47 protein-coding genes and 1 pseudogene are annotated in these 43,625 nt (G+C 68.3%); 25 read left to right on the top strand and 23 right to left on the bottom strand.

Annotated features, from left to right (window positions below):
* Nucleotides 1-124: pseudogene (locus E3D03_RS14240) on the top strand (bifunctional methylenetetrahydrofolate dehydrogenase/methenyltetrahydrofolate cyclohydrolase); the annotation flags it as partial.
* Between the two features lie 128 nt (nucleotides 125-252).
* Complete coding sequence (gene purU / locus E3D03_RS14235) at nucleotides 253-1,137, top strand: formyltetrahydrofolate deformylase (protein ID WP_018001668.1); 885 nt, start codon at nucleotides 253-255, stop codon at nucleotides 1,135-1,137.
* 95 nt (nucleotides 1,138-1,232) lie between these two features.
* Here purU and E3D03_RS14230 read toward each other — a convergent pair whose 3' ends face one another.
* Nucleotides 1,233-2,903 (bottom strand): SulP family inorganic anion transporter, encoded by a 1,671-nt coding sequence (locus E3D03_RS14230; RefSeq protein ID WP_263567479.1) that lies wholly within the window; start codon nucleotides 2,901-2,903, stop codon nucleotides 1,233-1,235.
* A 65-nt stretch (nucleotides 2,904-2,968) separates the two neighbouring features.
* Nucleotides 2,969-3,226, bottom strand: coding sequence for a helix-turn-helix domain-containing protein (locus E3D03_RS14225; protein WP_263567478.1), 258 nt, complete (start codon nucleotides 3,224-3,226; stop codon nucleotides 2,969-2,971).
* A gap of 167 nt (nucleotides 3,227-3,393) precedes the next feature.
* Between E3D03_RS14225 and E3D03_RS14220 the strand changes: the two genes are divergently transcribed.
* Entirely contained in the window at nucleotides 3,394-3,588 is a 195-nt protein-coding gene (locus E3D03_RS14220) for a hypothetical protein (RefSeq protein ID WP_263567477.1), read from the top strand.
* Nucleotides 3,589-3,702: 114 nt separating this feature from the next.
* Here the strand turns inward: E3D03_RS14220 and E3D03_RS14215 are convergent, their stop codons facing one another.
* The gene (locus tag E3D03_RS14215; protein WP_263567476.1) at nucleotides 3,703-5,784 is read right to left on the bottom strand and encodes a TonB-dependent receptor domain-containing protein; all 2,082 of its coding nucleotides are present in this window, start codon (nucleotides 5,782-5,784) and stop codon (nucleotides 3,703-3,705) included.
* A gap of 222 nt (nucleotides 5,785-6,006) precedes the next feature.
* Between E3D03_RS14215 and E3D03_RS14210 the strand changes: the two genes are divergently transcribed.
* The 8 genes from E3D03_RS14210 to E3D03_RS14175 all read left to right on the top strand — a co-directional run bounded on the left by E3D03_RS14210 (nucleotide 6,007) and on the right by E3D03_RS14175 (nucleotide 10,983).
* Complete coding sequence (locus E3D03_RS14210) at nucleotides 6,007-6,621, top strand: ribonuclease D (RefSeq protein ID WP_062561500.1); 615 nt, start codon at nucleotides 6,007-6,009, stop codon at nucleotides 6,619-6,621.
* Between the two features lie 10 nt (nucleotides 6,622-6,631).
* Nucleotides 6,632-7,579 (top strand): SIS domain-containing protein, encoded by a 948-nt coding sequence (locus tag E3D03_RS14205; protein WP_263567475.1) that lies wholly within the window; start codon nucleotides 6,632-6,634, stop codon nucleotides 7,577-7,579.
* 3 nt (nucleotides 7,580-7,582) lie between these two features.
* The gene (locus tag E3D03_RS14200) at nucleotides 7,583-8,158 is read left to right on the top strand and encodes a hypothetical protein (RefSeq protein WP_263567474.1); all 576 of its coding nucleotides are present in this window, start codon (nucleotides 7,583-7,585) and stop codon (nucleotides 8,156-8,158) included.
* Between the two features lie 56 nt (nucleotides 8,159-8,214).
* Nucleotides 8,215-8,718, top strand: coding sequence for a lipopolysaccharide transport periplasmic protein LptA (gene lptA / locus E3D03_RS14195; protein WP_263567473.1), 504 nt, complete (start codon nucleotides 8,215-8,217; stop codon nucleotides 8,716-8,718).
* Nucleotides 8,715-9,452 carry an LPS export ABC transporter ATP-binding protein gene (gene lptB, locus E3D03_RS14190; RefSeq protein ID WP_062561497.1) on the top strand — a complete coding sequence of 246 codons (738 nt, stop codon included), beginning with the start codon at nucleotides 8,715-8,717 and terminating at the stop codon, nucleotides 9,450-9,452. Before lptA ends, lptB begins: the two co-directional genes overlap by 4 nt.
* Before the next feature lie 158 nt (nucleotides 9,453-9,610).
* On the top strand, nucleotides 9,611-10,186 hold the full coding sequence (gene hpf / locus E3D03_RS14185; protein ID WP_062561496.1) for a ribosome hibernation-promoting factor, HPF/YfiA family: 576 nt from the start codon (nucleotides 9,611-9,613) through the stop codon (nucleotides 10,184-10,186).
* A gap of 79 nt (nucleotides 10,187-10,265) precedes the next feature.
* On the top strand, nucleotides 10,266-10,730 hold the full coding sequence (locus E3D03_RS14180; RefSeq protein WP_017999201.1) for a PTS sugar transporter subunit IIA: 465 nt from the start codon (nucleotides 10,266-10,268) through the stop codon (nucleotides 10,728-10,730).
* Nucleotides 10,731-10,791: 61 nt separating this feature from the next.
* Complete coding sequence (locus tag E3D03_RS14175) at nucleotides 10,792-10,983, top strand: hypothetical protein (protein ID WP_062561495.1); 192 nt, start codon at nucleotides 10,792-10,794, stop codon at nucleotides 10,981-10,983.
* 87 nt (nucleotides 10,984-11,070) lie between these two features.
* Here E3D03_RS14175 and E3D03_RS14170 read toward each other — a convergent pair whose 3' ends face one another.
* Nucleotides 11,071-11,940 (bottom strand): branched-chain amino acid aminotransferase, encoded by an 870-nt coding sequence (locus E3D03_RS14170; protein WP_263567472.1) that lies wholly within the window; start codon nucleotides 11,938-11,940, stop codon nucleotides 11,071-11,073.
* A 151-nt stretch (nucleotides 11,941-12,091) separates the two neighbouring features.
* Between E3D03_RS14170 and E3D03_RS14165 the strand changes: the two genes are divergently transcribed.
* The gene (locus E3D03_RS14165; protein ID WP_062562275.1) at nucleotides 12,092-12,610 is read left to right on the top strand and encodes a MarR family winged helix-turn-helix transcriptional regulator; all 519 of its coding nucleotides are present in this window, start codon (nucleotides 12,092-12,094) and stop codon (nucleotides 12,608-12,610) included.
* Nucleotides 12,607-13,323 (top strand): response regulator, encoded by a 717-nt coding sequence (locus E3D03_RS14160; protein ID WP_263567471.1) that lies wholly within the window; start codon nucleotides 12,607-12,609, stop codon nucleotides 13,321-13,323. The genes E3D03_RS14165 and E3D03_RS14160 overlap by 4 nt, the downstream gene beginning before the upstream one ends.
* Before the next feature lie 147 nt (nucleotides 13,324-13,470).
* Here E3D03_RS14160 and secA read toward each other — a convergent pair whose 3' ends face one another.
* Nucleotides 13,471-16,176 (bottom strand): preprotein translocase subunit SecA, encoded by a 2,706-nt coding sequence (secA, locus tag E3D03_RS14155; RefSeq protein ID WP_263567470.1) that lies wholly within the window; start codon nucleotides 16,174-16,176, stop codon nucleotides 13,471-13,473.
* Between the two features lie 207 nt (nucleotides 16,177-16,383).
* Here secA and E3D03_RS14150 point away from each other — a divergent pair, with 207 nt between their 5' ends.
* The 4 genes from E3D03_RS14150 to E3D03_RS14135 all read left to right on the top strand — a co-directional run bounded on the left by E3D03_RS14150 (nucleotide 16,384) and on the right by E3D03_RS14135 (nucleotide 19,286).
* Nucleotides 16,384-17,223, top strand: a complete 840-nt coding sequence (locus tag E3D03_RS14150; RefSeq protein WP_263567469.1) for a peptidylprolyl isomerase — start codon at nucleotides 16,384-16,386, stop codon at nucleotides 17,221-17,223.
* Nucleotides 17,224-17,226: 3 nt separating this feature from the next.
* Entirely contained in the window at nucleotides 17,227-18,636 is a 1,410-nt protein-coding gene (gene argJ, locus E3D03_RS14145) for a bifunctional glutamate N-acetyltransferase/amino-acid acetyltransferase ArgJ (RefSeq protein ID WP_263567468.1), read from the top strand.
* The gene (gene mutT, locus E3D03_RS14140; RefSeq protein ID WP_062561490.1) at nucleotides 18,633-19,031 is read left to right on the top strand and encodes an 8-oxo-dGTP diphosphatase MutT; all 399 of its coding nucleotides are present in this window, start codon (nucleotides 18,633-18,635) and stop codon (nucleotides 19,029-19,031) included. The genes argJ and mutT overlap by 4 nt, the downstream gene beginning before the upstream one ends.
* A 123-nt stretch (nucleotides 19,032-19,154) precedes the next feature.
* Nucleotides 19,155-19,286, top strand: a complete 132-nt coding sequence (locus E3D03_RS14135; RefSeq protein ID WP_017999210.1) for a hypothetical protein — start codon at nucleotides 19,155-19,157, stop codon at nucleotides 19,284-19,286.
* Nucleotides 19,287-19,418: 132 nt separating this feature from the next.
* On the opposite strand, the gene infB is transcribed toward E3D03_RS14135, so the two are convergent.
* The 6 genes from infB to pip all read right to left on the bottom strand — a co-directional run bounded on the left by infB (nucleotide 19,419) and on the right by pip (nucleotide 26,502).
* Nucleotides 19,419-21,965 (bottom strand): translation initiation factor IF-2, encoded by a 2,547-nt coding sequence (gene infB / locus E3D03_RS14130; protein ID WP_263567467.1) that lies wholly within the window; start codon nucleotides 21,963-21,965, stop codon nucleotides 19,419-19,421.
* A 7-nt stretch (nucleotides 21,966-21,972) separates the two neighbouring features.
* The gene (locus E3D03_RS14125) at nucleotides 21,973-22,593 is read right to left on the bottom strand and encodes an RNA-binding protein (protein WP_017999212.1); all 621 of its coding nucleotides are present in this window, start codon (nucleotides 22,591-22,593) and stop codon (nucleotides 21,973-21,975) included.
* A gap of 15 nt (nucleotides 22,594-22,608) precedes the next feature.
* Nucleotides 22,609-24,285, bottom strand: a complete 1,677-nt coding sequence (gene nusA / locus E3D03_RS14120) for a transcription termination factor NusA (protein ID WP_062561488.1) — start codon at nucleotides 24,283-24,285, stop codon at nucleotides 22,609-22,611.
* A 3-nt stretch (nucleotides 24,286-24,288) separates the two neighbouring features.
* On the bottom strand, nucleotides 24,289-24,897 hold the full coding sequence (gene rimP / locus E3D03_RS14115) for a ribosome maturation factor RimP (RefSeq protein WP_062561487.1): 609 nt from the start codon (nucleotides 24,895-24,897) through the stop codon (nucleotides 24,289-24,291).
* Between the two features lie 143 nt (nucleotides 24,898-25,040).
* A complete protein-coding gene (gene tspO / locus E3D03_RS14110) occupies nucleotides 25,041-25,493 on the bottom strand; it encodes a tryptophan-rich sensory protein TspO (protein WP_263567466.1) in 453 nt (150 codons plus the stop codon).
* A 13-nt stretch (nucleotides 25,494-25,506) separates the two neighbouring features.
* Nucleotides 25,507-26,502 (bottom strand): prolyl aminopeptidase, encoded by a 996-nt coding sequence (gene pip / locus E3D03_RS14105; protein ID WP_411969826.1) that lies wholly within the window; start codon nucleotides 26,500-26,502, stop codon nucleotides 25,507-25,509.
* Nucleotides 26,503-26,553: 51 nt separating this feature from the next.
* Between pip and ubiG the strand changes: the two genes are divergently transcribed.
* Nucleotides 26,554-27,306, top strand: a complete 753-nt coding sequence (gene ubiG / locus E3D03_RS14100) for a bifunctional 2-polyprenyl-6-hydroxyphenol methylase/3-demethylubiquinol 3-O-methyltransferase UbiG (protein WP_263567464.1) — start codon at nucleotides 26,554-26,556, stop codon at nucleotides 27,304-27,306.
* A 46-nt stretch (nucleotides 27,307-27,352) separates the two neighbouring features.
* On the opposite strand, the gene E3D03_RS14095 is transcribed toward ubiG, so the two are convergent.
* The 4 genes from E3D03_RS14095 to E3D03_RS14080 are packed head-to-tail and all read right to left on the bottom strand — an operon-like array spanning nucleotide 27,353 to nucleotide 29,754.
* Complete coding sequence (locus tag E3D03_RS14095; RefSeq protein ID WP_062561484.1) at nucleotides 27,353-27,850, bottom strand: MarR family winged helix-turn-helix transcriptional regulator; 498 nt, start codon at nucleotides 27,848-27,850, stop codon at nucleotides 27,353-27,355.
* Nucleotides 27,847-28,728 carry a carbon-nitrogen hydrolase family protein gene (locus E3D03_RS14090; RefSeq protein ID WP_263567463.1) on the bottom strand — a complete coding sequence of 294 codons (882 nt, stop codon included), beginning with the start codon at nucleotides 28,726-28,728 and terminating at the stop codon, nucleotides 27,847-27,849. The genes E3D03_RS14095 and E3D03_RS14090 overlap by 4 nt, the downstream gene beginning before the upstream one ends.
* Nucleotides 28,725-28,982 carry a glutaredoxin 3 gene (gene grxC, locus E3D03_RS14085; RefSeq protein WP_062562271.1) on the bottom strand — a complete coding sequence of 86 codons (258 nt, stop codon included), beginning with the start codon at nucleotides 28,980-28,982 and terminating at the stop codon, nucleotides 28,725-28,727. The genes E3D03_RS14090 and grxC overlap by 4 nt, the downstream gene beginning before the upstream one ends.
* 34 nt (nucleotides 28,983-29,016) lie before the next feature.
* Nucleotides 29,017-29,754, bottom strand: coding sequence for a double zinc ribbon domain-containing protein (locus tag E3D03_RS14080; protein ID WP_263567462.1), 738 nt, complete (start codon nucleotides 29,752-29,754; stop codon nucleotides 29,017-29,019).
* A 31-nt stretch (nucleotides 29,755-29,785) separates the two neighbouring features.
* Here E3D03_RS14080 and E3D03_RS14075 point away from each other — a divergent pair, with 31 nt between their 5' ends.
* Nucleotides 29,786-30,625: a methyltransferase domain-containing protein gene (locus tag E3D03_RS14075; protein WP_263567461.1), complete on the top strand. Its 840-nt coding sequence runs from the start codon at nucleotides 29,786-29,788 to the stop codon at nucleotides 30,623-30,625.
* Nucleotides 30,622-31,653 carry a ferrochelatase gene (gene hemH / locus E3D03_RS14070; RefSeq protein WP_263567460.1) on the top strand — a complete coding sequence of 344 codons (1,032 nt, stop codon included), beginning with the start codon at nucleotides 30,622-30,624 and terminating at the stop codon, nucleotides 31,651-31,653. The genes E3D03_RS14075 and hemH overlap by 4 nt, the downstream gene beginning before the upstream one ends.
* A 154-nt stretch (nucleotides 31,654-31,807) precedes the next feature.
* Here hemH and E3D03_RS14065 read toward each other — a convergent pair whose 3' ends face one another.
* Complete coding sequence (locus tag E3D03_RS14065; protein ID WP_017999224.1) at nucleotides 31,808-32,464, bottom strand: L,D-transpeptidase; 657 nt, start codon at nucleotides 32,462-32,464, stop codon at nucleotides 31,808-31,810.
* A gap of 225 nt (nucleotides 32,465-32,689) precedes the next feature.
* On the opposite strand from E3D03_RS14065, the gene E3D03_RS14060 reads away from it, so the two are divergent.
* Complete coding sequence (locus E3D03_RS14060; RefSeq protein ID WP_263567459.1) at nucleotides 32,690-33,271, top strand: CAP domain-containing protein; 582 nt, start codon at nucleotides 32,690-32,692, stop codon at nucleotides 33,269-33,271.
* Nucleotides 33,272-33,490: 219 nt separating this feature from the next.
* Nucleotides 33,491-33,883, top strand: a complete 393-nt coding sequence (locus tag E3D03_RS14055) for a GFA family protein (RefSeq protein ID WP_263567458.1) — start codon at nucleotides 33,491-33,493, stop codon at nucleotides 33,881-33,883.
* A 229-nt stretch (nucleotides 33,884-34,112) separates the two neighbouring features.
* Here E3D03_RS14055 and E3D03_RS14050 read toward each other — a convergent pair whose 3' ends face one another.
* From E3D03_RS14050 to E3D03_RS14025, 6 genes are all read right to left on the bottom strand, one after another.
* Nucleotides 34,113-34,643 carry a murein L,D-transpeptidase family protein gene (locus tag E3D03_RS14050; protein WP_263567457.1) on the bottom strand — a complete coding sequence of 177 codons (531 nt, stop codon included), beginning with the start codon at nucleotides 34,641-34,643 and terminating at the stop codon, nucleotides 34,113-34,115.
* Nucleotides 34,644-34,708: 65 nt separating this feature from the next.
* The gene (locus tag E3D03_RS14045; RefSeq protein WP_263567456.1) at nucleotides 34,709-35,926 is read right to left on the bottom strand and encodes a class I SAM-dependent RNA methyltransferase; all 1,218 of its coding nucleotides are present in this window, start codon (nucleotides 35,924-35,926) and stop codon (nucleotides 34,709-34,711) included.
* Nucleotides 35,923-37,779, bottom strand: a complete 1,857-nt coding sequence (locus tag E3D03_RS14040; protein ID WP_263567455.1) for an ABC transporter ATP-binding protein — start codon at nucleotides 37,777-37,779, stop codon at nucleotides 35,923-35,925. Before E3D03_RS14040 ends, E3D03_RS14045 begins: the two co-directional genes overlap by 4 nt.
* Nucleotides 37,779-38,939 (bottom strand): CCA tRNA nucleotidyltransferase, encoded by a 1,161-nt coding sequence (locus tag E3D03_RS14035; protein ID WP_263567454.1) that lies wholly within the window; start codon nucleotides 38,937-38,939, stop codon nucleotides 37,779-37,781. The genes E3D03_RS14040 and E3D03_RS14035 overlap by 1 nt, the downstream gene beginning before the upstream one ends.
* Entirely contained in the window at nucleotides 38,936-39,520 is a 585-nt protein-coding gene (locus E3D03_RS14030; protein WP_263567453.1) for an NUDIX hydrolase, read from the bottom strand. Before E3D03_RS14030 ends, E3D03_RS14035 begins: the two co-directional genes overlap by 4 nt.
* Nucleotides 39,517-40,575 carry an Hsp33 family molecular chaperone HslO gene (locus E3D03_RS14025; RefSeq protein ID WP_263567452.1) on the bottom strand — a complete coding sequence of 353 codons (1,059 nt, stop codon included), beginning with the start codon at nucleotides 40,573-40,575 and terminating at the stop codon, nucleotides 39,517-39,519. The genes E3D03_RS14030 and E3D03_RS14025 overlap by 4 nt, the downstream gene beginning before the upstream one ends.
* Before the next feature lie 225 nt (nucleotides 40,576-40,800).
* Between E3D03_RS14025 and rpe the strand changes: the two genes are divergently transcribed.
* Genes rpe through E3D03_RS14010 form a run of 3 tightly spaced genes read left to right on the top strand, consistent with a single transcriptional unit; the run spans nucleotide 40,801 to nucleotide 43,132 of the window.
* Entirely contained in the window at nucleotides 40,801-41,493 is a 693-nt protein-coding gene (gene rpe / locus E3D03_RS14020; protein WP_263567451.1) for a ribulose-phosphate 3-epimerase, read from the top strand.
* The gene (locus E3D03_RS14015; RefSeq protein WP_263567450.1) at nucleotides 41,490-42,698 is read left to right on the top strand and encodes a 3-deoxy-D-manno-octulosonic acid transferase; all 1,209 of its coding nucleotides are present in this window, start codon (nucleotides 41,490-41,492) and stop codon (nucleotides 42,696-42,698) included. The genes rpe and E3D03_RS14015 overlap by 4 nt, the downstream gene beginning before the upstream one ends.
* Before the next feature lie 17 nt (nucleotides 42,699-42,715).
* Entirely contained in the window at nucleotides 42,716-43,132 is a 417-nt protein-coding gene (locus E3D03_RS14010) for a DUF1178 family protein (RefSeq protein WP_263567449.1), read from the top strand.
* A gap of 18 nt (nucleotides 43,133-43,150) precedes the next feature.
* Here the strand turns inward: E3D03_RS14010 and E3D03_RS14005 are convergent, their stop codons facing one another.
* Nucleotides 43,151-43,501 carry a DUF488 domain-containing protein gene (locus tag E3D03_RS14005; protein ID WP_263567448.1) on the bottom strand — a complete coding sequence of 117 codons (351 nt, stop codon included), beginning with the start codon at nucleotides 43,499-43,501 and terminating at the stop codon, nucleotides 43,151-43,153.
* Nucleotides 43,502-43,625: the final 124 nt, after the last annotated feature.

The following is a 43,625-nucleotide window of genomic DNA, read 5'->3' as shown; positions in this document are numbered from 1 at the left end:
CGCCGGCGCCATCACCCCGGTGCCGGGCGGCGTCGGGCCGATGACCATCGCCTGCCTGCTGGCCAATACGCTGACCGCCTGCTGCCGGGCGAACGGGCTGCCCGACCCCGAACTGGTCGGCTGAGATTGCCGGGGGGCCGGGGGCTCTGCCCCCACGCGCCCGCGGCCCCAGGGTGGGGCCACGGGCGCGTTCCCCCGGGATATTTGCACAAGAAAGAAGCCGGGCCCCGCCCGGGCACAGTGGAGAGCACGATGACCAAATACTGCCTGACCGTAGCCTGCCCGACGACGCGGGGCATCGTTGCCGCCATCTCGGGCTATCTTGCCGAGAAGGGCTGCAACATCACCGACTCGAGCCAGTTCGACGACATGGAGAACGACAAGTTCTTCATGCGCGTCAGCTTCCTGTCCGAGGAGGGCGTCGGCCTCGAGGAGCTGCGCGCCGATTTCGCCGAGACCGCCAAGGCCTTCGGCATGGTCTCGGCCTTCCATGACGAGGCCGAGAAGATGAAGGTCGTGATCATGGTCAGCCGCTTCGGCCACTGCCTGAACGACCTTCTGTATCGCTGGCGCATCGGCGCCCTGCCGATCGAGATCGTGGCGGTGATCTCGAACCACATGGACTATCAGAAGGTGGTGGTGAACCACGACATCCCCTTCCACTGCATCAAGGTCACCAAGGAGAACAAGCCGCAGGCCGAGGCCGAGCAGATGCGCATCGTGCGCGATTCGGGGGCCGAGCTGATCGTGCTGGCGCGCTACATGCAGGTCCTGTCGGACGAGATGTGCAAGGCGATGTCGGGCCGGATCATCAACATCCACCACTCGTTCCTGCCCTCGTTCAAGGGCGCCAACCCCTACAAGCAGGCCTTCGAGCGCGGCGTGAAGCTGATCGGCGCCACCTCGCATTACGTGACCGCGGATCTCGACGAGGGCCCGATCATCGAGCAGGACATCATCCGCGTCACCCATGCCCAGTCGCCCGACGACTATGTCTCGCTGGGCCGCGACGTGGAAAGCCAGGTCCTGGCGCGCGCCATCCACGCCCATATCCACCGCCGCGTCTTCCTCAACGGCAACAAGACCGTCGTCTTCCCACCCTCCCCGGGGTCCTATGCCTCCGAGCGCATGGGGTGAAAAGCCCACGCAGGGCGGCCATCGAGCCGCCTTGTCCCGGCGCATGTCTTCTCCGTTTTCCAAATACCCCCGCCGGAGGCCGGCAACGGCCAGGATCACGCAGGGCGGTGACCCAGCGCCGCGTCCACGCTGGCGGCATAGCGCACCAGCGGCCGGCGCAGCCCATGCGTCAGCAGCAGGCGGCGCATGTCGCGGCGGGTGCCGGTCAGCCACAGCTCGACCCCGCGCCGATGCGCCTTGTGCGCCAGGCCCTCGATCATATTGGCGCCGGTCGCGTCCAGGAAGGGCACGGCGCTGAAATCCACCACCAGCCGGCGCGCGCCGTCGTGGATATTGTCCAGCACCGAGCCGATGCTGGCCGTCGCCCCGAAGAACAATGCCCCCGAGATGCGATAGACCACCACGTCGCGAGGCTGCGGCTGATCCGGCCGCGCCTCGCCGTCGGGCCGGTCCGGGGCGACCAGCGGCGTCTGATCCTCGATGCCGGTGGCCTGGCTCATGCGCTGGATGAACAGCACCGATCCCAGTGCCAGACCGGTGACGATGGCCTCGGTCAGGTCGCGGAACACGGTCAGGGCAAAGGTCACCAGGAGCACCGCCGCCTCGCCCCGGCCCGAGCGCAGCAGGATGGCGATGGCCGGCTTCTCGATCATGTTCCAGGCCACCACCGCCAGCACCCCGGCCAGCGCCGCCAGCGGGATATAGGCGGCGAGCGGCGCCGCCACCAGCATGAAGGCCAGCAGGAACAGCGCATGCAGCATGCCCGCCACCGGCCCATGCGCGCCCGAGCGCACATTGGTCGCGGTCCGCGCGATGGTGCCGGTGACGCAGATGCCGCCGAACAGCGCCGAGCCCATGTTCGCCACCCCCTGCGCCACCAGCTCGCAATTCGAGCGGTGGCGGCGGCCGGTCATGCCATCCGCGACCACCGCCGAGAGCAGCGATTCGATGGCGCCGAGCAGCGTCAGCGACAGCGCCGCGGGCAGCAGCGCCAGCACCTTCTGCCACGAAACATCCGGCAGCGCCGGCGCGGGCAGGGTCGAGGGGATGCCGCCGAACTTGCTGCCGATGGTCGCCACATCCGCCCCGCTCAGGGCCACGACACCGGCCGCCAGCGCCACGGCGATCAGCATGCCCGGCCAATGCGGCCGCAGGCGCTTCAGCCCCAGGATCACCGCGACGGTCGTCAGCGCCAGCGCCAGGGCCATGGGCGTCAGCGTGGCCCGCGCGCTCCACAGCGACGGGATCTTCTCCAGCAGTTCCCCCGGCTCATGCGCCATGTCCAGGCCGAAGATCTCCTTCAGCTGGCTGGCGAAGATGATGACGGCGATGCCGGCGGTGAAGCCGACCGTCACCGGGAAGGGGATGAACTTGATGAAGGTGCCCAGCCGCAAGAGCCCGATCGCGACCAGCATCATCCCGGACATGAAGGTGGCGAGGATCAGCCCCTCCATGCCGTATTGCGCGACGATCCCCGCGACCAGCACGATGAAGGCCCCGGCCGGCCCGCCGATCTGGAAGCGCGAGCCGCCGAGCGCCGAGACCAGGAAGCCGCCGATGATGGCGGTATAAAGCCCCTGGGCCGGGGTCGCGCCCGAGGCAATCGCGATGGCCATCGACAGCGGCAGCGCCACGATGGCGACGGTCAGCCCGGCCAGCGCATCGGCGCGCAGCTGCCCGGCGCCATAGCCCTCGCGCAGGACGGTGATCAGTTTCGGGGTGAAAAGCGGCGCGAAACCGGGGTTCGCACGGGCTTGCTGCATCATTTGGGCCGCACCTTCGCAAAGGAGGCGGCGGGATCGTCGGCTGTCGTCGGCGGTCGCCGTCGCGATTAACTCGTCGGACCGGATTTCAGCCGCACGCCGCGCCCGCCCGAGGCACTGGCCGCGCCCTCGCCGATCAGCTCGACCCCGGCGGCCTCGAGCGCCTCGACCACGCGGGTCAGGCTTTCGACGACGCCGCGCACATTGCCGTCGCTGGCTTCCATGCGCTGGATCGTGGGGACCGACAGGCCAGACAGTTCGGCCAGCCGCTTCTGGTCGATGCCAAGCAGGGCACGCGCCGCACGCATCTGGGCCGAGGTCATCATGCGCTGATTCCCAATCCTTGATGAGGCATGGCTACCATAGGCATAGTGATATTTCAAATATCATTCATGCCATCTGATATGTCATGCTCGACCAAGCGGGGTTGAGCCGGCACCACGGCAAGGGCTAGATCCGGGGACGGAACCCCGCCGATCTGCCGGAGCGCGTCATGTATAGCAATGCCCTGACCTATCTGCTGCTTTTCGCCTTTGCGCTGAGCATCTCGGCCATTTTGGTGGTGTCGCTGATCCTGAAGCTGCGCGGGCAGCTGTCCGAGCGCGGCAAGGTGGTGGCCCGCGCCACGCTGGCGGTGGCGATCCTCTCGATTGCCATCGCGCAGGTGAAGCTGGGGCTTGTGGGATGAGACCAGCCTGCATGTCCGCCGCGCCCCGCGCTGGCTCATGGGGCACTGACCGGCGCCGCGCCATGAAAAAGGCCCCGCATCGGCGGGGCCTTTTCCTGTTCGGGACCGGATGGATCAGAAGTCCATCTTCAGGCCCAGGGTGACCGTGCGGCCGGGGGCATAGAGCGGATCGATGTCGCGGGCCAGTGTGTCGCCGCGATAGACGTCGCGCTGCACATAGCTCGACCGCTCATAATAGGTTTCGTCAAAGACGTTATCGATGCCCAGGTGGACCACCAGATTCTTGTAGTTCTGCGGACGCCATTCGCCGTAGAGGTTCACGACGGTATAGGAACTCTGGTCATAGAACCCGGCGTTGGTGCCGTTCGGGTTCAGCAGATGGGCGGCATCCAGTTTGTTGGCCCATTCCACTGTCGCACCGACCTTCAGGTTGTATTGCGCGATCTCCTGGTCGACATAGAGCGCAGCAATCTCGCCCACGGGAACGGCGGCGCCGCCGGCCGGTAGGATGTCCTTGCCATCCTGGGTCACGTCGGCCTTGGTGAAGCTGCCGCCGACGCGACCGCTGCCCCAGCTATAGGCAGCTTGCAGGGTGAAGCCCTTGCTGCGGTATTCCTCGGCATTGCCCAGATAGGGCGCGCCGGTATCGGGGAACACCAGTTCTCCCATGTCCTTCAGTCGGGTGTCGAAGAAGGTCAGGTTGCCGGTCCAGTTGTCCTGATCGACATTCAGGCCCAGCTTGACGTTGCGGGCGCTGGAGGTCTCATAGTCCTCGGCGACATACAGGTCGGAAGTGCGGGCGTGCAGCAGCGCGTATTCGCCGAAGCGGTGGCCCAGCCAAGTGTGCGATGCACCGGCAAAGACCTCGTAGCCATCAGCGAATTCGTAGGAGACGGTGCCGTTCACGCTGGCGCCGGTGTCAGAATGGCGGCCGCCGTTGAAATCGGTGAAGCGTTGATGATCCAGGCGCAGGCCGGTGGACAGGTCGATGCCGTTGTCGAACTCGAACCGACCCTGCACGAAGGCGCCAATCTGCATCGTGTCCATCGTCCAGCGCGGTCCCGGAACTCCGTCGTCGGGCGGGGGCAGCCGGTTGTCGCCATAGGCATCGACGTCATAGTCGCTATACGCCCAATCGACGCCGGCGGTGATCGTGCCCTGGCCCAGCGTATAGGTGTTCTGCAGCTTGCCGCCGACAGTCTGGTTCTCCAGATTCATGTCGCCGTTCACGTCGCCGGTCTCAGGATCGCCGTCGTTCGGCACGTAGTTTGGACGCTCATACTTGTTGTTGCTGATGAACAGCGTCGCCTCCGGATCCCAGGCGTCAGTCGGCGCGGTCGAGCTGTATTTCAGCGTCAGCGTATTGCGGGTGACCTTCAGCGGGTAGACCAGCGTGTCCGCGTTCAGGTCCATGTTCATCTTGATGGTGCGGTCGCCATCGTCCTCGGTCCGGTCATAGGAGAGTTCGATGCGGTGGGTGTCGAATTCGTAGCCCAGTTTCATCAGTGCGCCGCGAAGGCCCGGCTCGGTTCCGGCAATCTCATAGCCGTCGCCGTTCTCGTAATTCTTGCCATCGGTGCCGTGGATCATCGCGAACCAGTCGAAGCCCTCGTAGACGCCATAGCCGGCCAGCGAAGCGGAAAGGCCGCGGCCGTTGCTGCCATAGGACAGGCCGACGCGGCCGCCCTGGGTCTTGCCTTCGGTCAGCAGATCCTTGGCACCCACGGTTTCATAGCGCACCGCGCCGGCGGCGGCGCCGAAACCGGCATCGGCGGCGGCGGCGCCGGCCTCGACCTCGACCGATTTCAGGAAGGCCGGGTCGATCACGTTCGAACCGGTGTGGTGCCAGCTGGTCGGACCCTGCGGCACGCCGTCCACGGTCACCGCCAGGTTCGACTGCTCGAGCCCGAAGACGTGGATGCGCTTGGCCGGACCCGCGCCGCCCGAGACGGTGATGGCGGAATCGCGGGCGAACAGCTCGGACACGTCGGCGGGCTGCATCGCCTCCAGGTCCTCGGGCGTGACCGTGACGCCGCCGGTGGCCTCGACGTTCTCCTGGCCGCCGGCGACCAAGGTGATCGGGTTCAGCACCACGGCCTGGGCCTGGTCGGCGCCGGCCAGGTCCTGCGCGTGAAGCGCCGAGGCAAGGGCAAGGGTGGAGACCCCGGCAAGGGGAAGAAGCTGCGACAATCTCATGGGCCAAGCCTTCGTCAGTTGGAACTTTGCCGCGACTTCATAGGCAGCTCGCCGGAATAGGCAATAAAATCTCTCAAGAATTCTCACGAATGGGTGAGAGAAAAGCTAGGCTTTGTGGCATTCCTGCCGCAGTCGCCCGGGCGCCGCCCCTTGCAGCCTGGCTTTGCCAAAGCCGGGCAAAGACGCTAGAGCAGGCGCAATTCGCACCGCGGAAAGCGCAGGATGAGCATCAACCTTTATCAGAACGACCTGCCCGACGACCTGGACCTGGGTCCGGTCGTGGCCATCGACACCGAAACCATGGGCCTGGACCCGCGTCGCGACCGGCTGTGCCTGGTGCAGCTGAGCAGCGGCGACGGCAACGCCCATCTGGTGCAGATCGCCAGGGGCCAGCGCAAGGCGCCGAACTTGACCCGGATGCTGACCGACCCGAAGGTGCTGAAGCTGTTCCACTTCGGCCGCTTCGACATCGCCGCGCTGGAGGCGAACCTGGGCGTGGTGACCAAGCCCGCCTGGTGCACCAAGATCGCCAGCAAGATGGTGCGCACCTTCACCGACCGGCACGGGCTGAAATACCTGCTCTCGGAACTGGTCGGCGTGGATATTTCCAAGCAGCAGCAGACCAGCGACTGGGGCGCGACCGACCTGACCGACGCGCAGCTGGAATATGCCGCCTCGGACGTGCTGCACCTGCATGCGCTGAAGGCCGAACTGGAAAAGCGGCTGGAACGCGAGGGCCGCATGGGCCTGGCGCAGGCCTGTTTCGACTTCCTTCCCGCCCGGGCCCATCTGGACCTGCTGGGCTGGGGGGATGAAAACGACATCTTCCGCCATTAGGATGCCGGGCATGAGCGCATATCTCGACACCGCCCGCAGGGTGATCCTGACCGAGGCCGAGGGGCTGGCCCAACTGGCCGGGGCCTTGGGCGACAGTTTCGACCGCGCGGTCGAGGCGATCCTGGTCGCGCGCGGCCGCGTCGTCGTCTCGGGCATGGGCAAGTCCGGCCATGTCGGGCGCAAGATCGCGGCGACGCTGGCCTCGACCGGGACGCCGGCGCAATTCGTCCACCCCGCCGAGGCCAGCCACGGCGACCTGGGCATGGTCACCCAAAGCGACGTGGCGCTGGTCTTGTCGAACTCGGGCGAGACGCCGGAGCTGGCCGACCTGATCGCCCATACCCGCCGCTTCCAGATCCCGCTGATCGGCGTCGCCAGCCGGGCCGAATCGACCCTGCTGCGCCAGGCCGACGTGGCGCTGGTGCTGCCCGCCGCGGCCGAAGCCTGCGGCACGGGCATCGTGCCCACCACCTCGACCACCATGACCATGGCCCTGGGCGATGCGCTGGCCGTGGCGCTGATGGAGCACCGCAAGTTCACGCCCGAGCATTTCCGCACCTTCCACCCCGGCGGCAAGCTGGGCGCCAAGCTGTCGCGCGTCGCCGACCTGATGCATCAGGATATTCCGCTGGTGCCGGAAACCGCGCCGATGGCCGATGCGCTGCTGACCATCAGCCAGAAAAGCTTCGGCGTCACCGGCGTGACCGATGCGCAGGGCCGGCTGACCGGCATCATCACCGACGGCGACCTGCGGCGCCACATGCAGGGCCTGCTGGACCATTCCGCCGCCGAGGTGATGACGCGCAACCCGCGCACCATCGGCCCCGGGCAGCTGGCCGAGGCGGCGCTGGCCGAGATGCAGAACCGCCGCATCACCAGCCTGTTCGTGGTGGCCGAGGACGGCCAGCCGGTCGGGCTGATCCATATCCACGACTTCCTGCGCACCGGGATGGTCTAGGCCATGACCCGCTCGCGCATCGTGGCCCTGCTGCGCGTGATCCTGCCGCTGACGGCGCTGGCGATCCTGTCGGTGCTGTTCCTCTTGGGCCGCAAGCCCGACCCCGAGGCCAGCATCCCCTATGCCGACGTCGATCCGCGCGAGCTGGCCGAGCGGCAGGTGGTGACCAGCCCCAGCTATGCCGGCGTGACCGAGGACGGCGCCCAGATCAGCGTCACCGGCGACGAGGCGGTGCCCGGCAAGGACGGCGGCGGCAGCGCCACGGCGGTGCGCATGACGCTGCGCGCCCGCGACGGCCGGGCGGCGGATGTCAGCGCCGGGGCTGCCTCGCTGGCCGGCGACCAGGTCCGGCTGGGCGAGGGCGCGCGCATGACCACCGCCGACGGCTGGGTGCTGACCGCGCCCGAGTTCCTGGCCTCGACCACCGCCGGCACCGTGGTCTCCGACGACGAGGTCAACGTCCGCGCGCCCTTCGGCGAACTGACCGCCGGCCGGGCCGAATTGCGCCCGCTGGGCGATGGCAGCGGCGATCACGTTCTTGATTTGAGCGGCGGAGTTCGATTGATATACCGGCCATGACCCTCGCGCCCCTCCGCCGCATTTCGGGGCTTCTCATGCGCCAGAAAGGAAACCCGATGATCCGGCTGCGACCGCTTTTGCCCGTGATCCTGTCGCTTGCGCTGGTGTGTGGGCAGACGGGCGCGGCCGGCGCGCAGGCGACCGCGGGCTTCGGCAATGCGCAGGACGTCAAGCAGCCGGTCGAGGTCACCGCCGACGCGCTGTCGGTGGACCAGAAGACCGGCCGGGCGACCTTCAGCGGCAATGTGCTGATCGGCCAGGGTACGATGCGGCTTTCCGCCGACAGCGTGACCGTGACCTATGCCCAGGGCGGGCAAAACCGCATCAGCGCGCTGCATGCCGAGGGCAACGTCACCCTGGTCAGCGGCGAGGACGGGGCCGAGGCCAAGGCCGCCGATTACGACGTCGAATCGGGCAATGTCGTGCTGACCGGCGACGTGCTGCTGACCCAGGCCGGCAATGTGCTGGCGGGCGAGAAGGTCACGGTGAACCTCGCCACCGGCACCGCCCAGGCCTCGGGCCGGGTGCGCAGCGTGCTGCAACCGGGAAGCCAGAAATGAGCCAGCCGGAACAGGGGCTGCGGGTCAGCGGCTTGCGCAAATCCTATCGCAACCGTCCGGTGATCCGCGACGTGGCGCTGCGGCTGGACCGGGGCGAGGTGGTGGCGCTGCTGGGTCCGAACGGTTCGGGCAAGACGACCTGCTTCTATTGCGTCGCGGGGTTGGTCGCGCCCGATTCGGGACAGGTGCTGATCGACGGCCAGGACGCGACGCGGCTGCCGATGTATCGCCGCGCCCAGATGGGCATCGGCTATCTGCCGCAGGAAATGTCGATCTTTCGCGGATTGACGGTCGAGCAGAACATCATGGCCGTGCTGGAACTGGTCGAGCCGCATGTCCACCAGCGCCGCGAGCGGCTCGAGGAGCTCTTGGGCGATTTCTCGATCGGGCATCTGCGCGGTGCCTCGGCCATGGCGCTGTCGGGGGGCGAGCGGCGCCGGGTCGAGATCGCGCGCTGCCTGGCGGCCGATCCGGCCTATCTGCTTCTGGACGAACCATTCGCCGGCGTCGATCCCATCGCCGTGGGCGAGATCCGCGGCCTGGTCCATGACCTGAAAAGCCGTGGCATCGGCGTGCTGATCACCGATCACAACGTCCGCGAGACGCTGGAGATCGTCGACCGCGCCTATATCCTGCACGATGGCCACGTGCTGATGTCGGGCACCACGGCCGAGATCGTGGCCGATCCGCAGGTCCGCCGCGTCTACCTGGGCGAAGCCTTCCGCATGAACTGACGGCGGCTTCGCGCGTTCCCTTCGCGCAGCCGTTGACACAGGCCCGCCGCTGTCACCAAATGAAGGGACGGCGGGGCAAGAACGCCCGGCCCGACAAACCCGGGCGGCGCCTGCGCGAGGGCCGCGACCACACCGGGCAACCGAAAGGACGGACAACCATGCGCTACCAGATCAGCGGAAAACAGATCGACGTCGGCGACGCGCTTTCGACGCATGTGAAGACCGAACTGGGCGAAACCATCGACAAGTATTCCCAGCGCCCCACCGATGCGACGGTTATCTTTTCCCGCAACGCGCATGAATTCATCTGCGATGCCGTGGTGCATCTGTCGACCGGGCTCAACGTCTCGGCCAAGGGTGCCTCGACCGAGGTCTACGCCGCCTTCGAGCAGTGCCGCGAGCGCATGGACAAGCAGCTGCGCCGCTACAAGCGCCGGCTGAAGGACCACCACAAGGACCGGGTCGAGCCGGTTGCCTTCGAAGCCGCCGGCATGTATGTGCTGGCCGCTGATGAGGACGAATGGGAAACGCAGGACGACCGCCTGCAACCCATGATCATCGCCGAGATGGAGACCCGCGTGCCCACCCTGTCGGTGGGCGAGGCGGTCATGCAGATGGAACTGGCCGGCAGCCCGCTGCTGGTCTTTCGCAACGAGAAACATGGGGGCGTGAACGTCGTTCACCGCCGCGATGACGGCAACGTAGGCTGGATCGACCCCCGCAACCTGGGCTAGACTGCACGGAACAGTCTTGAGAAAACCAAACGTCCCGGCCGTGGCACCTGCGGCCGGGACTAGCACAATTTCGGGCGACATGCAGATCAGCGACATTCTCTCTCCCGCCGCGGTGCGGACGATGAGCCAGACCACCAGCAAGAAGCGGCTGTTCCAGGAAATCGCCGAGCAGGCGCGCGCCGTCTATGGCGTCGACGCCCCGCAGACGCTGGACGCCTTGCAGGAGCGCGAGACGCTGGGGCCGACCGGCGTTGGCCATGGCGTGGCGCTGCCCCATGCCCGGCTGCACGGGCTGGACCGCGTGGTCGGGCTGTTCCTGCGGCTGGAAAAGCCGCTGGATTTCGACGCGGTGGACCGCCAGCCGGTGGACCTGATCTTTGCGCTGCTGGCGCCGAAAAGCTCGGGCGTGGATCATCTCAAGGCCTTGGCGCTGGTCTCGCGCACCCTGCGCGACCAGGACCTGCGCGCCAAGCTGCGCGCCAATGACGACCCGGTGGCGCTGCATGCCATGCTGGCGGCGGCCCCGGGGATCAAGGCCGCCTGACTGCCTTCGGGGGTGAAATCGGCGCCCGGACAGGCTATAGTCCCGGTGGGAGGACTATCGCATGACCAGACATATCGCGGATCACATGCGGGAAAGCGGCAGCAGCCGCACCCGCAATTTCACCCGGCAGGAACGGGAATCCGGCACCCATCCCGCCATCGCGGCGCTGCGCATGCGGCCGCGGTCCCGCGACGAATCGGGCAACCGCCGGGCCGCCGAATTCGCCCGCATCGAACGCGGGCGCCAGGCCTGACACCCGGCACCCCGAAATCGTCGGCACAATCGAGACCGGCCGGGCATCGCTGCCCGGCCGGTTTGGTTTTCGGCATGGGTCCTGCGCTCAGGCGCGGACCAGCTCTTCGTAATCCGCGGCGATCTTGCGGGTGTGGTCGCCGACCTGGAAATGCCAGTCGCCGATCTGCCCGACCGGGGTGACCTCGGCCGCGGTGCCGGTCAGGAAGCATTCCTGGAAGCCGTCCAACTCCTCGGGCTTGATGCGGCGCTCATGCACCGGGGTGCCGCTGTCCTTCAGCATCTGGATGACGGTCTGCCGGGTGATGCCGTTCAGGAAGCGGTCGGCCAGGGGCGTGTGCACCTCGCCGTCCTTGACGAAGAAGATATTGGCGCCGGTGGCCTCGGCGACATAGCCCTCCCAGTCCATGAACAGCGCGTCCGAGCAGCCCTTCGCCTCGGCGGCGTGCTTGGACATGGTGCAGATCATGTAAAGCCCGGCGGCCTTGGCGGCGGTGGGGATGGTCTCGGGGCTGGGCCGCTTCCACTTGGCGATGTCGAGCTTGGCGCCCTGCCATTTCGCGTCGCCGTAATAGCTGCCCCATTCCCAGGCGGCGACGGCCATGCGCACCGGGTTGCGGCGCGCCGAAACCCCCATGTCCTCGCCCGAGCCGCGCCACATCACCGCGCGGACATAGGCGTCCTTGAAGCCGTTGGCGTTCAGCACGGCCTCTTTCGCGGCGTCGATCTCTTCGGCGGTATAGGGCGACTGCATGTCCAGCAGCCGGGCCGATTCGATCAGCCGCAGCGAATGTTCGTGGCCCTTGAAGATCTTGCCGCTGTAGCAGCGCTCGCCCTCGAAGACCGAGCTGGCATAATGCAGCGCATGGGTCAGGATGTGGACATTCGCCTCGCGCCACTCCACCAGCTTGCCATCCATCCAGATCTTGCCGTCACGATCGTCATACGCGCCTGCCATTTTTCCCTCCGGCCGGTTCTGTTTTCGGAATGTTGCGTGTCCTTGTCGCATCCGGCAAAGAAAATTGCGCAACTTGGGCCTTTGGCTATCCATTCATGGTTGGAAAGTCAACAAGCCTGACGTAATAAGAGCCATGCGTTACGGGGATGCCATGCAAAACAAGGTGAGCGTATCGGGGGCGGGGGGCGAAAGCCTGCTGTTTCTGACCGACGACCAGCTGCGGCGCGGGATCGAGGCGATGTTCTTCGCCTATCGCGCCTTCACGGCCGATCCCGACCTGATCCTGGCCGAGCTGGACTATGGCCGCGCCCATCACCGCGCGATCCATTTCATCAACCGCGAGCCGGGGCTGACGGTGACGGCGCTGCTGGACGTGCTGGGCGTGACCAAGCAGTCGCTGAACCGGGTGCTGCGCACGCTGATCGAGGACGGGCTGGTCGAAAGCCGCATCGGTCGCCGCGACCGGCGCGAGCGCCAGCTCTACCTGACCGAGCAGGGCGCGGCGCTGGAACGGCGCCTGACCGAGACCCAGCGCGCCCGCATGCGCGCCGCCTATCGCGCCGCCGGGCCGCAGGCGGTCGCCGGCTTCCGCCAGGTGCTCGAGGCGATGATGGACCGCGACACGCTGCGCCAGTATCGCGCGCTGAAAGACCTGCCGGAGACGCCATGACCCCCGATCCGCAACCGGCGGCCCATATCCTGGTCGTCGACGATGACGAACGCATCCGCAGCCTGCTGCGCCGCTTCCTGATGCGCAACGGCTTCCTGGTGACCACGGCGCGCGATGCCGCGCAGGCCCGGCGGCTGCTGGGCGGGCTCGACTTCGACCTGATCGTGCTCGACGTGATGATGCCGGGCGAGGACGGATTCACCCTGACCCGCGCCCTGCGCCAGCGCATGGCGACGCCGATCCTGCTGCTGACCGCCAAGGGCGAGACCGGCGACCGCATCGAGGGGTTCGAAAGCGGGGCCGACGACTATCTGCCCAAACCCTTCGAGCCGCGCGAACTGCTGCTGCGCATCGCTGCCATCCTGCGCCGCATGCCGACGGCCGAGGCGCGCGGACCGAAATTCCTGTCCCTGGGACCGCTGCGCTATGATGCCGACAAGGGCGAATTGTGGCAGGGCGAGGCGCCGCTGCGGCTGACCGGCACCGAACAGGCGTTGCTGAAGCGCCTGGCCGATACGCCGCGCCAGCCGGTCAGCCGCGCCGAGCTGATCGAAGACCTTGGCCGCAATCCGGTCGAGGAACCGGGCGAGAATTCCGAACGCGCCATCGACGTGCAGATCACCCGCCTGCGCCGCAAGATCGAGCCGGACCCGAAGGAGCCGCGCTATCTGCAGACCGTGCGCGGGACGGGTTACATGCTGGTGCCTGACTGAGCACCGCCGCGCTTCGTCGCCGCTGCATGGGTATTTGGGAAACAGAGAAGGACAAAGCGCTGCGCTCATCCTTCTCTGTTTCTCAAATACCCAAAGAACCTTTCCACCCGTGCCGAGGTATGAAAAAGGGGCCCGAAGGGCCCCAGGTCACACCAATGCGCCGTGGCAATGCTTGAACTTCTGGCCCGAGCCGCAGGGGCAGGGGTCGTTGCGGCTGGGGTTGCCCCAGGTGGTGGGGTCGGTGGCGTCGAAGCCCGCGACGCGGCCCGAGACTTCGCCGCCCTCGGCTTCCTCGTGCTCGGGGTGCATCTGCGCCTCGGTTTCGGCCTGTTGCTGCTGGTATTCGCGCAGCATCTGCTCACGCTCGGTATCGGTCAGCGGCCGGATGCGGGCCAGTTGCTGGGTCACGTCGAAGCGCAGCCCGTCCAGCATGGTCTCGAACAGCTGGAAGGCCTCGGTCTTGTATTCCGACAGCGGGTCGCGCTGCGCATAGCCGCGGAAGCCCACCACCGAGCGCAGGTGCTCGAGCGTCACCAGATGCTCGCGCCACTTGCCGTCGATCTGTTGCAGCAGCACCTGCTTTTCGATCTGGCGCATGTTGTCGGGGCCGAACTGTTCAGCCTTTTGCGCCATATAGGTGTCGGTTTCCCGCTGCACGCGCTCGCGCAGCGCGTCCTGGTCCACGCCTTCCTCGGCGGCCCAGTCGGCGATGGGCAGGTCCATGTTCAGCCGCTCGATCACCGCCTTGTGCAGGCCCTGGACATCCCATTGCTCGGCATAGGCCCGGGGCGGCAGGTGTTCGTCGATCAGGTCGTCGATGACCTGGGCGCGCATGTCGGCCGCGACCTCGGCGACCTCTTCGGTATGCATGATTTCCAGGCGCTGGCTGAAGATCGCCTTGCGCTGGTCGTTCATCACGTCGTCGAATTTCAGCAGCTGCTTGCGGATGTCGAAGTTGCGGCCCTCGACCTTGGCCTGGGCGCGTTCCAGCGACTTGTTGACCCAAGGGTGGACGATGGCCTCGCCATCCTTCATGCCCAGCGTCGACAGCACCTTGTCCAGCCGTTCCGAGCCGAAGATGCGCATCAGGTCGTCTTCCAGCGACAGGAAGAACAGCGAGCGGCCGGGGTCGCCCTGCCGGCCCGAGCGGCCGCGCAGCTGGTTGTCGATGCGGCGGCTTTCGTGGCGTTCGGTGGCCAGCACGAACAGACCGCCGGCATCCAGCACCGCCTGCTTGTCGGCGGCATGCTCGGCCTCGATACGGGCGCGCAGTTCGTCGGGATTGGCCTCGGGATCGGCGGCCAGCGCCTCCATCACCTTCATCTCGACATTGCCGCCCAACTGGATGTCGGTGCCGCGGCCGGCCATGTTGGTGGCGATGGTCACGGCGCCGAGCTTGCCGGCATCGGCGACGATCTGCGCCTCGGCCTCGTGCTGGCGGGCGTTGAGGACATTATGCGGGATGCCTTCGCTGGTCAGCATCTGCGACAGCATCTCGGATTTCTCGATCGAGGTGGTGCCGACCAGGATCGGCTGGCCCTTGGCATGGGCTTCCTTGATCGCCTCGATCACGGCGGCGTATTTCTCGGCCGCGGTGCGATAGACGCGGTCGTGCTCGTCGATGCGCTGCACCGGACGGTTGGTCGGCACCTCGACCACTCCGAGCTTGTAGATCTCGGCGAATTCCTCGGCCTCGGTGGCGGCGGTGCCGGTCATGCCGGACAGCTTGTCGTAAAGCCGGAAATAGTTCTGGAAGGTGACCGAGGCCAGCGTCACGTTCTCGGGCTGGATCGCCACGCCCTCTTTCGCCTCGATGGCCTGGTGCAACCCGTCGGACAGGCGGCGGCCCTTCATCATCCGGCCGGTGAATTCGTCGATCAGCACGATCTCGTCGTCGCGGACGATATAGTGCTGGTCGCGCATGAACAGCTTGTGCGCCCGCATCGCCTGGTTGACGTGATGCACGATGGTGGTGGATTCCGGGTCGTAGAGCGTCTGGCCCTCGGGCAGCACACCCGCCGCCTGCAGCCGCTTTTCAAGGAATTCGTTGCCTTCCTCGGTAAAGGTGGCGTTGCGGGCCTTTTCGTCCAGCTTGTAATGCTCGGGCGTCAGTTCCGGCATGAACTTATCGAGCGTGATGTAAAGCTCGCTGCGGTCCTGCGACGGGCCCGAGATGATCAGCGGCGTGCGCGCCTCGTCGATCAGGATCGAGTCGACCTCGTCCACGATGGCGAAGAAATGCCCGCGCTGGGTCATCTGGTCGATGGAGCCCTTCATGTTGTCGCGCAGGTAGTCGAAGCCCAGCTCGTTGTTGGTGGCATAGGTCACGTCGGCGCGATAGGCCTCGCGCTTTTCGGCGTCCTCCTGGAAGGGATAGACCACGCCGGTGGTCATGCCGAGATGGGCAAAGACCTTGCCCATCCAATGCGCGTCGCGTTTTGCCAGGTAGTCGTTGACGGTGACGACGTGCACGCCCTTGCCCGCCAGCGCGTTCAGATAGGCCGGGAAGGTCGCGACCAAGGTCTTGCCCTCGCCCGTCTTCATCTCGGCGATATTGCCCTGGTGCAGGAAGATGCCGCCCATCAGCTGGGTGTCGAAGGCGCGCAGGCCAAGCGCGCGGCGCGCGCCCTCGCGGCAGTTGGCGAAGGCTTCGGGCAGAAGCTTGTCCAGATCCTCGCCCGATTGCGCCCGGCCCTGCAATTCGCGGGTCTTGCCGATCAGGTCGGCGTCGGACAGGGCGCGGAACTTGTCCTCCAGCGCGTTGATCTGGGCCACCAGCGGGCGGACCGATTTCACCTTGCGGTCGTTGGGCGTGCCAAAGACCAGTTTCGCCAAGTTTCCGATGCCGAGCATGTGAGCCTTCAAAATCGCGTATCTGGGGGTGCGCGGGACGTTCCGCCCACTTGCCGCCACCATTCGCCTTGCCCTATCACTTGGGCCGGAAAAAGGCGACGGGCGCGCATTTTCGGTTGGGCCGGATGTATGCGCCGGGCGCTTGAGTGTCAATGTTTTCGCCCGTTCACCTGTGCGTGGATGCGCGCCCGCATGAAAGGGAAAACCATGCTCCGACCGCTTCTTGCCGCAACCGCCCTGACCTCTGTCCTGCTGGGCGGATTGCCCGCGTCGGCGCAGGATGCCGATACCGTCGTCGCCACGGTCAATGGCGAGACGATCACGCTGGGCCAGATGATCGCCATGCGCCAGGGGCTGGACGCGCATACCACGCAGGGCCTGCCGGATACGGCGCTGTGGGACCTGATGCTGGACCAGATGGTGCGCCAGACCGCCGTCGCGCAACAGGCCGAACCGCTGAGCAAGCGCAACCAGGCCGCCATCGAGATCGAGAAGCGCGCCTATCTGGCGGGCGCCGTGCTGGAAAAGGTCGCCAGCGCCGAGCCGACCGAGGCCGAGCTGAAGGCCGCCTATGACCAGGCCTTCGGCGGCCAGACCGAGCCCAAGACCGAATACAACGCCGCCCATATCCTGGTGAAGACCAAGGAAGAGGCCGAGGCCATCGCCAAAGAGATCGCGGACGGCGGCGATTTCGGCAAGCTGGCCGAGGAAAAATCGACCGACAATTCCGGCCCGAACAAGGGCGACCTGGGCTGGTTCCAGCCCGAGCAGATGGTCGCGCCCTTTGCCGAGGCGGTGAAGACGCTGAAGAAGGGCGAGGTTTCCGCCCCGGTCGAGACGCAGTTCGGCTGGCATGTCATCAAGCTGATCGACTCGCGCGAGGTGACGCCGCCCAGCTTCGACGAGGTCAAGGAGCAGCTGGCCGTGCAGGTGCGCCGCGACAAGGTCCAGGCCGCCATCGAGAAGCGCGTGGCCGATTCCAAGATCGAAAAGACCCAAGGGCTGGCCCCCGACCTGCTGAACAAGACCGACATTCTGGGAGAGTGAGCGATGGCCAAGGCCCTGGACAAGAAGCCCAAGCTGTCGGATGCCGACAAGCTGAAGTCGCTGGAGAAGAAGCTGAAGAAGCTGAAATCCGCCTTCAAGGAAACCGCCGCCAGCGTCGAGGCCAAGGTCGAGAAAAAGGCCGAGGCCGCCGTGGCGGCGGTGACCAAGCCCAAGAACCCGGTCTCGCCGCTGGCGCCGGCCGGGTTTCCCGATCTGCCGGTGGTCGCGGGGGTGGAGTTCGCCTCGGCCGCGGCGGGGGTGAAATACAAGGGCCGCACCGATGTCATGCTGGTGCGGCTGGCGCCGGGCACCGCCATCGCGGGCGCCTTCACCCGCTCCTCGACCCGGGCGGCCTGCGTGCTGGATTGCCAGGCGAAACTTGCCGGCAAGCAGGATGACCAACAGGGCGCGGCGATCATCGTGAACTCGGGCAATGCCAATGCCTTCACCGGCCGGAACGGCCAGGAGGCGGTGGACAAGGTCACCGGCGGCGTGGCCGCGGCGCTGGGGATTCCGCGCGAGCGGGTGTTTTCCTCGTCAACCGGGGTGATCGGCGAGCCGCTGCCGGCCGAGCGCATCACCGCCGTGATCGACGAGCTGACGGCGGCGCTGGACGCCGGCGGCGCGGCGGCGGCGGCGCGGGCGATCATGACCACCGACACCTTCCCCAAGGGCGCGGCGGTCAGCTTCCAGGGCGACGGCGGCACCATCAATGTCGTCGGCATCGCCAAGGGCTCGGGCATGATCGCGCCCGACATGGCGACGATGCTGGTCTATATCTTCACCGACGCGCAGATTGCGCCCGCCGTGCTGCAGAAGATGCTGTCGGCGCGCATGGACCGGACCTTCAACGCCATCACCGTGGACAGCGACACCTCGACCTCGGACGCGCTGATCCTGGCCGCGACCGGCAAGTCGCCGGCGGCGCCGCTGACCGACCTGCGCGCGGCGCCGGCGCGGGCCTTCGGCCGGGCGCTGGACCAGGTGATGCTGGACCTGGCGCAGCAGGTGGTCAAGGACGGCGAGGGTGCGACGAAATTCGTCGAGGTCCGGGTCACGGGCGCGGCGGATGACGCCGACGCGCATCGCGTCGCCATGGCCATCGCCAATTCGCCCCTGGTCAAGACCGCCATCGCCGGCGAGGATGCCAACTGGGGCCGCGTGGTGATGGCGGTCGGCAAGTCCGGCGCCCAGGCCGACCGCGACCGTCTGACCATCCGCTTCGGGGACATGGTGCTGGCCGAGAACGGCTGGCGCGCGCCCAGCTATGACGAGGCCGCGGCCAGCGCCTATATGAAGCGCGACAGCCTGGTGCTGGGCGTCGATCTGGGCCTGGGCAGGGGCAAGCGCACGGTCTGGACCTGCGACCTGACGCATCGCTATATCGACATCAACGCCGATTACCGTTCATGAAGATCATCCTTGTCGCGGCCGTCGCGTTGATCGACGCCGACGGCCGCGTGCTTCTGGCGCAGCGCCCCGAGGGCAAGTCCCTCGCGGGCCTGTGGGAATTCCCCGGCGGCAAGGTCGAGCCGGGCGAAACCCCCGAGACGGCGCTGATCCGCGAGCTGCACGAGGAGTTGGGCATCGACACCTGGCAATCCTGCCTGGCGCCGCTGACCTTTGCCAGCCACAGCTATGAGGATTTCCACCTGCTGATGCCGCTCTACGCCTGCCGGCGCTGGCAGGGCGTGCCGATCCCGCGCGAGGGGCAGGTGCTGGCCTGGTCCCGCGCCGCCGACCTGGGCCAATACCCGATGCCGCCGGCGGATGTGCCGCTGATCCCGATCCTGCGCGACTGGCTCTAGCCGCCTCGAACCGTCACCTCGTTACCACGCCTCGGAAATAAGCCGTATTATTGGACAATATTAATTAACTTTTCACAGTTTTGTGGCAATTCTGAAATCCTGAGGAGAAGGAGGAACGAGGACATGATTCGCACGATCACGATCGGCAGCTGTATTTCTGTCCAAGGCGTCTTCGAGCGCCAGCAGGCCAACGGAAACATCGTCGTCCGCGTGGGAAGCAAGACCTACGAGGGCAAGCCGGTCGGCCTGGCCTGAAAGAACAGAAAAATGTGCCCAGTAAACTGACGGGGTCCCGGATCGGGGCCCCGTCTATCGTTTTGGCGAACCTCGGACGCAAAAGGGCGGGTCGATGACCCGCCCCTTTCCAGATCGCCGCGCGGGCGGAAATTACAGCTGGCGCTGCACTTCCTCGCGCTCGAAGATCTCGATGACATCGCCCTTACGGATGTCGTCGTAGTTTTCGAAGGCCATGCCGCATTCCTGGCCGGACTGCACTTCCTTGACCTCGTCCTTGAAGCGCTTGAGCGTCTTCAGCGTGCCTTCGTGGATCACCACGTTGTCGCGCAGCAGGCGCACCCCGGCCGAACGCCGGGCCACGCCCTCGGTCACCAAGCAGCCAGCGACATTGCCGACGCCGGTGACGCGGAAGACTTCGCGGATCTCGGCATAGCCGATGAAGTTTTCGCGCACCTCGGCCGACAGCAGGCCCGAGGCCGCCGCCTTGATGTCATCCACCAGGTCGTAGATGATCGAGTAATAGCGGATCTCGACGCCCTTCTGGTTGGCGGCGTTCCGCGCCGGGGCATTGGCCCGGACGTTGAAGCCGATCACCGGCGCCTGCGACGCCTCGGCCAGGCCGATGTCCGATTCGGTGATCGCGCCGACGCCGTAATGCAGCACGCGCACGCGCACCTCGTCGTTGCCGATCTTTTCCAAGGCCTGGACGATCGCCTCGGCCGAGCCTTGCACGTCGGCCTTCACCACCACCGGCAGTTCGGCGACGTTCTCGTCGGCCTTGGCCTTGGCCAGCATCTGGTCCAGCGTGATCGCGGCACCGGCGGCGGCGCGCTTGTCCTTGGCGGCCTGCTCGCGGTAATCCGCGATCTCGCGCGCCTGCGCCTCGGTCGAGACCACGTTCAGCACGTCGCCGGCTTCGGGCGTGCCGTTCAGGCCCAGCACCTCGACCGGGACCGAGGGACCGGCCTCGTCGACGCGGTCGCCCTTGTCGTTGATCAGCGCGCGGACCTTGCCCCACTGCTCGCCGACGACGAAGATGTCGCCGCGCTTCAGCGTGCCGTTCTGCACCAGCACGGTCGCGACCGGGCCGCGGCCGACGTCCAGCTGCGCCTCGATCACCGCGCCCTGCGCCGGGCGGTCGGGGTTGGCCTTCAGCTCCAGGATCTCGGCCTGCAGCGCGATGGCTTCCAGCAGCTGGTCCAGGCCCTGGCCGGTCTTGGCCGAGACCTCGACGTCCTGCACGTCGCCCGACATGGCCTCGACGACCACCTCGTGCTGCAGCAGGGCGGTGCGGACCTTCTGCGGGTCGGCGGCCGGCTTGTCGATCTTGTTGATCGCCACGATCATCGGCACCTTCGCCGCTTTCGCATGGTTGATCGCCTCGACCGTCTGCGGCATCACGGCGTCATCGGCCGCGACCACCAGCACGACGATATCCGTCACCTGCGCGCCACGGGCCCGCATCGAGGTAAACGCCGCGTGGCCGGGCGTGTCGAGGAAGGTCAGCAGCGCGCCATTCGAGGCCTTCACCTGATAGGCGCCGATGTGCTGGGTGATGCCGCCGGCCTCGCCCGCCACGACATTGGCGTGACGGATCGCGTCCAGAAGCGAGGTCTTGCCGTGGTCGACATGGCCCATGATGGTGATGATCGGGGCGCGCGGCTGCAGATCCTCGGGCTTGTCCTCGAGCTGGTCGATGACCTGCTCCACGTCGGCATCCGAGACCCGGACGGCGCGATGGCCGAATTCGTCGATCACCAGCTCGGCGGTGTCGGCATCGACGGCCTGGTTCGCGGTGACCATCAGGCCCATGCGCATCAGCGACTTGATGACGTCGGGCGTGCGCTCGGCCATCCGGTTCGCCAGTTCCGAAACCAGGATGGTTTCGGGCAACTGCACGTCGCGCACCTGCTTTTCGGCGCGCTGGCTGCCGCCCATGGCCTTTTGCCGGGCCTTTTCCTGCTTGCGCTTCATCGCGGCCAGCGACCGCTGGCGGCCGCCTTCGCCGTCCATGGCCTGCGAGAGCGACAGCTTGCCGGTGCGGCGGTTGTCCTCGGCCTTCTTGCGGCTGTCGCGGTCGTCGGCCGGGCCGCGGTTGTCGCGGTCGCGGTCGGTCCGGCGCGGCGCGGCGGCGCTGACGCCCTTGGTCTCGGCGCGCGCGGCCGCGGCCTCGGCGGCGGCCCGGTCGGCGGGCGCGGCGGGGCGGGCATCGGCCTTGGGCTTGGTGACCTCGGCCTTCTTCTTCTCGCGCAGCTCGGCCTCGCGGGCGCGGCGCTCGTCTTCCTCGGCCTTCAGGCGCAGGGCTTCCTCGCGCTCGCGTTCCTCGCGCTCCTTGGCTTCCAGCTCAAGGCGGCGACGCTCGCGTTCTTCCTCGCGGGCCTTTTCATCGGCGATGCGCTGCGCGGCTTCCTCGACCTCGCGGGCCTTGGCGGCACGCAGGGCGGCCATGCGCCGCTCCATTTCCGCATCCGAGATCCCGGCCGGGCGCTTCGACGGGTCGCCCGACACAGCCGAGGGCGAACCCGAGCGCGCACCGCCCGTTGCCGCGCCGGGCTTGGCCGGCACGATGACGCGCTTGCGCTTGACCTCGACCGCGACATTATGGGTCCGGCCATGGCTGAAGCTTTGCTTCACCTGGCCCGAACGACCAGTGCCGCTACCAAGACCCAGGGGTTTCTTTCCGTCAGTATCGCTCATCCGATCTTCATTCCTTCCCGGCGGCCGAAGCGCCACCGTCATGCCCGCGCAGACCCGTCAGTCTGCTCGCGTCCCTGATCAATTTTTCGGTCAGGCCCCCCGGCGCAAGCGCGCTGTGTATGACATGATCGCGCCCAAAGGACAAACCCAATTCTGCTGCAGTCATGCAGCCGAACCAGCGTCCGCCGGGCGGCGTCCACAGCTTTCCCTTGCCCCGGTCCGACCCGTCGCTGGCCTGCAGGAGCACCTTTGCCCTGCCGCCGGCCAGCCAGTCCTTGACCTTCTCGAATCCCGCCACCGCGAGCCCGGCCTTTCGCGCCAGGGACAGCGTGTCGGTCACCCGTTTCGCCAGCCCCGCCTCGATCATCGCCAGAAGCTCGGGCGGCACCGTCACGCGCGCCTTGGCGCCGCGCGAAAACAGGCCCTTGGCAGCCGCCTTGTCCAGCGCCTGCCGGTCGGCCACGACCCAGAAGCCGCGCCCCGGCAGCTTTTCCGCCAGATCCGGCACGACCGCGTCATCGGGGCCCGCGACAAAGCGGATGAGCCCAGCCTTCGGCTGGACTTCGCCCGTGACGATGCAGCGCCGTTCGGGCGTCTCGCGGTCCTTGATACGGCCCCCGCGTGTCATCAGCCTCCCGGGGCGTTACACCCCGGCCTCCTGTTCTTCTTCGCCGGCATCGGCCGCGGCCGCTTCCAGCTCGGTCGGATCGACCCAGCCCAGCATGACGCGCGCGGTCATCACCAGGTTCTGCGCATCCTCCAGGCTGACGCCGAAGGGCTCGAGCAAGCCGTCGTCCTTGACGCGCTGGCCGTTCTGCGTGGTCCAGCCGCCGGCCAGTTCCCAATCGGCGCAGGTGGCGAAGTCTTCCAGGGTCTTGACGCCGTCCTTGGCCAAAGCCTCGGCCATCTGCGGCGTGATGCCCTCGAATTCGATCAGGCTGTCCTCGGCGCCAAGGGCGCGGGCGTTTTCCAGCGCGGCCTTGTTTGCCGCCTCCAGATGCTCGCGGGCGCGGGTCTGCAGTTCCTCGGCGGTCGATTCGTCCACGCCGTCGATGGACAGAAGCTCGTCCAGATCGACATAGGCGACTTCTTCCAGGTTGGTGAAGCCCTCGGCCACCAGCAGCTGGGCAAAGAACTCGTCCAGGTCCAGCGCATCCATGAACAGCTTGGTGCGGGCGTTGAACTCGGCCTGGCGGCGCTTCGATTCTTCCTCTTCGGTGAGGATGTCGATGTCGAGGCCGGTCAACTGGCTCGCCAGCCGCACGTTCTGGCCGCGCCGGCCGATGGCGAGCGACAGCTGCTCGTCCGGCACCACCACCTCGATGCGGGTCGCGTCCTCGTCGAAGACGACCTTCGCCACCTCGGCCGGTTGCAGCGCGTTCACCAGGAACGTTGCCTGGTCTTCGGACCACGGAATGATGTCGATCTTTTCGCCCTGAAGCTCGCCCACCACGGCCTGCACGCGGCTGCCGCGCATGCCGACGCAGGCGCCGACCGGGTCGATCGAGTTGTCATAGGAGATCACGGCGATCTTGGCGCGCGAGCCCGGATCGCGGGCGCAGGCCTTGATCTCGATCACGCCGTCATAGATTTCCGGCACTTCCATCTTGAACAGTTCCGCCATGAACTGCGGATCGGTGCGCGACAGGAAGATCTGCGGGCCGCGGGCCTCGCGGCGCACGTCCTTGACATAGGCGCGGATGCGGTCGTTCGGGCGATAGCTCTCGCGGCCGATCTTTTCGTTGCGGCGCAGGATGGCCTCGCCCCGGCCCACATCCACGATGATATTGCCGTATTCCTCGCGCTTGACGACGCCGTTGATGATGGTGCCGGCGCGGTCCTTGAATTCTTCATACTGGCGGTCGCGCTCGGCCTCGCGGACGCGCTGCAGGATGACCTGTTTCGCCGATTGCGCGGCGATGCGGCCCAGATCGACCGGCGGCACCTGTTCCTGGAACACGTCGCCCGGCTGCGGCTTGCCCGAGAAATCCGTCAGCGCCTGGCCGTCGCGCAGCCAATGCGCATTGCCGGTCTTCGAGGGCTCGAAATAGGCGCGGGCCTGGTCGGCGGTGAATTGCGCCTGATAGTTTTCGACCTCTTCGTCCTCGACCACGGTGCGGGCGCGGGTGAAGGTGGCGTTGCCGGTCTTGCGGTCGATGTGGACGCGGATGTCCATCTCGCTGCCATAGCGGGACTTGGCGGCGCGGGCCAGGCTGTCCTCCATCGCCTCGATCACCAGATCGGGGTCGATCATCTTCTCGCGCGCGACAGCCTCGGCGGTTTGCAGCAGTTCAAGCTGGTTGGCAGAGGTGATGGCCATTGCTCACTCCTTCGCGGCGGCGTTGTCTTCGCCGGCTTCCGTTTCAATCTCGTCAAAAGCGGTTTCGTCCAGATTGTCGATCTGCACGCCCGCGTCCTTTTTCTGCCGCAGCATCTCGGCAATCAATTCGTCGGTCAGCACCAGCTTGGCATCCGAGAGCCAGTCGAAGTTCAGCCCGATGGTCTGTTCCTCGCCGGCTTCCTCGATGTTCAGCAGCACCTCGTCGCCCTCGACCCCGGCCAGCACGCCCTTGAAGCGCTTGCGGCCGTCGATGGGCTGGTTGGTCTCCAGCCGCGCCTCATAGCCCTCGAAGGTCGCGAAATCCTTCAGCCGGGTCAGCGGCCGGTCGATGCCGGGGCTGCTGACCTCGAGGTGGTAATTGTCCTCGATCGGGTCCTCGACGTCGAGGATGGCGCTGACGGCGGTCGAGATATCGGCGCAGTCGTCGACATTGATGCCGCCCTCGGGGCGGTCGGCCATGATCTGCAGGGTGGCGGTCTTGCCGCCTTGCAGGCGGATGCGGACCAGCTCGAAGCCCAGATCCTCGATCACCGGAGCGATGATCTCGGCCAGGCGCCGGTCGATGGCGGTCTTGGCGATGAGGTCGGACATTAGGTGATACCCCAGATACGAAAAAACGGGCCGATTGGGCGGCCCGTGCGTCTTACCGGTGGGCAGGTTGTGGACACCTGCGCCGCTGTTGAGCTGCATATAGGCCCGGTCGCGGCGATTTGCAAGGAAAAGCCGCCGCGCCTTTATCCGGTCCTGCCCGGGTTGTTCAGCCAGATGCTGAAATTCAGCGTTCCGGCCAGCGTCAGCCAGGCCAGATAGGGCAGCAGAAGCGCCCCGGCCAGCCGGTCCAGCCGCCAGGCCATGACCATCAGCACGGCCACCACCAGCCACAGCGCCGCCAGGATCAGCATGGCCGCGCCCAGCCGATGCGCGCCGAAGAAGACCGGAGTCCACAATGTATTCAAGGCGATCTGCAAGGCCCACAGCGCCAGCACCGTCCCGGCGACGGGCAGGCCCGAGAGCCGCGCCGCAGCCCAGGCCATCAGCACGTAGAGCGTGGTCCAGGCGACGGGAAACACCCAGCCGGGCGGGGTGAAGCCGGGCTTTTGCAATCCCGCATACCAGCTGCCGGGCTGGAAAAAGATTCCCGTCGCCCCGGCGGCGGTGCAGGCGAGTAGGAAGAACACGAAATTCATGGCGGCCTCGGATTCAGGCGCGGCCACGCTCGCGGGCCGCATCCCGCCAACCATCCATGACCCGCACCAGTTCCGCGGCGATTCGCGGCTCGCTCAGCGCATGGCCCGAGGCGGGCACCAGACGCAACTCGGCCCGGTCCCAGCCCTGGGCCAGTTCCCAGGCGCTGGCCGGCGGGCAGACCATGTCATAGCGGCCCTGCACGATCACCGCCGGGATATGCGCGATGCGGTCGCGGTCGCGCAGCAGCTGGCCCTCGTCCAGGAAGCAGCCGTTGACGAAATAATGGTTTTCCAGCCGGGCAAAGGCGCGGGCATAGTCCGGCGGCGCATGGCCGGGGCCGCTGATCTCCAGCCCGGCCAGGGCGTTTTCCCAGACCAGCCAGGGCAGGGCATAGCGGCCTTCCTGGCCGCGGTCGCCGCTGAACAGCCGCTTGTGATAGCCGGCGATCATGTCGCCGCGCTCGGCCTCGGGGATCGGGGCCTGGAATTCCGCCCAGCGGTCGGGAAAGAAGCGCGCGACGCCGCCGCCATAGAACCAGTCGAGCTCGCTCCTCCGGCCCAGGAAGACGCCGCGCAGCGCCAGCGCCAGCACCGCTTCGGGATGGGCCTGGGCATAGGCCAGCGCCAGGGTCGCGCCCCAGCTGCCGCCGAACAGGATGGCGCGGCCGATGCCCAGTTCGCGCCGGATCCGTTCGATGTCGGCGATCAGATGCTGGGTGGTATTGGCCTCGACCGAGGCATGCGGCTCGGACCGGCCGCAGCCGCGCTGGTCGAACAGCACCGCCCGGTAATGCGCCGGATCGAAGAAGCGGCGCATGAACGGGCTGCAACCGCCGCCCGGGCCGCCATGCAGGACGATGACCGGCACGCCCTGCGGATTGCCGCTCTGCTCGACATGCAGGCGGTGGCCGTCGCCGACCTCGACCATGCGGCGGTCGAAGGGCTCGACCATCGGGTGCAACCTGCCATGCGACGGCATGCCGCCGATTTGCCCTGCCAATCTGTCCATGCCCCCACTATATAACGCCTCGCGCGCGCCCGCCACATGAAGGACGGCCAGATGACCGAAAGAGCAGCCCCCAGCAGCATCGACCCCGCCGAAGTGGCCAAGTTCCAGGCCATGGCGCGGGAATGGTGGGATCCGCAGGGCAAGTTCAAGCCGCTGCACATGCTCAACCCGACCCGGCTGGACTATGTCACCCGCCAGATCGCGGCGCAATTCGGCCGCGACCTGGCGGCGCCGCTGCCGTTCCGGGGGCTGACGCTGCTCGACATCGGCTGCGGCGGCGGGCTGATGGCCGAGCCGATGGCGCGGCTGGGCGCCACCGTGACCGGCGCCGACGCGGCGGAAGGCAACATCGCCATCGCCAGCCTGCACGCGCAGGAACAGGATCTGCCCATCGACTACCGCGCCACCACGGCCGAGGCGCTGGCGGCCGAGGGGCGGGCCTATGACGTGGTCATGGCGCTGGAGATCGTCGAACATGTCGCCGAGCCGTCCGAATTCATCGCCACCTGCCGCAATCTGGTGAAGCCCGGCGGCATGCTGATCCAGTCCACGTTGAACCGCACCGCCCGCAGCTTTGCGGCGGCCATCGTCGGCGCGGAATGGGTGATGCGCTGGCTGCCCAAGGGCACGCATGACTGGCGCCGCTTCATCACCCCGGACGAACTGGCGCAGATGACCGAGGCCACCGGCCTGAGCGTCGTCGACCGCTGCGGCATGGTCTTCAACCCGCTGGGCTGGAGCTGGTCGCTGTCACATCGCGACCTCTCGGTCAATTACGCGATGACCGCGCTGCGCGGCGCCTGATCTTCTTTGTTGTGCAAATACCCCCGCGACCGCGCAACCGGCGCGTTCAGCGGGGGCGGGTGACCTGACGTTGCGTCTCTTCCAGCTGCTTGCGCAGCATGCGCAGCACGGGAAGCGCGGCCCGCACCCGGTCGGCGCCCACATCGCGCACCACATCGGCGATTCGCGGCATGAAGGCGGCCAGCGCCGCGTCCCGCGCCGCCCGCCCCGCCGGGCTGATCGCCACGAACTTGCGCCGCGCATCGTCCCAATCCGGGCGGATATGGATATGCCCGGCCCATTCCAGCCGCGACAGCGTGTTGGTCATGGCGCCGCGGGTGACGTGGAACGCCTCGGCCAGTTCGGCCGGCGTGCGCTCGACATTCAGATGCGCCAGCAGGTTCAGCACCGAGAAATGCGAGATCTGCATGCCCTTGGGCAGCGATTTGCCGATCAGGTCACGCGCCAGCTGGTCGGCGATGAACACCTCGGAAAACAGGCTTGCCGCCAGCGAATCGGCCGAGGCCTCGGCGCCGTGCGGGCTGTCGTGGGTCTTGTCGATCATGGGCCGGTGAAGTCTTGGTCATGCGTCAGCGACGGGATGCGGGACCGTGCCCCAGGGACCGCCCCCGGGTCAAGCGTGACGATGGTGACGCCGGGTTCCGTGCCGCCATCGGCCAGCACCTCGCCCCAGGGACCGACGGCCAGCGAATGGCCGTGGCTGCGCCGCGGGCGGCGCTCCGGGTCGAAATGCGCCCTGTGGGTGCCGCATTGCGCCGGGGCCAGCACGAAGCAGCCGGTCTCGATGGCGCGGGCGCGCAACAGCACCTCCCAATGCGCGGCGCCGGTGGTGTCGTTGAAGGCGGCGGGCACGGTCAGAACGTGCGCCCCGGCCTTGGCCAGCGCGCGATAGAGATAGGGAAAGCGCAGGTCGTAGCAGACCGTCATGCCGACCGGCAGCGGCCCTTGCGCCAGCACGGCGCGGTCGCCGGGACGGAAGGCCGCCGATTCGCGATAGGATTCGCGGTCCGAGACCGTCACGTCGAACATGTGCAGCTTGTCATAGCGCGCCCGGATGCCGCCGTCGGGGGCGATCAGAAAGCTACGGTTGGCAAAGCGGTCCTCGCCCGGAACGCCGGTCTTCAGCGACAGCGAGCCGATCAGCAGCCAGATGCCCAGGCCCCGCGCCTCGTCGCGCAGCGTGGCGAGCGTCGGATCCTCGGCCTCGACATGCAGGATGCGGTCCTGCATTTCGCGGCTGGCGCCCAGCAGGTTGGTGGCCTCGGGCGTCAGCACCCATTGCGCGCCGCTGGCTGCCGCGGCGCGGATCAGGTCGCGCGTGACTGGCAGATTGCGCGCCGGATCGTCCGAAACGCACAGCTGCACCAGCCCGGCGTTCAGCGGGCCGGAACCGGAAAAGGCGGCGCCCACCGGGTCCGTCATGCGGCCAGCATGCCGTCCAGCTTGCCCTGGTGCTCCAGCGCATGCAGGTCGTCGCTGCCGCCGACATGCTGGCCGTCGATGAAGATCTGCGGCACGGTGCGGCGCCCGCCGGCGCGCCGGGTCATCGCCGCACGCAGGTCCGGGTCGCGGCTGACGTCGGTTTCCTCATAGCTGACGCCCTTCTTGCGCAGCAGCGCCTTGGCGGTCATGCAATAGGGGCAGGTGGGGGTGGTATAGATCTCGACCTTGGCCATCATGGGGTCCCGTGTTCATGTCTGGACCCTCTATCTAGGTATCCTTGACCGCGCGCGCCAGCACCACGACCGAGACCGGCCCCGATCCGGCCGCGCGCAAGGCCTCGGCCGCCGCCGCCAGCGTCGCGCCCGAGGCCATCACGTCATCGACCAGCAGCACCGCGCGGCCCTGCACCCGCGGCGCCATCCGCGCCGGCACAGCCAGGGCGCCGTCGAGATTGGCGAAACGGTCGCCGGCCGAGCCATGGTCCTGCATCGGCGTATGCCGGATGCGGCGCAGCAGTCGCGGTTCGTGCGGCAGGGCGTGCGCGCGGGCCACGGCGCGCGACAGCATCTCGGCCTGGTTGTATTTTCGCTTCAGGAGCCGGCGCAGATGCAGCGGCACCGGCACCACCAGCATCTCGGGCCGGACCAGCGGCAGGGCGGCGCGCGCCACCCAGTCGCCCAAGGCCGGCGCTAGGTCCAGCCGGTCGCCGTGCTTCAGCATCAGCGCCAGCTTGCGCCCGGTGCCGCGATAGACCAGCGCCGCCCGGCCGCGCAGCCAGGGCCGCTGCACCGCAAGGCAGTCGTCGCAGACCAGAAGCCCCGCCGCCGCGTCCACCTCATCGCTGAGCCCGTCGCCGGGCAGCGGCACGCCGCAGCGCGAGCAGCAGCTGGCCTGGATGAATTCGGCCTCGCGCCAGCACGCGGGGCAAAGCCCGCCCTCTTGCCCGACCGGGGCGCCGCAGCACAGGCATTGCGGCGGATAGACCAGCCGCAATGCGCCTTTCATCAGGCCGCGAAGCCCCCTATGTTGCGCCCCCATGATGTCCGACAGTCCCCATCCCGTTCCCAGCCTGACCGATCGCGCCGCGCTCGACCGAAACCGGACCCGGGCCGAAGCGCTGGGCCTGGTGGATTTCCTGCATCGAATCACCGCCGACGAGATCCAGGATAGGCTCTCCGAGGTTAACAGAAGGTTTACCGCCCCCGCCGTGGTGACCGGCCATGCCGATTTCTGGCGCGCCGTCCTGCCCGAGGCCCGCATCGTCGCCGACACGCCGGTGCTGGACCTGGCGGCCGGCGCGCATGACCTGGTGATCCACGCCATGGCGCTGCATTGGGCCGAGGATCCGGTCGGCCAGATCGCGCAATCCGCCCGCGCGCTGCGTCCCGACGGGCTGTTTGTCGCCGTCTGTCCGGGCGGGCGCAGCCTGCACGAGTTGCGGGACGCCCTGACCCGGGCCGAGGCCGAAGTCGCGGGCGGCCTCTCGCCCCGCGTCCTGCCCATGGCCGAGATCCGCGATCTGGGCGGGCTCTTGCCGCGCGCCGGCCTGGCGCTGCCGGTGGCCGACCAGATCACCCAGACCGTCAGCTACCGCAGCCTGTTCCACCTGGCCCGCGACCTGCGCGCCATGGGCGAGGGCAATGCGCTGGCCGGCCGGCTGCGCCGCCCGACGCGACGCGATGTCCTGTTGCGCGCGGCGCAGATCTATGCCGAAACGCATCCCGACCCGCAGGACGCGACGCGCATCCGGGCGACGTTCGACCTGGTCTTCCTGACCGGCTGGGCGCCCGATGCCAGCCAGCAGCAACCGCTCCGCCCGGGCTCGGCCAAGGTTCCCCTGGCCGAGGCCCTTGCCAGCATGAGAAAGCCCCGATGACCCTGCCCGAGCACGCCCCCGCCAGCCACCCCTCGATCCCGGCCCGCAAGATCGGCGTGCTGGTCGCCAACCTGGGCACGCCGGACGCCACCGACTACTGGTCGATGCGGCGCTATCTGAGCGAGTTCCTGTCCGACAAGCGCGTCATCGACTATCCGGCCTGGAAATGGCAGCCGCTGCTGCAGACCATCATCCTGAGCAAGCGGCCCTTTACCTCGGGCGCGAACTACCGGCTGATCTGGAACAACGAAGCCAATGAATCGCCGCTGATGACCATCACCAAGGCGCAGGTGGCGGCGCTGCGCGAACGGGCCTCGGCGCTATGGGGCGACCGGGTCATGGTGGATTTCTGCATGCGCTACGGCAACCCCTCGACCCCCGACGTGGTCGAGCGCATGGTCAAGGCCGGCTGCGACCGCATCCTGTTCTTTCCGCTTTACCCGCAATATGCCGGGGCGACGACGGCGACGGCGAACGACCAGTTCTTCCGCGCGCTGATGGCGCAGAAATGGCAGCCGGCATCGCGCACCGTGCCGGCCTATTTCGACCGCGCCGACTATATCGACGCGCTGGCCGGCTCGGTCGAGCGGGCCCTGGGCGGCAAGGTGCCGCGAAAGCTGGTCGCCAGCTATCACGGCATGCCGAAGCGCTATCTGATGGAGGGCGACCCCTATCATTGCCAGTGCCAGAAGACCTCGCGGCTGTTGCGCGAGCGGCTGGGCTGGCCCGAGGGCGTAATCGACACCAGCTTCCAGTCGGTCTTTGGCACCGAGGAATGGCTGCGGCCCTATACCGTCGAGCATGTGGCGGAACTGGCCAAGCAGGGCATCACCGAGATCGCGGTGATCTCGCCGGCGTTTTCCGCCGATTGCATCGAGACGCTGGAAGAGATCCAGGGCGAGATCCGCGAGGCCTTCGAGCATGCCGGCGGCAAGGAATTCACCTATATCCCCTGCCTGAACGCCGAGCCGGCGCATATCGACGTGCTGGCGGCGGTGATCGCCGAGAACCTGGGCGGCTGGGTCTGAGGGACCGCTGCTGCCGGGGGCGCTGCCCCCGGGGGCCTGCCGGCCCCTTTCTCGCTGAAAAAGGTCCGCTGGACCTTTTTCCGGGCGCTCGAAAGCCCCCGGGATATTTTCACAAGAAAGAAGCTGTGAAAAAGGCCCCGCGCGGGGCCTTTCGTCAGATCAGCATCACCTGCGTGCCGACCTTGGTCAGGTCGTAGAGCTGCTTGATGTGTTCGTTGTAGAGGCCGATGCAGCCGTTCGAGGACTTGCGGCCGATCTTGCGCGTGTCGTGGGTGCCGTGGATGCGGTAATATTGCCAGGACAGCCACAGCGCATGGGTGCCCATCGGGTTCAGCGGGTCGCCCGGCTTGACGAATTCCGGCCATTCCGGGTTGCGCTTGCGCATCTCGGGCGTCGGCGCCCAGCTGGGACCTTCGACCTTCTTGATGATCTCGGTCCGGCCGGTCCGGGTCAGGTCGGGGCTGACCGGGACCGAGGTCGGGAACAGCTTGTAGACCGACTGGTCCTCGGACCAGAAATGCAGGCAGCGCGAGGGCAGGTCCACGAGGATGGCGCCATTGGTCAGCGTGCTGAAATAGGGCTGCCAGTCCTGCATGCGGAAGCTGGAGATATTGCGGCGCGAATCCTGGTTGGCGTCGTATTGCACCATGCCGGCGTCGGGCGTGGCGCCGCCGCCGCTGCCCTGCAGCACCTGGCCGGTATAGGGGTCGATCTGCTGGGCGATGGCCGGGGCGGCAAGGCCCGCAGCCCCCAGCGCCACCGAGGTGGAAAGGAATGTCCGACGCGAGATCGGATTCTTCGGCGTCATCATCTGTCGCTCCTGATATATGACGGGCCGCTTGACGCGGCCTTCTCTGCCCGAGTTTTGCGAGAAGTCGTTACAAGGCGGGGCTTACGCCCGGGGCGGGTGGCTTGCAATTCAAACAAGCGTCATTGTCGCAACAGAGTCGCAGACTGTGGCGCTCACGCAATCTTGGGTTTGAAGCGGGGCCCGGGCTTTTGTATGGCTGGCGCAAAATATCTGGGACAGGACATCATGCTGAAATTCACGACCTTGGCGCTGGTTTCGGTGCTGGCGCTGACCGCTTGCCAGCGGGCGCCGCAGCAGCAGCTGGGCCCCGACGGGCAGCCGCTGCCGGTGGCCTACAAGATCACCCCGAAGGAAGAGGCGCAGATCCCGGCCCGGCTGGTCGGGCAGATCAACGCGCTGCGCGCCAATTCCGGCGCCGCCGGGGTGGTGCAGAACCCGATGCTGGACGCCGCGGCCAAGGTGCATGCCCGCGACATGGCGGCGCAGAACCGGGCCTGGCATTTCGGCTCGGACGGTTCGTCGCCGCTGGACCGGGTGCGGCGCCAGGGCTATTCGGGGCACCTGGTCGGCGAGAACATCTCGGAGACCTACGAGAACGAAATCACCACCCTGAACGCCTGGATGCAGAGCCGCGACACCCGCGACGTCATCATGGATCCGAAGGCCGGCGAGTTCGGCATCGGCTGGTACCAGGAGCCCTCGGGCAAGATCTGGTGGGTGCTGATCACCGGCGGCGCGGGCGGCGGCATGGCGATGCCGATGGCGGGCGGCTATGCGCCGGCGCCGGTGGGCGTCAGCACGCTCTGACTGCCGTGACGTGATTCGGGCGCGCGGTGCCGGGGACCGGCCGCGCGCCTTTTTCATGTCCGCAACAGGGGCGTGCGCCGCCCGTCAAACGCGGGCCGCATGCCCTTGATTTCGCCGGGAAACCGGGTGTGACAGCCGTACACCGCGCGTACACCGGCCGTGCAGCGCGCGTGCAGCCGGCTGCGGGTCGTGCCAGGATGGCCGGGGGAGGGGCGCGACATGGAGGAATTCAACGGCGGCTGCCTGTGCGGCGCCTTGCGGGTGGTGGCGCGGGGCCGGCCGGACCGGGTCGCCATCTGTCATTGCCTGGATTGCCGCAAGCATCACGGCGCGCTGTTCTATGCCGCCGCGATCTTTCCGCGCGCGGCGGTGACGGTCACGGGCGAGGCGCGCGACTGGCGCGGGCGCTGCTTCTGCCCGACCTGCGGCTCGTCGGTCTTTGCCCGCAGCGGCGAGGAGATCGAGGTCCACCTGGGCGCGCTGGATGCGCCGGCCCTGCTGGTGCCGGAGTATGAAGCCTGGACCATCCGCCGCGAAAGCTGGCTGCCGGCGTTCCCGGTCAGGCGCTGCTATGCGCGGGATCGGGAGGACGGCCATGCGGCGCAGGGATGATGGAATCATTGCGAAGGAGGGTGCGTTCGCGACACTGCGCAGCGCAGGCTTCGCCTTGCCGCGGAATCGCATGGACAGCAGCGCCGCGGCTGCGCCCGCCTTGATCCGGCCCAAGGCTGCTTGCCACCCTTGACGCGATCATCGAATGGCCGGAGGCCCGTCTGCACGGGGACGCGCGCCCGATGAAAAAAGGCCCCGCGCGGGCGGGGCCGTGTCGGTCGCGGGACCGTCAGGGATAGACGAAGATCGGCACGCCGGGTTGCAGCATGGCAAAGATCTCTTCGATCTCTTCATCCGTCACCGCGATGCAGCCGGCGGTCCAGTCGCGGCGCTGCTTCACCAGCGCCCGCCCCTCGGGGCCGAGGCCGTGGATCATGATGTCGCCGCCGGGGCGCAGGCCCAGCATCGCCGCATGCGCCACGTCCTGCGCCGAAGGGTAAGAGATGCCCAGCGACAGGTGATAGCGGCTGGCCGGGTTCTTGCGGTCGATGAAATAGACGCCCTCGGGGGTCCTGCCATCGCCCTCGAACACCTTGGCGCCGACGGGTTGGCTGCCCAGGCCTACGTCGTAGCTTTTCAGCACCGTCCGGCCCGAGATCAGGTAAAGCTTGCGCTCGCCCTTCTTGACCACGACCTGGGTGACGGGCGGGCCGGAATAGGACTTGAACTTGCTGGGTGCGGGCTGGCTGCTGTCGCCGCCGCAGCTTGCCAGAAGCGCGATGGATACCACCGCGATCAAGGCGCGTATTGCCTGAATCATCACTGCCCTCTGCGCGCGTTATGCGCCTCGTTTTGCTATGAAATACCACAGAGGTTAAAACTTCGCTAGCGTCGGCGGTATTCCGCCACGGTCTCGACATGCGGCGACCAGCGGAACTGGTCGATGACGAAAAGCCGGGAGATCACCCAGCCGCCCTGGGCGAGAATCCGCGCATCCCTTGCGAAAGTCACCGGATCGCAGCTGACCCAAGCCAGTTTTGCCGCGCCGATCCGGGCGATTTCACGGGCTTGCGCCTCGGCGCCTGCACGCGGCGGGTCGATCACGATTGCGTCATAGCCCAGCTCGTCGGGCAGCAGCGGGCGGCGGGACAGGTCGCGCACCGCGGTCGTGATTCGACGCAGGCCGGGGGCGCGGCGGGCGGCGTCCTGCAACGCGGCGAGCGGCGCGGCGAGGCCCTCGACGGCATGGACCTCGGCGGTCTCAGCCAGCGGCAGGGTGAAGGTGCCGCAGCCGGCGAAGAGGTCGAGCAGGCAGCCGGCGCCGCGGGTGATGTCGCGCACGGCCGAGAGCAGCGCGGCCTCGCCCTCGGTCGTGGCTTGCAGGAAGCCGCCGGGCGGCGGGACCACCTGGGCGCGGCCCATGGCCAGGGCCGGCGGGCGGCGGGTGATCGGCTGGTCGTTCCAGGTCAGCCGCGCCAGGTCGCCGCGCTCGGCCAGCGCGGCGAGGGCCGAGAACAGCGCCGGCGCCATCGGCTTGCCGCCGGTGACGGCGATGTCGAGCCCGGCGGAGGTCTCGGTCACGGTCAGCGCCAACTCGCCCGCGCGCGAGGCGCCGGTTACGGTCAGCTCGCGCAGGAGCGGCAGGGCCGAAAGGATCGCCGGGCGCAGGACGTGGCATTCGGCCAGGTCCACGATCACGTCCGAGGCGCGGGCGTGGAAGCCGACCAGCGCGCCCTTTTTCGTGCGCCGGCCCGAGAGCACGGCGCGGCGGCGCGAACGGGGCGGCGAGACATGCACGCCGGCGATGGCGGCGGTCAGCCCCTGGGCGCGCAGGGCCTCGGTCACCACGCCGACCTTCCAGGCCTTCACGAAATCATCTGAGCCGTGCATCAGCGCGCAGCCGCCGCAGGCGCGATAATGCGGGCAGGGCGGCCGCACCCGGTCGGGCGAGGGCGTCAGGATGCGCGGGCCGGCGATGCGGCCGTCCTGGGCCTCGCCCTCGACGGTTTCGCCGGGCAGGGTCAGGGCGGCGAGCGCCCGGGCCTCGCCCGAGATGGCGACGCCGTCGCCCTTGCGGCCCAGCCGCGCGATGTCCCAGATCACTCGGCGGCCTCCGCCGGATCGTCTTCGGTGCCAAGGAAGCCGCCGGACTGGCGGTTCCAGTAGCGGGCATAGGTGCCGCCGCGCGCCAGCAGCTCGGCATGGCTGCCCTGTTCGACGATGCGCCCGGCCTCCAGCACCACGATGCGGTCGAGCTCGGCGATGGTCGAGAGGCGGTGGGCGATGGCGAGCACGGTCTTGCCCTGCATGGCGCGCGAGAGCGCCTCCTGCACCTGGGCCTCGACCTCGCTGTCGAGTGCGCTGGTCGCCTCGTCCAGCACCAGGATCGGGGCGTTCTTCAACAGCGCGCGGGCGAGCGCGATGCGCTGGCGCTGGCCGCCCGAGAGTTTCACCCCGCGTTCGCCCAGATGCGCCTCATAGCCCTTGCGGCCCATGTGATCCTGCAGCGACAGGATGAAGTCGTGGGCCTCGGCGGCCTGGGCGGCGGCGATGATCTCGTCCTCGGTGGCGTCGGGGCGGCCATAGAGGATGTTGTCGCGGGCCGAGCGGTTGAACATCGCGGTTTCCTGCGTGACCATGGCGATGTTGCGGCGCAGGCTTTCCTGGGTCACGTCGCGCAGGTCGTGGCCATCGACGCGGACGGCGCCCTCTTCGACGTCGTAGAGCCGCAAGAGCAGCGAGACCATGGTGGACTTGCCCGCGCCCGAGGCGCCGACCACGCCCAGCTTCTCGCCCGGGGCGATGTGCAGGTCGAGGTCGCGGATGCCGCCGCTGCCCGTGTTGCGGCCATAGGCGAAGCTGACGTGGTCGTAGTCGATGCGGCCCGCCACCCGGCCAAGCGCCACGGCGCCGGGCTTGTCGGTCAGGGCATGGGGCGGCGACAGGGTCTTCATGCCGTCCTCGACCTCGCCGATGGACCCCCAGACGCCCATCAGCGCCATGCTGACCCAGCCGGTCATCTGCGCCAGCCGCATCGAGATGGCGCCGGCGGCGGCGATGTCGCCGGCCGTCGCCAGCCCGTCGCGCCACAAAAGCAGCGTGCCGCCGATCAGCACCACCGGCAGGGCGCCGGCGACGAACATCAGCGAGAAGCGGAACCAGGTCGAGACCCGGCCGAAGTCCAGCGCGCGCTCGCGGAAGCCGGCCATGGCGCCCAAGGCGACGTTTTCTTCATGCTCGGCATGGGCGAAGAGCTTGACCGTCTTGATGTTGGTGATGGTGTCGACGACCTGCCCGGTGACCAGCGCGCGGGCCGAGGCGCGGCTGGCCGAGCGGCTGCGGATGCGCGGCAGGAAGAAGCGGATCAGCGCGACGTAGCTCGCGAGCCAGACCAGCATCGCCAGCGCGCCCCAGCCATCCACCGAGACCAGGAACGCCGCCGAGCCCAGGATCGAGGCCAGCGCGAAGGCCACCACGTTGACGAATTCCGAGGCCACGTCGGTCACGGCCCGCGCGGTCTGGGTCTGCTTCTGCGCGATACGGCCGGCGAAGTCGTTGTCGAAGAAGGTCACCGAATGGCCCATGGTCCAGCGATGCAGCCGCGACAGCACCAGCGGAAACAGATTCGGGCCGATGATGACGGACGAGCTGGCCGTCGAAAGCCCGAAGATCGCCGGCCGCACCACCAGGAAGAAGATCACGAAGCCCGCGATCAGCGCGCCCTTGTCCGAGAGCAGGCTGTCGGGCGTCGTCGTGGTCACCGCATCGATCACCCAGCCCAGCATCACCGCCGAGATGATGTCGGCGATGCCGCTGAGCGCCGAGGTCACGGCGGCGATCAACAGCCCCGGCCAGGCGCCCGACAGGCACCAGCGGAAGAAGGCCAGCAGCGTGCGCGGCGGCGGGCCGTCGGCCGGGCGGAAGGCGTCGATCAGGCGGGCGAAGAGATTGTGCATCAGCGGTCCTGTTCCAGGGCGATGCGGCGCAGCGCGTCGCGACCCAGGGCGAAGTCGTGGTCGATCCAGGCCGTCTCGGCCCGTTTCAGGGCGGCACCCAGCGCCGGGCCCGACAGATCGGGCATCAGGTCGCGGGCAGCCAGCGGGAATTGCGCCTGGTCGCCCTTCGCGACGGCGTGGCACCAGCCGAAGGGCGGCGGCTCGCCGCGGGCGGCGCGGATCAGCACCGATTGCGCGGCGGCGCGGCGGCCGAGGCGATAGGCGGCCTCGGGGGCGGGCAGCGCCAGCGCCTGGGCGATGCGGTGCTGTTCGCGCGCCTCGTCGCGCGACAGGCGCAGGGCGGCGCCGGGGTCGTCTGCCGCCAGCAGCGCCAGCCGGCGCGGCCAGCAGGGCAGGGCGCCGCTGCCGAAGTCATGCTCGGCCGCGATGAGTTCGGCCATGTCGCCGGCATCGGCGCCGGGCAGGACCAGGGGCAGCACGCCCGCCTCGGCCATCAGCGCCAGCGCCCGCGACGGGTCGGGCGCGTCCAGCAGCTTGCGCATCTCGTGCCCGATGCGTTCGCGGGAAATCTCGCGCAAGCCGTCGCGCAGCGCGGCGCAGGCGGCGAGCGCGTGCAGGTCGGCCTCGCGGCCATAGCGGGCGAGGAAGCGATAGAAGCGCAGGATGCGCAGGTAATCCTCGCGGATGCGGGTCTCGGCGTCGCCGACGAAGCGCAGCCGGCGCCGGGCCAAGTCGGGCAGGCCGCCGACCGGGTCCAGCACCGCGCCCTCGGCGGTGGCATAAAGCGCGTTCATGGTGAAGTCGCGGCGCTGCGCGTCTTCCTCGATCCGGTCGGAAAAGGCGACAACGGCGCGGCGGCCGAAGGTTTCGACGTCGCGGCGGAAGGTGGTGACCTCATAGCCGCGGCCCTGGGCGACGATGGTGACGGTGCCGTGTTCGATGCCGGTAGGAACGGCGCGCAGCCCGGCCGCCTCGGCCAGCCGGATCACCTGCTCGGGCCGGGCCGAGGTGGCGAGATCGATGTCGGCGACCGGCTCGCCCAAGAGCGCGTTCCTGACGGCGCCGCCGACCACCAGCGCCTGCGCCCCCCCGGCCGAGAGCGCGGCCATGACGGCGTGCAGCGCCGGGTCGTCGAGGAAGGGCGCGGTGATGCGGGTCATGGGGCGAGCCTTCGGGCCAGGGAGTGCAGCACGCGGGCGGTGGCGCCCCAGATGTAATAGGGCCCCCAGGGGGCGACGTAATAGTCGCGCCGCGCGCCGCGCCAGATCCGGCCCTCGACATGGTAATGCGCCGGATTCGCGACATGGGCGAAGGGCACGGTGAAGACCTCATCGACCTCGCCCAGCTCGGGGATCGGGGTGAAGGGGCCATGCACCAGCGCCAGCACCGGGGTCATGGCATAGTTGGTGATGGTGCGATGCGGCGGCATGGTGCCCAGCACCTCGACCTGCGCGGGGTCGAGGCCCACCTCCTCATGCGCCTCGCGCAGGGCGGCGGCGGTCTCGTCGGCGTCGGTCGGATCGACCTTGCCGCCGGGCAGGGCGATCTGGCCGGGGTGGTGGCGCAGGCCCGAGGCGCGCTTGGTCAGGATCAGCCGGCCGGTTTCGGCGTCGAAGGCGGCGAGCACGCCGGCCGGCCGCAGCGGCGCCTCGCCCTGCGGCGCGGCGCCGAAGTCATAGTCGGACGAAGGCCCCGTCGTTCCCGACAGGGCCCGCATCAGCTGCTGGCGAATCAGGCTCAATGCGGCGCCCGGTTTTCTGAGGCCCGGTTTTCTGGGGCCCGGCTTTCGCGGGCGCGGCTTTTCGGCGGCAGCGGCTGGCCCTCGGCATCGACCGTCGCCTCGAAGCCCAGGCTTTTCGGGTCGAATTCGTAATGCGCACCGCAGAACTGGCAATCGGCGGTGACGATGCCGTCCTCGTTCGTCATGTGGCCGATGTCCTTTTGCGAATAGATCGACAGCGTGCCGCGCACCCGCTCGGCCGTGCAGGAGCAGCCGAAGACCAGGCGCTGCGGCGCGAACGAGGTCGGCTCCTCTTCGTGGAACAGCCGGAAGACCAGGTTCGGCAGCGGCAGCGTGGCGTCGACCAGCTCGATCGCCTCGACCGTGGCCATCAGCATGGTCGAGCGGGTCCAGTCCTCGGATTGCGCGCCTTGCAGGATGTCGGCGGACTCCAGCGCCTCGCCCTGGGGTGCGGCGTGGCTGGCGGCGGGCAGGGTTTGCAGCATGACGCCGCCGGCGCGCCAGTGCTCGCCCGCGGTGCCGGGCAGGCGGGCGCGGCCCACGGTCAGCTCGAACCGGGTCGGCAGCTGCTCGGATTGTTCGAAATAGGTCTGGGCGCAGGCGGCGAGCGAGCCGCCCGAGAGCGGCGTCAGGCCCTGATAGGGCGTCGTGCCCTCGCCCTGGTCGATGAGCACGGCGAAATAGCCCTGGCCGAGCTGGTCGAAGCCCGGGGCCTCGGGGTTCAGCCGCTCGGCGTCGAAACTGGCCCAGGCGCGCATGCGGGCGGGGGCGCCTTCGGATTCCGGGGCGTAATAGTCGGTGGCGAGCGTGCGGATGGCGCCGTTGCCGCGCACCTGCAGCGAGAGTTTCCAGCGCAGCTTGATGGTCTGGCCGATCAGCGCGGTCAGCGTGGTCAGCTCGGCCAGCATGGCGCTGACCGCGACCGGATAGTCGTGGCGCGACAGGATATGTTCCAGCGTGGCGCCGAGCCGCGCCACGCGGCCGCGCATGCCGGAGCGTTCGAGTTGGAAGGGCAGCACGCTGTCGTCCCAGGAGATTTCCTTCGTTTCGGTCATCCTATGTCCTTCGGAATGCGGATGCGCGGGGCCCGGGGAGGCGGCGCGCTTTGGCCTTCAATATAGGCCATGCGCGCGAAAGCCCAAGGGGGGCGCTGCCCCCGCCGCGCGTGCCGCGCGGCCCCCCCGGGATATTTGGACAAGAAAGAAAGCCGGCATTTCGCGCGTGTTGACGGCTGGCGGGTTGTGGCGGTAACCGGGGCTGGACCTGTGCAGGAGCCCGCCATGACATTCGACCGCAAGATCAAGATCGCGCCCTCCATCCTGTCGGCGGATTTCGCCGATTTCGGCCGCGAGATCCGCGCCATCGAGGCGGAAGGCGCCGACTGGGTGCATGTCGATGTCATGGACGGGCATTTCGTGCCGAACCTGACCTTCGGCCCGCCGGCGGTGAAGGCGTTCCGGCCGCATGTGACCAGCTTCATGGACGTGCACCTGATGATCGCGCCGGTCGATCCCTATATCGAGGCCTATGCCGAGGCCGGCGCCGACATGATCACCGCCCACATCGAGGCCGGGGCGCATCCGCATCGCACCTTGCAGGCGATCCGGGCCACCGGCAAGAAGGCCGGGATCGCGCTGAACCCCGGCACGCCGGCCGAGGCGGTCGAGTATCTCTTGGACCTGTGCGACATGGTGCTGGTGATGACGGTGAACCCCGGCTTCGGCGGGCAGAAGTTCATCCATTCGCAGACGGCCAAGATCGCGCGGCTGCGCGCCATGATCGGCGACCGGCCCATCCATATCCAGGTCGATGGCGGCGTCGATCCGGTCACCGCGCCGCTGGTCGCGGCGGCGGGGGCGGATGTGCTGGTCGCGGGCTCGGCCGTATTCAAGGGCGGCTCGGTCGCGGATCCTGCGCCCTATGGCGCCAATATCCGCGCCATCCGCGAGGCGGCCGAGGCTGCCCGGCGTTGATCTGGCGCGGCGCCTCGGCCTTGGCGGGCGCCGCGCTGGGGCTGGCCGCGCCGCTGTCGGGCGCGGATTGGCGCGAGCGGCTGGGTTTCAGCGGCCCGCAGGTGGCGCCCGGCGGCATCTGGCTGCATGCGGCAAGCGTCGGTGAGCTGACCTCGGCCCGCGTGCTGGCCGAGGCGCTGGCGCGCGAGTTTCCCCTGGTGGTGACGACAAACAGCCTGACCGGGCGCGACCTGGCGCGGCGGCTGGGTTATCCCTGCGCGCTGGCGCCCTTGGACGTGCCGCAGGCGGTGGCGCGCTTCCTGGACCGGGTGCGGCCAAGCGTCATGGTGACGGTCGAGAACGAGCTTTGGCCGAACCGCTCCGCCATGGCTGCCGCGCGGGGCGTGGCGCAGGTCGTGGTGGGGGCGCGGATCTCCGAGCGTTCGGCGGCGGCTTGGGCGCGCCTTCCGGGGCTGATCGGGCCGATCTTGCGCCGGATCGACGCGCTTTCGGCGCAGGACGGCGCCAGCGAGGCGCGGCTGCTGGCGCTGGGGCTGCGGCCGGAGGCGCTGGCCGGGCGGCTGAGCCTGAAGCTCTTGGCGCCGGCGCAGACCCGGCCGGGGCCGGAGGCGGCGGATCGCGGGCTGGTGGTGCTGGCGGCCTCGACCCATGAGGGCGAGGAGGCGCTGGTGCTGGACGCCTGGACCGCCGCGCGCGCAGCCGTGCCGGGGCTGCGGCTGATCCTGGCGCCGCGCCACCCCGCGCGGGGCGATGCCGTGGCCGCGCTGATCGCGGCGCGGGGCTTCGGTTTTGCCCGGCGCAGCGCGGGCGGAACGGCGGCGGCGGCGCTGCTCTTGGCCGATACATTGGGCGAGATGGCGGGCTGGTATGCGGCGGCCGGGATCTGCATCACCGGCGGCTCTTTCGTCGATCACGGCGGCCATACGCCCTGGGAGCCGGCGGCCTGGCGCTGCGCCATCCTGCATGGCCCGCATGTGGCGAACCAGGCCGAGGCCTATGCGGCGCTGGACGGTACGGGCGCGGCGCTGGGCTGCGATGCGGCCGCCCTGCCCGGCGTGCTGGCGGGCCTTGCCGGCGACGCGGGCCGGCAACGCGGCATGGGCGAGGCGGCGCGGGCGCTTCTGCTGGCGCGGGCGGGCGATCCGGCGCCGCTGCTGGCGCGGATCCGGCATCTTGCGCAAGGGCGCCGGCATCCTGATATGTGACAGGGAAAGGACAAGCGATGATCCGATATGCCCTGCGCTGCGACCAAGGCCATGACTTCGACGGCTGGTTCCGCAACTCCGACGCCTTCGACAGCCTGCTGAAGGCGGGCCAGGTCGCCTGCACGCAATGCGGATCGGCGGCGGTCGAGAAGGCGGTGATGGCGCCGCGCGTCGCCAAGGGCGATGACCCGGCCCCGCTGAGCGCGCCCCGCGACCCGCGCGAGGCGGCGCTGGAGGCGATGCGCCGCCATGTCGAGGCGCATTCCGATTACGTCGGCATGTCCTTTGCCGCCGAGGCCCGCGCCATCCACGAGGGCCAGGCGCCCGAGCGCGCCATCCATGGCGAGGCGAAGCTCGAGGACGCGAAGAAGCTCATCGAGGACGGCATTCCGGTGGCGCCGCTGCCCTTCCGTGCGCGCCAGCGGGTGAACTGAGCCTCGGAGCGAGTCGAGTCAGGGCGTGCCGAGATAGTCGCGCAGCGCCACGGCATTGTTGTGGTCGCGGTCATGGGCGGCATAAAGCAGCACCACCGGGCCCTCATCGATGATCCGGCGCAGCGCCTCGACCGGGGCGGGGTTGGCGTCGAGTTCGGCCGCGTAGCGCCGGCGGAACTCGGGCCATTTCTGCGGATCGTGGCCGAACCAGTGCCGCAGCGCATCCGAGGGCGCGATCTCGCGCAGCCACAGCGCCTCGCCCAGCTTCTGGTGGCTGAGGCCGCGCGGCCAGAGCCGGTCGACGAGGATGCGGCGCCCCTCGTCCGGGGCGGGCGGATCATAGGCGCGGCGCAGCGAAATCCTTGCCATGGCAGGTCCTTTCAGCAGGGCAATCCCGAGCCGGCGGTTCTGGTTCCCGGCGCGTTGACAGGCTTCGGGAATAGGGCCAAGACTGGCCGCGCCAACAACGGGAGGGATGCATGAAGAAGGTCTA

The sequence above is a fragment of the Paracoccus sp. DMF genome (assembly GCF_004407025.1).
Lineage (GTDB): Bacteria > Pseudomonadota > Alphaproteobacteria > Rhodobacterales > Rhodobacteraceae > Paracoccus > Paracoccus aminovorans_B.
The sequence above is the reverse complement of the archived record's forward strand: the minus strand, read 5'-3'. Positions and strand labels throughout refer to the sequence as shown.

Coding starts and splice junctions, on each gene's coding strand:
- purU (WP_018001668.1), top strand. CDS start 253: ATGACCAAATACTGCCTGACCGTAGCCTGCCCGACGACGCGGGGCATC.
- E3D03_RS14230 (WP_263567479.1), bottom strand. CDS start 2,903: ATGATGCAGCAAGCCCGTGCGAACCCCGGTTTCGCGCCGCTTTTCACC.
- E3D03_RS14225 (WP_263567478.1), bottom strand. CDS start 3,226: ATGATGACCTCGGCCCAGATGCGTGCGGCGCGTGCCCTGCTTGGCATC.
- E3D03_RS14220 (WP_263567477.1), top strand. CDS start 3,394: ATGTATAGCAATGCCCTGACCTATCTGCTGCTTTTCGCCTTTGCGCTG.
- E3D03_RS14215 (WP_263567476.1), bottom strand. CDS start 5,784: ATGAGATTGTCGCAGCTTCTTCCCCTTGCCGGGGTCTCCACCCTTGCC.
- E3D03_RS14210 (WP_062561500.1), top strand. CDS start 6,007: ATGAGCATCAACCTTTATCAGAACGACCTGCCCGACGACCTGGACCTG.
- E3D03_RS14205 (WP_263567475.1), top strand. CDS start 6,632: ATGAGCGCATATCTCGACACCGCCCGCAGGGTGATCCTGACCGAGGCC.
- E3D03_RS14200 (WP_263567474.1), top strand. CDS start 7,583: ATGACCCGCTCGCGCATCGTGGCCCTGCTGCGCGTGATCCTGCCGCTG.
- lptA (WP_263567473.1), top strand. CDS start 8,215: ATGATCCGGCTGCGACCGCTTTTGCCCGTGATCCTGTCGCTTGCGCTG.
- lptB (WP_062561497.1), top strand. CDS start 8,715: ATGAGCCAGCCGGAACAGGGGCTGCGGGTCAGCGGCTTGCGCAAATCC.
- hpf (WP_062561496.1), top strand. CDS start 9,611: ATGCGCTACCAGATCAGCGGAAAACAGATCGACGTCGGCGACGCGCTT.
- E3D03_RS14180 (WP_017999201.1), top strand. CDS start 10,266: ATGCAGATCAGCGACATTCTCTCTCCCGCCGCGGTGCGGACGATGAGC.
- E3D03_RS14175 (WP_062561495.1), top strand. CDS start 10,792: ATGACCAGACATATCGCGGATCACATGCGGGAAAGCGGCAGCAGCCGC.
- E3D03_RS14170 (WP_263567472.1), bottom strand. CDS start 11,940: ATGGCAGGCGCGTATGACGATCGTGACGGCAAGATCTGGATGGATGGC.
- E3D03_RS14165 (WP_062562275.1), top strand. CDS start 12,092: ATGCAAAACAAGGTGAGCGTATCGGGGGCGGGGGGCGAAAGCCTGCTG.
- E3D03_RS14160 (WP_263567471.1), top strand. CDS start 12,607: ATGACCCCCGATCCGCAACCGGCGGCCCATATCCTGGTCGTCGACGAT.
- secA (WP_263567470.1), bottom strand. CDS start 16,176: ATGCTCGGCATCGGAAACTTGGCGAAACTGGTCTTTGGCACGCCCAAC.
- E3D03_RS14150 (WP_263567469.1), top strand. CDS start 16,384: ATGCTCCGACCGCTTCTTGCCGCAACCGCCCTGACCTCTGTCCTGCTG.
- argJ (WP_263567468.1), top strand. CDS start 17,227: ATGGCCAAGGCCCTGGACAAGAAGCCCAAGCTGTCGGATGCCGACAAG.
- mutT (WP_062561490.1), top strand. CDS start 18,633: ATGAAGATCATCCTTGTCGCGGCCGTCGCGTTGATCGACGCCGACGGC.
- E3D03_RS14135 (WP_017999210.1), top strand. CDS start 19,155: ATGATTCGCACGATCACGATCGGCAGCTGTATTTCTGTCCAAGGCGTC.
- infB (WP_263567467.1), bottom strand. CDS start 21,965: ATGAGCGATACTGACGGAAAGAAACCCCTGGGTCTTGGTAGCGGCACT.
- E3D03_RS14125 (WP_017999212.1), bottom strand. CDS start 22,593: ATGACACGCGGGGGCCGTATCAAGGACCGCGAGACGCCCGAACGGCGC.
- nusA (WP_062561488.1), bottom strand. CDS start 24,285: ATGGCCATCACCTCTGCCAACCAGCTTGAACTGCTGCAAACCGCCGAG.
- rimP (WP_062561487.1), bottom strand. CDS start 24,897: ATGTCCGACCTCATCGCCAAGACCGCCATCGACCGGCGCCTGGCCGAG.
- tspO (WP_263567466.1), bottom strand. CDS start 25,493: ATGAATTTCGTGTTCTTCCTACTCGCCTGCACCGCCGCCGGGGCGACG.
- pip (WP_411969826.1), bottom strand. CDS start 26,502: ATGGACAGATTGGCAGGGCAAATCGGCGGCATGCCGTCGCATGGCAGG.
- ubiG (WP_263567464.1), top strand. CDS start 26,554: ATGACCGAAAGAGCAGCCCCCAGCAGCATCGACCCCGCCGAAGTGGCC.
- E3D03_RS14095 (WP_062561484.1), bottom strand. CDS start 27,850: ATGATCGACAAGACCCACGACAGCCCGCACGGCGCCGAGGCCTCGGCC.
- E3D03_RS14090 (WP_263567463.1), bottom strand. CDS start 28,728: ATGACGGACCCGGTGGGCGCCGCCTTTTCCGGTTCCGGCCCGCTGAAC.
- grxC (WP_062562271.1), bottom strand. CDS start 28,982: ATGGCCAAGGTCGAGATCTATACCACCCCCACCTGCCCCTATTGCATG.
- E3D03_RS14080 (WP_263567462.1), bottom strand. CDS start 29,754: ATGAAAGGCGCATTGCGGCTGGTCTATCCGCCGCAATGCCTGTGCTGC.
- E3D03_RS14075 (WP_263567461.1), top strand. CDS start 29,786: ATGATGTCCGACAGTCCCCATCCCGTTCCCAGCCTGACCGATCGCGCC.
- hemH (WP_263567460.1), top strand. CDS start 30,622: ATGACCCTGCCCGAGCACGCCCCCGCCAGCCACCCCTCGATCCCGGCC.
- E3D03_RS14065 (WP_017999224.1), bottom strand. CDS start 32,464: ATGATGACGCCGAAGAATCCGATCTCGCGTCGGACATTCCTTTCCACC.
- E3D03_RS14060 (WP_263567459.1), top strand. CDS start 32,690: ATGCTGAAATTCACGACCTTGGCGCTGGTTTCGGTGCTGGCGCTGACC.
- E3D03_RS14055 (WP_263567458.1), top strand. CDS start 33,491: ATGGAGGAATTCAACGGCGGCTGCCTGTGCGGCGCCTTGCGGGTGGTG.
- E3D03_RS14050 (WP_263567457.1), bottom strand. CDS start 34,643: ATGATTCAGGCAATACGCGCCTTGATCGCGGTGGTATCCATCGCGCTT.
- E3D03_RS14040 (WP_263567455.1), bottom strand. CDS start 37,779: ATGCACAATCTCTTCGCCCGCCTGATCGACGCCTTCCGCCCGGCCGAC.
- E3D03_RS14035 (WP_263567454.1), bottom strand. CDS start 38,939: ATGACCCGCATCACCGCGCCCTTCCTCGACGACCCGGCGCTGCACGCC.
- E3D03_RS14025 (WP_263567452.1), bottom strand. CDS start 40,575: ATGACCGAAACGAAGGAAATCTCCTGGGACGACAGCGTGCTGCCCTTC.
- rpe (WP_263567451.1), top strand. CDS start 40,801: ATGACATTCGACCGCAAGATCAAGATCGCGCCCTCCATCCTGTCGGCG.
- E3D03_RS14010 (WP_263567449.1), top strand. CDS start 42,716: ATGATCCGATATGCCCTGCGCTGCGACCAAGGCCATGACTTCGACGGC.
- E3D03_RS14005 (WP_263567448.1), bottom strand. CDS start 43,501: ATGGCAAGGATTTCGCTGCGCCGCGCCTATGATCCGCCCGCCCCGGAC.